Annotated in this window: 56 protein-coding genes, 1 riboswitch and 1 other annotated feature (2 of these 58 cut by a window edge); of the genes, 25 read left to right on the top strand and 31 right to left on the bottom strand. The window is 32.1% G+C overall.

Annotation, left to right across the window (positions count from 1 at the left end; genetic code table 11):
- A protein-coding gene (gene pbuX / locus N524_RS0111550) for a xanthine permease PbuX (RefSeq protein WP_017638439.1) crosses the window boundary here: on the bottom strand, window positions 1-885 show its 5' portion. Its footprint begins 384 nt before the window's first position; only the first 885 of its 1,269 coding nucleotides appear in the window; its start codon is at window positions 883-885; the stop codon falls past the left edge of the window.
- A complete protein-coding gene (gene xpt / locus N524_RS0111555) occupies window positions 885-1,463 on the bottom strand; it encodes a xanthine phosphoribosyltransferase (protein ID WP_017638440.1) in 579 nt (192 codons plus the stop codon). The genes pbuX and xpt overlap by 1 nt, the downstream gene beginning before the upstream one ends.
- A 264-nt stretch (window positions 1,464-1,727) precedes the next feature.
- Window positions 1,728-1,830, bottom strand: a riboswitch (purine riboswitch).
- A 214-nt stretch (window positions 1,831-2,044) separates the two neighbouring features.
- Here xpt and N524_RS0111560 point away from each other — a divergent pair.
- The 3 genes from N524_RS0111560 (at window position 2,045) to N524_RS0111570 (ending at window position 4,300) form a co-directional block, all read left to right on the top strand.
- Window positions 2,045-2,452: a general stress protein gene (locus N524_RS0111560; RefSeq protein WP_029056579.1), complete on the top strand. Its 408-nt coding sequence runs from the start codon at window positions 2,045-2,047 to the stop codon at window positions 2,450-2,452.
- A 162-nt stretch (window positions 2,453-2,614) separates the two neighbouring features.
- Entirely contained in the window at window positions 2,615-3,283 is a 669-nt protein-coding gene (locus N524_RS0111565; protein ID WP_029056580.1) for a hypothetical protein, read from the top strand.
- Between the two features lie 117 nt (window positions 3,284-3,400).
- The gene (locus tag N524_RS0111570; RefSeq protein WP_029056581.1) at window positions 3,401-4,300 is read left to right on the top strand and encodes a hypothetical protein; all 900 of its coding nucleotides are present in this window, start codon (window positions 3,401-3,403) and stop codon (window positions 4,298-4,300) included.
- Window positions 4,301-4,354: 54 nt separating this feature from the next.
- On the opposite strand, the gene N524_RS0111575 is transcribed toward N524_RS0111570, so the two are convergent.
- The 4 genes from N524_RS0111575 to N524_RS0111590 are packed head-to-tail and all read right to left on the bottom strand — an operon-like array spanning window position 4,355 to window position 9,318.
- Window positions 4,355-5,836 (bottom strand): glycosyltransferase, encoded by a 1,482-nt coding sequence (locus N524_RS0111575; protein ID WP_029056582.1) that lies wholly within the window; start codon window positions 5,834-5,836, stop codon window positions 4,355-4,357.
- A gap of 40 nt (window positions 5,837-5,876) precedes the next feature.
- Window positions 5,877-7,565: a teichoic acid ribitol-phosphate polymerase TarL gene (gene tarL / locus N524_RS0111580; RefSeq protein WP_029056583.1), complete on the bottom strand. Its 1,689-nt coding sequence runs from the start codon at window positions 7,563-7,565 to the stop codon at window positions 5,877-5,879.
- An 18-nt stretch (window positions 7,566-7,583) separates the two neighbouring features.
- Window positions 7,584-8,609 carry a zinc-binding dehydrogenase gene (locus tag N524_RS0111585; RefSeq protein ID WP_029056584.1) on the bottom strand — a complete coding sequence of 342 codons (1,026 nt, stop codon included), beginning with the start codon at window positions 8,607-8,609 and terminating at the stop codon, window positions 7,584-7,586.
- A complete protein-coding gene (locus N524_RS0111590) occupies window positions 8,602-9,318 on the bottom strand; it encodes a D-ribitol-5-phosphate cytidylyltransferase (RefSeq protein WP_029056585.1) in 717 nt (238 codons plus the stop codon). The genes N524_RS0111585 and N524_RS0111590 overlap by 8 nt, the downstream gene beginning before the upstream one ends.
- Before the next feature lie 307 nt (window positions 9,319-9,625).
- Between N524_RS0111590 and N524_RS0111595 the strand changes: the two genes are divergently transcribed.
- Window positions 9,626-11,014, top strand: coding sequence for an L-cystine transporter (locus tag N524_RS0111595; protein WP_029056586.1), 1,389 nt, complete (start codon window positions 9,626-9,628; stop codon window positions 11,012-11,014).
- 67 nt (window positions 11,015-11,081) lie between these two features.
- Here the strand turns inward: N524_RS0111595 and N524_RS0111600 are convergent, their stop codons facing one another.
- A complete protein-coding gene (locus tag N524_RS0111600; RefSeq protein ID WP_029056587.1) occupies window positions 11,082-11,837 on the bottom strand; it encodes an NADPH-dependent oxidoreductase in 756 nt (251 codons plus the stop codon).
- 494 nt (window positions 11,838-12,331) lie between these two features.
- Between N524_RS0111600 and ahpC the strand changes: the two genes are divergently transcribed.
- From ahpC to N524_RS0111625, 5 genes are all read left to right on the top strand, one after another.
- Window positions 12,332-12,901, top strand: coding sequence for an alkyl hydroperoxide reductase subunit C (gene ahpC / locus N524_RS0111605; protein WP_002451489.1), 570 nt, complete (start codon window positions 12,332-12,334; stop codon window positions 12,899-12,901).
- A gap of 17 nt (window positions 12,902-12,918) precedes the next feature.
- The gene (gene ahpF, locus N524_RS0111610; protein ID WP_029056588.1) at window positions 12,919-14,442 is read left to right on the top strand and encodes an alkyl hydroperoxide reductase subunit F; all 1,524 of its coding nucleotides are present in this window, start codon (window positions 12,919-12,921) and stop codon (window positions 14,440-14,442) included.
- Between the two features lie 209 nt (window positions 14,443-14,651).
- The gene (locus tag N524_RS0111615; protein WP_029056589.1) at window positions 14,652-16,394 is read left to right on the top strand and encodes a hypothetical protein; all 1,743 of its coding nucleotides are present in this window, start codon (window positions 14,652-14,654) and stop codon (window positions 16,392-16,394) included.
- 139 nt (window positions 16,395-16,533) lie between these two features.
- Window positions 16,534-17,160, top strand: a complete 627-nt coding sequence (locus N524_RS0111620; RefSeq protein ID WP_017638451.1) for an NDxxF motif lipoprotein — start codon at window positions 16,534-16,536, stop codon at window positions 17,158-17,160.
- A 177-nt stretch (window positions 17,161-17,337) separates the two neighbouring features.
- Window positions 17,338-17,718, top strand: coding sequence for a hypothetical protein (locus N524_RS0111625; protein ID WP_029056590.1), 381 nt, complete (start codon window positions 17,338-17,340; stop codon window positions 17,716-17,718).
- 75 nt (window positions 17,719-17,793) lie between these two features.
- On the opposite strand, the gene N524_RS0111630 is transcribed toward N524_RS0111625, so the two are convergent.
- The 7 genes from N524_RS0111630 to rpsF form a co-directional block, all read right to left on the bottom strand.
- Window positions 17,794-18,372, bottom strand: a complete 579-nt coding sequence (locus N524_RS0111630) for a histidine phosphatase family protein (RefSeq protein ID WP_029056591.1) — start codon at window positions 18,370-18,372, stop codon at window positions 17,794-17,796.
- Between the two features lie 22 nt (window positions 18,373-18,394).
- Entirely contained in the window at window positions 18,395-19,024 is a 630-nt protein-coding gene (locus N524_RS0111635) for a LysE family translocator (RefSeq protein ID WP_029056592.1), read from the bottom strand.
- A gap of 683 nt (window positions 19,025-19,707) precedes the next feature.
- Entirely contained in the window at window positions 19,708-19,962 is a 255-nt protein-coding gene (locus N524_RS0111645) for a GlsB/YeaQ/YmgE family stress response membrane protein (RefSeq protein WP_017637491.1), read from the bottom strand.
- 559 nt (window positions 19,963-20,521) lie between these two features.
- Window positions 20,522-21,040 carry a VOC family protein gene (locus tag N524_RS0111655; RefSeq protein ID WP_029056593.1) on the bottom strand — a complete coding sequence of 173 codons (519 nt, stop codon included), beginning with the start codon at window positions 21,038-21,040 and terminating at the stop codon, window positions 20,522-20,524.
- A 251-nt stretch (window positions 21,041-21,291) separates the two neighbouring features.
- Window positions 21,292-21,534 carry a 30S ribosomal protein S18 gene (gene rpsR, locus N524_RS0111660; RefSeq protein ID WP_002451519.1) on the bottom strand — a complete coding sequence of 81 codons (243 nt, stop codon included), beginning with the start codon at window positions 21,532-21,534 and terminating at the stop codon, window positions 21,292-21,294.
- Window positions 21,535-21,577: 43 nt separating this feature from the next.
- Window positions 21,578-22,093, bottom strand: coding sequence for a single-stranded DNA-binding protein (gene ssb, locus N524_RS0111665; RefSeq protein ID WP_017637494.1), 516 nt, complete (start codon window positions 22,091-22,093; stop codon window positions 21,578-21,580).
- 21 nt (window positions 22,094-22,114) lie between these two features.
- Window positions 22,115-22,411: a 30S ribosomal protein S6 gene (gene rpsF / locus N524_RS0111670; protein ID WP_017637495.1), complete on the bottom strand. Its 297-nt coding sequence runs from the start codon at window positions 22,409-22,411 to the stop codon at window positions 22,115-22,117.
- Window positions 22,412-22,789: 378 nt separating this feature from the next.
- Between rpsF and N524_RS0111675 the strand changes: the two genes are divergently transcribed.
- Window positions 22,790-23,611 carry a GH25 family lysozyme gene (locus tag N524_RS0111675; protein WP_017637496.1) on the top strand — a complete coding sequence of 274 codons (822 nt, stop codon included), beginning with the start codon at window positions 22,790-22,792 and terminating at the stop codon, window positions 23,609-23,611.
- Between the two features lie 64 nt (window positions 23,612-23,675).
- Entirely contained in the window at window positions 23,676-23,867 is a 192-nt protein-coding gene (locus tag N524_RS0111680) for a hypothetical protein (protein ID WP_017637497.1), read from the top strand.
- Window positions 23,868-23,999: 132 nt separating this feature from the next.
- On the opposite strand, the gene ychF is transcribed toward N524_RS0111680, so the two are convergent.
- From ychF to N524_RS0111700, 4 genes are all read right to left on the bottom strand, one after another.
- Window positions 24,000-25,097, bottom strand: a complete 1,098-nt coding sequence (gene ychF, locus N524_RS0111685) for a redox-regulated ATPase YchF (RefSeq protein WP_029056594.1) — start codon at window positions 25,095-25,097, stop codon at window positions 24,000-24,002.
- Window positions 25,098-25,108: 11 nt separating this feature from the next.
- Complete coding sequence (locus tag N524_RS0111690) at window positions 25,109-25,312, bottom strand: DUF951 domain-containing protein (RefSeq protein WP_017637499.1); 204 nt, start codon at window positions 25,310-25,312, stop codon at window positions 25,109-25,111.
- Window positions 25,313-25,332: 20 nt separating this feature from the next.
- On the bottom strand, window positions 25,333-26,211 hold the full coding sequence (locus tag N524_RS0111695) for a mechanosensitive ion channel family protein (protein WP_029056595.1): 879 nt from the start codon (window positions 26,209-26,211) through the stop codon (window positions 25,333-25,335).
- Window positions 26,212-26,342: 131 nt separating this feature from the next.
- Entirely contained in the window at window positions 26,343-27,179 is an 837-nt protein-coding gene (locus tag N524_RS0111700) for a ParB/RepB/Spo0J family partition protein (protein ID WP_029056596.1), read from the bottom strand.
- Window positions 27,180-27,435: 256 nt separating this feature from the next.
- Window positions 27,436-27,814, top strand: a binding site (T-box leader).
- 62 nt (window positions 27,815-27,876) lie between these two features.
- Between N524_RS0111700 and N524_RS0111705 the strand changes: the two genes are divergently transcribed.
- From N524_RS0111705 to N524_RS0111725, 5 genes are read left to right on the top strand one after another with little or no spacing between them, the layout of a single operon-like run.
- Window positions 27,877-28,980: a PLP-dependent transferase gene (locus tag N524_RS0111705; protein WP_029056597.1), complete on the top strand. Its 1,104-nt coding sequence runs from the start codon at window positions 27,877-27,879 to the stop codon at window positions 28,978-28,980.
- Window positions 28,977-30,152, top strand: a complete 1,176-nt coding sequence (gene metC, locus N524_RS0111710; protein ID WP_029056598.1) for a cystathionine beta-lyase MetC — start codon at window positions 28,977-28,979, stop codon at window positions 30,150-30,152. Before N524_RS0111705 ends, metC begins: the two co-directional genes overlap by 4 nt.
- Window positions 30,106-31,944: a bifunctional homocysteine S-methyltransferase/methylenetetrahydrofolate reductase gene (locus tag N524_RS0111715; RefSeq protein ID WP_029056599.1), complete on the top strand. Its 1,839-nt coding sequence runs from the start codon at window positions 30,106-30,108 to the stop codon at window positions 31,942-31,944. The genes metC and N524_RS0111715 overlap by 47 nt, the downstream gene beginning before the upstream one ends.
- The gene (metE, locus tag N524_RS0111720) at window positions 31,941-34,187 is read left to right on the top strand and encodes a 5-methyltetrahydropteroyltriglutamate--homocysteine S-methyltransferase (protein ID WP_029056600.1); all 2,247 of its coding nucleotides are present in this window, start codon (window positions 31,941-31,943) and stop codon (window positions 34,185-34,187) included. The genes N524_RS0111715 and metE overlap by 4 nt, the downstream gene beginning before the upstream one ends.
- A 21-nt stretch (window positions 34,188-34,208) precedes the next feature.
- Window positions 34,209-34,952: a cyclase family protein gene (locus N524_RS0111725; protein WP_029056601.1), complete on the top strand. Its 744-nt coding sequence runs from the start codon at window positions 34,209-34,211 to the stop codon at window positions 34,950-34,952.
- 270 nt (window positions 34,953-35,222) lie between these two features.
- On the opposite strand, the gene N524_RS0111735 is transcribed toward N524_RS0111725, so the two are convergent.
- Window positions 35,223-35,429: a DUF6440 family protein gene (locus N524_RS0111735; RefSeq protein WP_017637506.1), complete on the bottom strand. Its 207-nt coding sequence runs from the start codon at window positions 35,427-35,429 to the stop codon at window positions 35,223-35,225.
- Window positions 35,430-35,523: 94 nt separating this feature from the next.
- Here N524_RS0111735 and N524_RS13520 point away from each other — a divergent pair, with 94 nt between their 5' ends.
- From N524_RS13520 to N524_RS0111745, 3 genes are all read left to right on the top strand, one after another.
- The gene (locus N524_RS13520) at window positions 35,524-35,607 is read left to right on the top strand and encodes a type I toxin-antitoxin system Fst family toxin (protein ID WP_225880645.1); all 84 of its coding nucleotides are present in this window, start codon (window positions 35,524-35,526) and stop codon (window positions 35,605-35,607) included.
- Window positions 35,608-36,047: 440 nt separating this feature from the next.
- A complete protein-coding gene (locus N524_RS12955; RefSeq protein ID WP_123186392.1) occupies window positions 36,048-36,332 on the top strand; it encodes a hypothetical protein in 285 nt (94 codons plus the stop codon).
- Between the two features lie 402 nt (window positions 36,333-36,734).
- A complete protein-coding gene (locus tag N524_RS0111745) occupies window positions 36,735-37,463 on the top strand; it encodes a CHAP domain-containing protein (protein ID WP_029056602.1) in 729 nt (242 codons plus the stop codon).
- A 225-nt stretch (window positions 37,464-37,688) separates the two neighbouring features.
- Here the strand turns inward: N524_RS0111745 and N524_RS0111750 are convergent, their stop codons facing one another.
- A complete protein-coding gene (locus N524_RS0111750) occupies window positions 37,689-38,669 on the bottom strand; it encodes a tRNA dihydrouridine synthase (protein WP_029056603.1) in 981 nt (326 codons plus the stop codon).
- 448 nt (window positions 38,670-39,117) lie between these two features.
- Between N524_RS0111750 and N524_RS0111755 the strand changes: the two genes are divergently transcribed.
- The 3 genes from N524_RS0111755 (at window position 39,118) to N524_RS0111765 (ending at window position 41,609) form a co-directional block, all read left to right on the top strand.
- Entirely contained in the window at window positions 39,118-39,690 is a 573-nt protein-coding gene (locus tag N524_RS0111755) for an LPXTG cell wall anchor domain-containing protein (RefSeq protein WP_029056604.1), read from the top strand.
- A gap of 157 nt (window positions 39,691-39,847) precedes the next feature.
- Window positions 39,848-40,768, top strand: a complete 921-nt coding sequence (locus N524_RS0111760; protein WP_029056605.1) for a membrane lipoprotein lipid attachment site-containing protein — start codon at window positions 39,848-39,850, stop codon at window positions 40,766-40,768.
- A gap of 199 nt (window positions 40,769-40,967) precedes the next feature.
- Window positions 40,968-41,609, top strand: coding sequence for an LPXTG cell wall anchor domain-containing protein (locus N524_RS0111765; protein WP_029056606.1), 642 nt, complete (start codon window positions 40,968-40,970; stop codon window positions 41,607-41,609).
- 46 nt (window positions 41,610-41,655) lie between these two features.
- Here the strand turns inward: N524_RS0111765 and N524_RS0111770 are convergent, their stop codons facing one another.
- From N524_RS0111770 to N524_RS0111815, 10 genes are all read right to left on the bottom strand, one after another.
- Window positions 41,656-41,910, bottom strand: a complete 255-nt coding sequence (locus N524_RS0111770; RefSeq protein ID WP_029056607.1) for a type II toxin-antitoxin system Phd/YefM family antitoxin — start codon at window positions 41,908-41,910, stop codon at window positions 41,656-41,658.
- A gap of 139 nt (window positions 41,911-42,049) precedes the next feature.
- Entirely contained in the window at window positions 42,050-43,234 is a 1,185-nt protein-coding gene (locus N524_RS0111775; RefSeq protein WP_029056608.1) for an acetyl-CoA C-acetyltransferase, read from the bottom strand.
- 575 nt (window positions 43,235-43,809) lie between these two features.
- Window positions 43,810-45,618 carry a beta-glucuronidase gene (uidA, locus tag N524_RS0111780; protein WP_029056609.1) on the bottom strand — a complete coding sequence of 603 codons (1,809 nt, stop codon included), beginning with the start codon at window positions 45,616-45,618 and terminating at the stop codon, window positions 43,810-43,812.
- A gap of 19 nt (window positions 45,619-45,637) precedes the next feature.
- A complete protein-coding gene (locus tag N524_RS0111785; protein WP_029056610.1) occupies window positions 45,638-46,480 on the bottom strand; it encodes an SDR family oxidoreductase in 843 nt (280 codons plus the stop codon).
- 20 nt (window positions 46,481-46,500) lie between these two features.
- On the bottom strand, window positions 46,501-47,547 hold the full coding sequence (gene uxuA / locus N524_RS0111790; protein ID WP_029056611.1) for a mannonate dehydratase: 1,047 nt from the start codon (window positions 47,545-47,547) through the stop codon (window positions 46,501-46,503).
- Window positions 47,548-47,559: 12 nt separating this feature from the next.
- Window positions 47,560-48,963, bottom strand: a complete 1,404-nt coding sequence (uxaC, locus tag N524_RS0111795) for a glucuronate isomerase (RefSeq protein ID WP_029056612.1) — start codon at window positions 48,961-48,963, stop codon at window positions 47,560-47,562.
- Between the two features lie 14 nt (window positions 48,964-48,977).
- Window positions 48,978-50,381: a glycoside-pentoside-hexuronide (GPH):cation symporter gene (locus N524_RS0111800; protein WP_029056613.1), complete on the bottom strand. Its 1,404-nt coding sequence runs from the start codon at window positions 50,379-50,381 to the stop codon at window positions 48,978-48,980.
- Between the two features lie 15 nt (window positions 50,382-50,396).
- Window positions 50,397-51,407, bottom strand: a complete 1,011-nt coding sequence (locus N524_RS0111805; RefSeq protein ID WP_029056614.1) for a sugar kinase — start codon at window positions 51,405-51,407, stop codon at window positions 50,397-50,399.
- Window positions 51,408-51,411: 4 nt separating this feature from the next.
- Complete coding sequence (locus N524_RS0111810; RefSeq protein WP_029056615.1) at window positions 51,412-52,053, bottom strand: bifunctional 2-keto-4-hydroxyglutarate aldolase/2-keto-3-deoxy-6-phosphogluconate aldolase; 642 nt, start codon at window positions 52,051-52,053, stop codon at window positions 51,412-51,414.
- A 408-nt stretch (window positions 52,054-52,461) separates the two neighbouring features.
- Window positions 52,462-53,694, bottom strand: coding sequence for a helix-turn-helix domain-containing protein (locus N524_RS0111815; RefSeq protein ID WP_029056616.1), 1,233 nt, complete (start codon window positions 53,692-53,694; stop codon window positions 52,462-52,464).
- Window positions 53,695-53,745: 51 nt separating this feature from the next.
- On the opposite strand from N524_RS0111815, the gene N524_RS0111820 reads away from it, so the two are divergent.
- Both N524_RS0111820 and N524_RS0111825 read left to right on the top strand, forming a co-directional pair.
- Entirely contained in the window at window positions 53,746-54,582 is an 837-nt protein-coding gene (locus N524_RS0111820; RefSeq protein ID WP_029056617.1) for a hypothetical protein, read from the top strand.
- A 14-nt stretch (window positions 54,583-54,596) separates the two neighbouring features.
- Window positions 54,597-56,321, top strand: a complete 1,725-nt coding sequence (locus N524_RS0111825; protein WP_029056618.1) for a glycoside hydrolase family 3 protein — start codon at window positions 54,597-54,599, stop codon at window positions 56,319-56,321.
- A gap of 462 nt (window positions 56,322-56,783) precedes the next feature.
- On the opposite strand, the gene N524_RS0111835 is transcribed toward N524_RS0111825, so the two are convergent.
- The gene (locus N524_RS0111835; protein ID WP_029056619.1) at window positions 56,784-57,311 is read right to left on the bottom strand and encodes a MepB family protein; all 528 of its coding nucleotides are present in this window, start codon (window positions 57,309-57,311) and stop codon (window positions 56,784-56,786) included.
- A gap of 87 nt (window positions 57,312-57,398) precedes the next feature.
- Here N524_RS0111835 and N524_RS0111840 point away from each other — a divergent pair, with 87 nt between their 5' ends.
- Window positions 57,399-57,671, top strand: the start of a protein-coding gene (locus N524_RS0111840; RefSeq protein WP_029056620.1) for a hypothetical protein. It continues 435 nt past the right edge of the window; only the first 273 of its 708 coding nucleotides appear in the window; its start codon is at window positions 57,399-57,401; its stop codon lies off the right edge, out of view.

Raw genomic sequence — 57,671 nt, forward strand, 5'->3', positions numbered from 1 at the left:
GCCTGATAAAGATACAAGCCCAACATTTTGAGAATAAGCAGTATATGGGAATGCATTAAACATAGATCCTATTACTATAGCTAGACCTTCCGCAGTGTAACCTTTACGAAAATCTTTTCTTTCTAATTTTTTCCCAGTAATCTCACTTAATGCGTGATAGACACCTGTTGATTCAATTAAACTTACAATGGCTACTATAAAGAATACTAACGTTGCACTTAAATCAAATCCAAATCCTGAAAATCGGAATGGCATTGGTATACCAACCCAATTGGCTTCTCCGACTTGTTTGATATCCACAATACCAAAGATAGCTGCTAAAATTGTTCCGATAACCAACCCTATTAAAATAGCGATTGATTTCAAGAATCCTTTAGTAAATCGTTGGAGAATTAAAATGACAATCAGTGTAACGCCGCCTAAAATGATATTTTTAGGATTACCATAGTCTTTAGCACCCTCGCCACCTGCTAAATAATTCATTGCAACTGGCATAAGATTGATACCAATAATTGTTACAACACTTCCTGTTACTACTGGTGGGAAGAATTTAACTAAATGAGAGAAAAATGGCGCTATAATAATCACTAAGATACCTGATAGGAATAATGAACCGTATAATACACCTAATCCTTTTGTCTGACCGATTAAAATCATAGGTGCAACCGCCGTAAAGGTACACCCTAGGACGATTGGCAATCCGGTACCTGTTACCTTATTAACTTGTAAGAATGTAGCAATACCACACATGAAAATATCAACTGTAACTAAATACGCAATCTCTTCTGGTGTGAATTTCAAACTAGTACCAACGATAATCGGTACTAAAATCGCTCCTGCATACATGGCTAATAAATGTTGAATACTAAGAATAAAATTCTTCATTAATTTTCACCTAATAGCGTCACTTTATTACCTTTTAATGAAGCCACCTTACATAATGAAGATACATTCAATCCTTCATCTTCAAGTCTTTGACGACCATTTTGGAAGCTCTTTTCTACGACAATACCAACGCCTGCAGTTTTAGCATTGGCTTGTTTGACAATTTCGTTTAATCCTAGTGATGCATCACCATTAGCTAAGAAATCATCAATAATTAAGACTGTGTCATCTTCACCAAGAAATTCTTCAGAAACGATAACTGTACTTGTCTTATTTTTAGTAAATGAATGGATATCTGTTTGATAAAAACCATCTTTCAAAGTACTAGGTTTTGCTTTTTTAGCAAATAAACATGGTACATCAAAATGAAGAGCAGCCATAATGGCTGGTGCAATACCAGATGCTTCGATAGTTAATATTTTAGTAATACCTTCATTTTTAAACTGATTATAAAATGTTTGCCCTACTTCATGCATTAACTTTGCGTCAATTTGATGATTTAAAAAACCGTCTACTTTCAAAATCTTTTCATCAATGACTACACCATCTTCTTTTACTTTACGTCCTAACGACTCCACCCGGAAAACCTCCTCAAATTTATGTAATCCATAGACTTGTTGATACAAAAAAATCCCCAAACTTTGATTAAGTTTCAGGATCTATGAGGGAACGTGCAATACATTGCGTCAATTAGCAAATAAAGAAGTAGATACGTCAAATTAATCGATAATTAAATGTATACAAATAGATAAAGGACCTTTGTAAGATTGCATAACAAATCCCTATATCAATAACACATTTAACATTAGCCCTTCATATTTTGATCGATTTAAACTGCTCCTAAGTATTGAGTTGTTACCCATAGTCATGTCGTTCAAGGCGACATGGTAGAAACTTCTAAAGCCATATTCTTTAGATTATATGAGTCATATAAATTATTTAATGATGATAGCAAATTTCAGCTACTTTTTCAATATCTATCATACACTATCATCCTTGTCTTATCAGTAGTTCTCACTGAAAGCGTTTTGATTTTTAATTTAAAAATAAATTTGGTAAATAAATCAGTAAAATTATATAATTATATAAACAAAAGTTTTATAATTATAGGGCAAGGGTATAGAATTTGAACTAAGAGAAAAAATAAGGGGCGATAATCATGGCAGAAATTACAGTAGTAGAAAATCAATCAGAATTATACAACGTGATTAACCAAAAGAAATCTGAAGGCTATTTAGAAAGCGAATTAGCAGTTATTAGTCGTTCAAAATTACATTTAGATGATTTACACGATTCTCAAATTAGTTTAATTGCTACAAGCGGTTCATTTAGTGACCGTATGTCTAGATTACTTATTGGTGAAGACGGCGAACAAGCTGTGCTTACAAGATATAATCTAAGTGATGACGAAATCGAAAGTCATAAACAAGACATTTTGGACGGTAAATTTTTAGTTATTGCTAATCGTGACCGTTCTTCTCATAATGAAGTTGAAGAACATAATGCAGCATATGAAGAAATTGACATTACACATTATGCTTCTGAATCAAAAGGACCAAAATCATAATTTGCTAATGTTAAAACAATGCTAAGCATGGCACTATAACTGATACGCAATGTCGTTACAGTTATAGTGTTTTTTTATAAATATTTTCATACACATTCATCTTTCCGTACCAGGTACAAAGTTATGATATAATTTACAAAATATATTTTCGGGGGTGTCATAATGGTATTTAAAACGATAACGTCTGCTAACGACCCATATTTCAACGAAGCATTACAAATTTACGATTCAAAATTAGACATCAGCCTCACAGAAGACAGTCATATTTTCAAACAATCACTTGAAAATAATAAGACTGAAAAAGATTATGCATTTATTGTTGGTGTTGAAAATGATGAAGTTGTTAGTATGGCTAGTGCACATTACGAAGCAACAACAAATTCTGCTTTCCTCATTTATCTCATCACTAAGAACAAAGATAACCATGATGAGGTCATGTCTAAGACATTAGAAAAAATTGAAGAACAACTAAATGTTCTATCTAACGACATTCATGATAGAGATATCAATTTTATAATGATGGAAGTTCCAAGAGAACCTCTAACAACTGACGAAGAAACAAATAAAGTACTTGAGCGTCGCAGACAATTTTTATATGAACATCAATTCGAAAAACAAACCGAAATTGATTATATTCATCCAAATTATACTAATGATGAAGATCCCAAAGAAATTGACTTGTTTATCAAAGCTAACATTCTTTTATCAAAAGATATTTATGGCACAAGTGTTAAGTCTAACTACATTCTTAAATATGTCTTCGCCAACCGTATTTCAAGAGATATAATATATCCATTACTTGAGCAAATGAAATTAAGAAGCCCTCTGTAACAAAACTTGAAATTAACTATAAATAACGGTAAACTATCATATGAGGTAAGACTGAGGTTTCACTAACCGTAGACAACCGTCAGTATACATAAACCATAATATGAAAGGACTTTATTAATGTTAACTAAAGAATTCGCACAACGCGTCGAGCTAAGTGAAAAACAAGTCCGTAAAATCGTCCAACATTTAGAAGAACGTGGCTATCAACTTAGTAAGACTGAATATCGTGGACGTGAAGCAACTGATTTTAAAGAAGAAGATATCGAATTATTTAAAGATATTGCTGATAAAGTAAAGCAAACTAATAGCTATGATTTAGCATTTGAAGAATTAGAAAAGGAAAAAGATTTCCTTCAAGTCTTAGTAAAAGAAGATAATAGTCAATTACCAACTGATCAAAATATTTCACAATTGGTAGAAGACTTACGTAGTGAAATTCAAAAAATGCGTGAAGAACGTCAAATGTTAGGCCAAATGATTAGTCAAGTTCATCATCAACAACAAGAATTGAAAGAACTGCAAAGCCAAATTACTTCTAAAATAGATGCTAACACTGAATCATTAAAAGCGATTCAAACTACACAAGATGCAATACAATCAACACAACAATCTCATACTAAAAAGTTAGATGAGCAACAAGCTATTGCTTCTGAATCAAAACAAAGCAATAATGATGTTGTGAATAGTACTTCAAGCCAAAGTACTTCATCATCACAATCAACGTCACTTTCCTCAAGTGAAAATAATTCAGAGCAAAATAAAACGATTGCATCTACATCAGTGTCAACAACTACTGACAGCTTGAGCACTTCTAATAGTGTTGATAATAAAAAAGAAAGTACATCATTAAGTACTTCAGAACAATCAACTCAAGCAAAATCTACATCTCATTCAACATCTACATCTGAAGTATCTAATACTAATAAAGACCATGTTGAATCACAATCTTCTCCTCTAGCTCATCAAGAGCCTAAAGAAGAGAAAAAAGGATTTTTCGCTAGATTATTTAACTTATAATAAAAAAGAAAAGTGTTAGGACAAAGTTGTAATTGTCCTAACACTTTTTTAATTTTATTTAAAAATATTAAGCCCTTGATTCATTATCTTTTCAGGGCTAAATAATCCTACAACATTATTTCTTGCGTTTTCACCAAGTCGATTCGCTAAATCTTTATTATTAATAATTTCTAAAACTTTTTCAGCCATACTTTCAATATCTTTATTTTCAATCAAATATCCATTCTCACCGTCTTTTATAAAATCAGATGGACCATATTTAATATCAAAAGCTACTACCGGTTTTCTTTGTAACATTGCCTCGGCAATACTCAAACCTTGAGATTCCACTTGAGAAGTTGAAACAACACAACCAAATTTTTTAATCTTCTTCAAAGGTTCATTTGTATAACCAAGCAACTTAACATTATGCTGTAACTGTTTTTCCTTGATCATTCGTTCCAAATTACCTTTTTCTGGTCCATCCCCATATATATGAAATTCTATGCTATTATCTTTTGATATTACTTTTTCAGCGACTTCCAATAGATAATTTAGACCCTTTGTTGCTACTAACCAAGAGACTTGTCCTACAACCTTATGGTGTTTATTATTTAAATCATCCTTTTGAATATCTATAAAGTTACTAATCACATATAAGTTTTTGATGTCATATTCTGTAATAATGTCTTTCTTTTGTCCTTCTGTTAATACAATGACACCGTCTATCAAACCTGCTTTTTTCAATATATAATCTTCATGTTTCTTTTTAGCACCGCTATTATCAAAGTTTTTATGATGGTTAGTGTGAATAACCGAGAATTTTTTGGCCTTTTTATGGTTAGTATTTAACATTTTAGGAAAGCTACCTGGACCATCACAAATCATAATACTATTTTTATCATCTTTAACTAGCCTGTCTAAAAAATAACTACAAAATTCAACATTATTACTAAACTGCTTTTTCTCATTAATTAAATAAGTATTGCCAATCACACCATTTTTAGCACTGATCTGTCTATATAAATATAGATAAGTTTGGTTATCATAAAATTGTTCAGCAACAAGTTTATTATCTTTATTAAATACATCAACTTTATGTATTTTGTTATTACATAAATATACTCGTTTTAATCGTGTATTATTTTCAAATACATCGATAACGCTTTGTTGGCGATTTATCTTTCGTTTATAAGCTATGTATTCACCACTTTTATTATTGAAAAATCTTGATATATTTTTATTTTGTTTTATCTCCACAGTACCTTTTAACATTTTTGCTAATTCTTTATATGGATGACTATTTTTCTTTCTTATTAATTTGTTAGATTTCTTTTTAAAATAGATAAATGGATTAAACATTTCCGTTCTTTTATCCATTTTATTTGAAGATACTAAACTTTTGAGAATACTATCATAATGTATTTTATAATCAAAAGTGACAATATGTCCTTTGATTTTATGATCTAAGAAGTACTTACTTCTAGTAAGCATAGCTGTTGTCATGCCGCCTTTATTAACATCTAACTCATGCACTATCATATATGCTTGCTTCATTGATGACCTCCTTGCTGTCATTGCTTAATGCACTTCACTTCTAACTACCAAATAAATGTCTAACCAATCGTTCACTTGACCTGCCATCTTGATATTTAAAATGTTTATTTAAAAAAGGTTCTACTTTATATTGATCAAAGTCTTCATTATTAAGCGAATCCATTAACGCTTCAAATGTTTGCACTATTTTACCAGGTACAAACGTTTCATAACTTTCATAAAAATCTCGTGTCGTAATATAATCTTCTAAATCAAATGCATAAAATAACATCGGTTTTTTAAATACTGCAAATTCATATATTAATGAAGAGTAATCACTAATCAAAATATCCGTAATAAATAACAAGTCATTTACTTCTCTTAATTCAGATATATCCAAGAAATACTTTTTAAATTTATTCGGAATTTTCAATTTATTTTTAACAAATGGATGCATTTTAAATAAAACTATGGCATTGTTATCTTCGCAATATTTAGCCAACCTTTGGAAATCAATTTTAAAGAACGGATAGTGTGCAGTATGATGTCCGCTTCCTCGAAATGTTGGTGCAAATAATATCACTTTTTTTCCTTTAATATTAGGTATTACTGTTTCCATTTTATTAATAATTTTAGTTTTATATTCTTCATCAAATAAGATATCTGTTCTAGGTACTCCAGTAGGTATTACATTTTGTTCTTTTATTCCAAATGCTTCTGCGTAATACGGAATATCATTTTCCGAAGAAACATATGCTTTAGTATAGTTTCTATGATTAAGAGAATTAAAGAATGGCCCACCCTTTTTTCCTGTTCTACTAAACCCTACTGTCTTAAAGGCCCCAACTGCGTGCCAAACTTGTATAATCTCTTGTGACTTGCGAAATTTAACTTTATAAAGCATAGGGTGATAATCATCAACGAAAATATAATCTGCTTTTCCTAATAAATATGGGAATTTAAATTTATCTATAAACTTTCTTCTTTCTGTAATATGGGGTTTGAATAAAGCATGAATATCGTATTTTTGGTCTAAATTAACTTTAATCATTTCATCATATATGAATTTGAAGTTACCAGACATATTTGACCTTGAATCCGAAGTAAATAATACTGTTTTACCCTTTCGAAGATGGAAAAACTTAGTAACATAAAATATTGATTTGAAGATACTATCTCGAATGTTATATGCATAACTTCTATATTTAAGTCTCATCTCTTTATACATCTCTATTAACATACTATTTCTCTTTCTAGGCACCTTATACATTACATTTAATACAAGTTCGTTTACTTCACTTGAAATTTCAGGTTTAACTGTATAAACAGTGGTACTAGAGTTCCCACCTTTATGGAATTCTTTCATTAACCTTTCAAGTAAAAAGTTCACTTTTGCGTTTGAAGTTTCCAGAGCTTCATACAAGGCTAACTCTGTCTCATCAAGTTGTTCATAAAATTGATTAATGACTTCTTGATTCATAGTAGCAATATGTTCTTCTTGTTGTTTATTAACTAGTAGGTACTGTCCTGAAGATAAATAATAACCATTATCAAGAATAGCCACATTAAATCGACAAATAAATCTATTTTCATTAATTTCAACTTGATTAGCTTTTAATTCTTTTGTTTCTGTTAAGTTTCTTAAAACAAACTCACTATTTTCAATATTTAAATTATCTACATGTCCTTCTATAAATAACTGCACTCTTTCCCAATAAATATTATCTATATATAGTTTTGTCTTGATCAATATGAGCATCCTTTCGTATTACATAATCCATTTCAAAACTGTTTTTCCCCATGAATTAGATAAATCTGATTCAAAAGCATTGATAACATCATTAATAGTACGAATTTCAAACTCTTCGCCTTTTAATAATGCTAACTTGTCAATAATGTCAGGGTGTTTTTCATAAAGATTAACTACATTTTTAAAGTCTTCAGCACCACTTCGACTACTACCTATCACTGTCAGTCCTTTTTCTAAAATAAGTCTAGTATTGATTTCAACTGGCATTTCACTAACACCTAATAAAGAAATACTTCCTTCTGGTCTAATTAAATTAATGATTTGGTTGATTGCATCTTGGCTACCTTTACCTCCAACACATTCAAACCCATGATCTATGTCTAAATCATCGGTTATATTATCTATGTGGTATACGCCATTTACGAAAGAAAAATGACTTAATTTATAATCTGTTTTTCCAAAAACATATATTTGGGCTTTTGGATATAATTTTCTAAGTAGAAGTGCGGTAATATAACCTAAATTGCCATCTCCCCATACGCCAAACGACGATTTATGACTAGTTGCCTTTTGTTCAAAACGATCAATCGCATGCAAACTAAAAGTAACTAATTCCGTGTATGACAATATACTTAAGTCGCTACCTTCTGGCAGAGGTACAACTCTATCATGTTTTAATAAATTGAAATCTTGCATAAATCCATCATAGCCACTCGATTTAAATTGACTGGTTGGTAAATAGTTTTCTAAAATGAATTCGCTATTTTCTATTGGTGTATTGGGAACCATGACTACTTTAGTACCTATTTTAAAGATACCTTTACTATCGAATACAACTTCACCTACTCCTTCATGAATTAAAGACATAGGCAACTTCTTTTTTAACGTTTGTTTATCTCTATTACCTGTATAATATCGTTGATCTGCAGCGCAAATGGATAAATATTGAGGACGAACTATAACATAATCACTAAAAATATCGACACTATCGTATGAAACTTCAAATTGTCTTGGAGAAGTAAGGCGATAAATTTGATTAATCATGATGGATGTCACCTTTGATAATAGCGTTAGCTACTTGTAAGTCATATGGCGTCGTTACTTTAATATTGAATGTTTCTCCTCTAACTAGTTTGACTGTCTGATTATTTTCAACGATAATTTTGCAAGCATCCGTCAATACTTCTTTTTGCTTCTCATTTAATCGGTTGTAACTTTCTTTCAATAATTTGATTTTAAAAGACTGCGGGGTCTGTCCTTGGTACATATGACTTCTTATTGGAATAGAAGTGACACTGTCTTGATTTTTAGCAACGACAATAGTATCAATAGCTTCAATAACAGTGTCTACAGCACCATATTTAATAGCTCCGTCAATATTTTCTTTGATTATTCGATATGTTAAAAAAGGCCTCACAGCATCGTGAGTGACTATAATATCGTCTTCTTCTATAGGTTTATATTTTTCAATATGTTCAACAATATTCATAATCGTTTCATTTCTATCTTTACCGCCTGCAATGACATCAATTCTTGAATCTGAAATATTATATTTTTTCAATGTATCAATCGTATGAGATAGCCATTTTGACGGTGTAGCAATGATGATTTTTTCAAATTCGTTTAACAAAATGAATTTCTCAATTGTATGTATTAAAATCGGTTTATTATCTAAATCTAAAAATTGCTTAGGTAAAGGAACATTCCCCATTCTTGAACCGATTCCACCAGCAAGTATTCCAGCAAATTTCATTTATCAACTCTCCTTTTAATCGTAACAAGGATATCATTTTTAAATTATTATATAACATATTTAATATATAACATAACAAACTAAGTTGTCTATCTATATATTAGCGAAGTGATTCATAATGAATACGGCTTTTTATAATGACTAAAAATATATTGATAAATAAAACTAAATCTACAAATTTATGTTTTATTTTTAATTCTGAGTATTCCTATAATATTTACAATCATACCCTTGATTTATAAAAATAACAGTTATATTCTTAATACATAACTTTTATAAAAAATGAATTGTTAAGGGAGTGTTGATTTTGGTTCCATTTTTAACAGTGGTTAATGTTATCGTGCTTATTGCCTTTATTATCATGTTAAATGTCATGGCTAGAAAGCATATATCATTTCCTAAACGTGTGTTTACAGCGTTAGCTATAGGCATCATTTTAGGTATCGCAATGCACCTCATTTATGGTGTGGACTCAAAAGTAATCGAAACTACAAGTGATTGGTTTAGTATCGTAGGTGACGGATATGTCGCATTACTACAAATGATTGTTATGCCTCTTATCTTTATTTCAATCGTTTCAGCATTTAGTAAAATTCAAATTGGGGATAAATTTGCTAAAATTGGTAGCTACATTTTTATGTTTCTCATCGGAACTGTTGCAATAGCTGCATTAGTAGGTATTGGATATGCTTTATTATTCGGTTTAGATGCATCTTCAATTGATTTAGGTAGTGCAGAACATTCACGTGGTAGTGAAATTTCAAAAGAAGCTAAAAACTTAACTGCACACACATTACCTCAACAAATATTAGAACTATTACCAAGCAATCCTTTCTTAGACTTTACTGGTCAAAGAACTACGTCTACGATTGCCGTAGTAATATTCGCTTCATTTGTAGGATTTGCCTATTTACGTGTAGCTCGTAAAGAACCTAATCATGGCGATGTACTTAAACGTGGTATAGAAGCCATTTATTCAGTTGTCATGGCTATTGTTACTTTCGTATTAAGATTGACACCATATGGTATCTTAGCCATTATGACATCAACAATTGCGACAAGTGACTTTGCTGCTATATGGACTTTAGGTAAATTTATGATTGCATCTTATGCAGCACTAATTACGATGTATATCATTCACTTAATCATTTTATCTATCCTTGGTATTAATCCAATAAAATATATGAAGAAAACATTCGAAGTGCTAGTGTTTGCCTTCACATCACGTTCAAGTGCTGGAGCGTTACCATTAAATATCCAAACACAAACAACACGTCTTGGTGTTCCTGAAGGTATCGCAAACTTCTCAGCAACATTCGGTTTATCAATTGGACAAAATGGATGTGCGGGTATCTACCCTGCTATGCTTGCAATTATGGTTGCACCAGTAGCTCATGTAGATATCGACTTACAGTTCATCGTGACATTAGTAGCAGTTGTTATCATAAGTTCATTTGGTGTTGCAGGTGTAGGTGGCGGTGCGACATTCGCTTCCATCTTAGTTTTATCAACTCTAAACTTACCTGTAGCTTTAGCCGGTGTTTTAATTTCTATAGAACCGCTTATAGACATGGGTCGTACTGCACTTAACGTCAACGATTCTATTTTAGCCGGTACTGGTACCGCAAAACTCACTAAAAATTGGGACAAAAAATCATTTGAATCTAATGAATACGGTGAATTAACAACGAATTAAATTTCAGATTAAAAAAGGGAGAATGCCTATTGTAGTGGCATTCTCCCTTTTTATGTTCATGTATTTATTATTTTTTAATTAATCCTGCATTATTCAATTGATTCAACATGTCTAATCTTGTTTTATTTCCCATAAATGATTCAATTTGTTCTGACCAGGTTTCGCTTCTTTCACCATTGGTACGTTCTTTATAATAATTACTTATTGTTTGATCATAATCTTGTAGTTCACTAATTTGTTTGTCTTTATCTGAATTATATTTGTTTCTATGGAAGACATGCTCTAAAGGTAAGCGGGGTTTCGCTGCACCATTTTCATTATCAGCTGGTTCACCAACAGCCATTCCAAATAGAGGGAAGGTATATTCAGGTAAGTCTAAAATCTCACGTACTCGTCCAACATCGTTACGTAATGAACCTAAATAAACCATACCATATCCCATATCTTCAGCTGCGACTGCAATGTTTTCTGCAACAAGTGCAACATCAATAGAACCTACTAATAAACCTTCAGCTGATTCAAATGAAATTTCCATATTTGATTCTGCTTTTTCATTAACTAAATTATGACGATAATAATCTAAAACAAATACAAATAAAAATCCATTTTCAACAACATACGGTTGTCCTGATACTTCTTTCAAATCTTCTTTAATTTTAGGGTCATCAACACCAATGATTGAATATGCTTGTAAAAAACTAGATGTTGATGAGCTTTGACCTGCTTCAACCAATTTCTCTACTATTTCTTGGCTTAATGGTGTTGTTTTAAAACGACGCACCGAATGATGCTTTTTCATTAACTCATATACATAATCTGACATTATAGTTCCACTCCTATATATTCGAAAAATAAAATTCCCGTAATTTATCTTTAATTATTGTATACCCTTTTCAATTAGATTTTAAATGAGTTGCACTCACTAAAATGATAGTCTTACAATGATTAAATCGTGTTTTATGAAAGTTATGATTTAACATGTTAGTATCGAGGTATAGTATGATGTAATAAAATTACACCATATTATCAATCATAAGTATTTAGTTGAGAATGAAGTTATTATTTTAATATTAAAAAGTATCATTATTAATATTAATAATTACTTACTCTATTCTAAATAATAATTTCATTAGATATGCTAAAACACTTACAACATCAATTTTAAAAGTATATATTCATATGTACGAGTTGATGAAGTTGACTATTTAATATCTAGATGTAATAATATTAAACAAGAGATTAGAATTATTATAATTAAACAATGATTGTTATCTAATTCTAATAAAACATTCTCAATTAATCAGGAGGAATTTAACTATGTCTTTAATTAATAAAGAAATCTTACCATTCACAGCGCAAGCTTACGATCCAAAGAAAGATGAATTCAAAGAAGTATCTCAAGAAGACTTAAAAGGTTCTTGGAGTGTAGTATGCTTCTATCCTGCAGACTTCTCATTCGTTTGTCCAACTGAATTAGAAGACTTACAAAACCAATATGACAAATTACAAGAATTAGGCGTAAATGTATTCTCAGTTTCTACTGATACTCATTTCGTACACAAAGCTTGGCATGATCATTCAGATGCTATCAGCAAAATCCAATACAATATGATTGGTGACCCTTCTCAAACAATCACTCGTAACTTCGACGTATTAGATGAAGAACTTGGTCTAGCACAACGTGGTACATTCATTATCGACCCTGATGGTGTTGTACAAGCTGCAGAAATCAATGCTGATGGAATCGGCCGTGACGCTAGTACATTAGTTCACAAAATCAAAGCTGCTCAATATGTACGTCAACATCCAGGTGAAGTTTGCCCTGCAAAATGGGAAGAAGGTTCTGAAACTTTACAACCAGGATTAGACTTAGTAGGTAAAATTTAAGGAGGCATTAATTAATTATGCTTAATGCTGATTTAAAACAACAATTACAACAATTACTTGAGCTAATGGAAGGCGACGTTGAATTCGTCGCTAGCCTTGGCTCTGATGATAAATCTAAAGAATTAAAAGAATTATTAGATGAAGTAACAGAGATGTCATCTCACATCACTCTTACTGAAAAAGAATTGAAACGTACACCTAGTTTCTCAGTAAATCGTCCAGGCGAAGAAACTGGTATTACTTTCGCAGGTATTCCTTTAGGTCACGAATTTAACTCACTTGTATTAGCTATTTTACAAGTAAGTGGTCGTCCACCTAAAGAACAACAATCTGTTATTGATCAGATTAAAGGACTTGAAGGTTCATTCCATTTTGAAACCTTTGTAAGTTTAACTTGTCAAAAATGTCCAGATGTTGTTCAAGCATTAAACTTAATGAGTGTAATCAACCCTAACATTACACATACAATGATTGACGGTGCAGTATTCCGTGAAGAATCTGAAAACATCATGGCAGTACCTGCTGTCTTCTTAGATGGAGAAGAGTTTGGTAACGGCCGTATGTCAATTCAAGATATTCTTAACCAATTAGGAAGTACTGCTGACGCATCAGAATTCGAAGGCAAAGACCCTTATGATGTATTAGTTATCGGTGGCGGTCCAGCAAGTGGTAGTGCTGCAATTTATACGGCACGTAAAGGTATACGCACTGGTATTGTGGCTGACCGCATTGGTGGACAAGTTAATGATACTGCTGGTATTGAAAACTTCATTACTGTTAAAGAAACAACAGGTTCTGAATTTTCATCTCATTTAGCAGACCATATTGCTCAATACGACATTGATACTATGACTGGTATTCGTGCTACTAATATTGAAAAAACAGATAGTGCAATTCGCGTTACGTTAGAAAACGATGCTGTACTAGAAACTAAAACAGCCATCATTTCTACAGGTGCAAGTTGGCGTAAACTTAATATTCCAGGCGAAGATCGTTTACTCAACAAAGGTGTTGCTTTCTGCCCTCACTGTGATGGTCCTTTATTTGAAAACAAAGACGTTGCAGTAATCGGTGGCGGTAACTCAGGTGTTGAAGCAGCGATTGATTTAGCTGGAATTGTTAAGCATGTCACTGTCTTCGAATATTCAGAAGAATTGAAAGCTGACAGTGTACTTCAAAATCGTTTACGTTCATTATCAAATGTTGATATCAAAACTAAAGCAAGAACAACAGAAGTTATTGGTGAAGACCATGTCACTGGTATTAAATACGAAGATATGAACACTGGCGAAGAACAAGTGGTTAATTTAGATGGTATCTTTGTACAAATCGGTTTAGTACCTAACACAGCATGGATATCAGATGCTGTTGAATTAAATGGTCGTGGAGAAGTTGTTATTGATAATAATAACAGCACAAACGTTCCAGGTATCTTTGCCGCTGGTGACGTGACTGATCAGAAAAACAAACAAATCATTATTTCTATGGGTGCAGGCGCAAATGCTGCCCTAAACGCATTCGATTATATTATTAGAAATTAATACCCGCTATAAAACATTTCATTAAAATATATCTTCAAAACAGAATTCCTTAATGGAATTCTGTTTTTTTATTATTATATTCAATAAACATGTTATGATATAAGTAATGAAAAATTTTTATCTTTTAACATCGTTGGGTTTTTACATTATGACGTAAACTGTTTTCTAGTCTAAATCCATCACACATCATATATTTTAAAGGAGCTATTATGAATACCTTAAATCATATTACTAAAGTGAAAATTTATGAAATCCAAACATTTTTAGACATCCCTAGAAAACTTTCACCACTCGAAACCTTACATATTGCTTTTCAACCACACAATGTGAACCTTATTTATAACAATATGGGAAAAGACGAACAAACATACATCGAAAACTTGTTAAAGGATGCTTCATCAACTGTTAACGTTAATGAAGACATAAAGACTACTTGCAAATTAACAGATCAATTAGGATTCTTCTATAAAGAATCTACAGATGAATATATTATAGACCCTATCTATTTAAATAAGGTAAATGAATATGTTTTTACTGGACTCTATGAATATAAAGACTTAGATAATGATAACAAGCAATTGCTAAAAGAATTTAAAAAGCTAGATGAAAAAGTACGTTACAATATAGAACATACTAATTTAAAAGATTATTTAACAACTTTAAAAGCAAAAGATATTCAAAACATCTTAAAATTTTACGAATTTAAAAATACTTCAAAATTAAAAAAAGCTGATGCTGTGAAATTAATCAATGATACATTCTTTGAAAATAATGAATTGTTAGAACGTGTATTCAATCAATTTACAAATTCAACATTATTTATATTTCAATCTATATATGAAAACGACAAAAATTACACTTCCAATATAGATATCGCATCAACAGTTAATGACGTTCAAGAACTCACTTCACCATCACAGTTATTCAATTATTCATTTATATTCAACTACAATGCACGTTATAATATCGTTTCGATACCATATGACGCATTAGATTTTATAGATAAATATATTCAGTCAACTGGTGGCTTAGAATCGGTTATTGATGACCAAATTGAAAGAATCGGCACTCAAAAAGATAATATATTTGAATCACTAGCAGAACATTCATTAATCTCTGAAATTGAGGATGATTTAACTGGTTGGGATAGTTTAGGTGACTTTGATAGCTTAGCAGATTCTGAAGACAATTTTACTGAAAATGATATCATTGAGGCATTTGAGGAAAATAATCCAGATAATAAAGACGAGTTAGATAACAGTACATTAGAATCAGTTAACATAGAAAATTATATGGATCCAGAAATCCGTCAAAATCTAGTGCAAGAGCAATTGAAGCATTTTAAAAATGATCCTAAAAAACAACATTACGTTACACCTCTAAATATCTATATTGCAATCACAAATCTGTATGGTTATGCTTCTTTAGAGCGTGTGTCCTATTTGATGAAACATCTATATAATAAAGAGATGACTCAAAATAATATCAAAGATGAGATTAAAGATATGGATATCAGTCGTTTAGTCACTATTCAAAACGATATGCTATTACATCCTGTCATTCCTTTGTTAACAAATAGTAGTGATATTGATGACCCGTTTAAAGAGTTCTATGTACCAGACAATTTAGATGAACTGCTAACATATGTAAACAATGAATATTATGAACGCAATACCAAACTTAAACAGTTCATTAAATTCATTAGAAATAACATTAAAGCAAATGATGATATTGAAAAAGAAAAAGCCGTTCAGTATATACTATTTCATTTACGAATAGCACCCGATGAAGAACATGCTGTTGAAATGATGAACAATCTTATTAAAGAGGATAAGATTTTACCAGTACCGGATAAAACATTGAGCAAACAAATAGAAAAAGGTTGGACTCATCTAAGATTATGGAGTACACGTGGTTTTACAGTTCAAGAAATCTTGAATTCCACTAAATAATGAACGTACACAAAATGTTCATAGTTCATTATTTAATCAATGCTTAAACATTCAAATCATTTTTGATACGTGATACGCTATAATATATAATAAATTAAACACAATGAATATTGTACGAATAAAAGGAGTACCAAACCTAATGAAGAAAAGAGTCCTACTCACGTTAATCTTATCATTTGCACTTGTACTATCAGCTTGTGCCAATAAAAGTGAAGATGACAATGATCAAGATTCACATAGTAATGCTCATGCACCTAAAAATGCTAAGCAATTAAAAGAAAAAGATATTTTCACTTCTAACAAAAAGAATGCAACAATAAGTGAAGATGAAATGAACAAAGCACTTGAAAAATATTTACAAGTCAATAGCGATATTCTTGATAATAAGTACGTTATCCAACACCAATTAGATCGTCAAAGTGATAGCAGTAAAAAGATTACTAAAAAACAATCAGATCGTTTAAGTGAACTATCTAATTTGGCTGTTAAAAACGACTTACACTTCAAAAAATTCGTGAATAATAATAAAATTCCAAATGAATATAAAGATCCAACCAATCGTATTATCAAATATTTCAAAGCATTAAATAGTACTATTGCTGATGTCGATGAAGAGATTGAACAATTAAACTATCAACCTCAAAATTCAATCAATGTTGTTGATGTGCCAACTAACTATGCAGGCGATGTAAATAAAAAACAACAAGATAAAATCAAATCATTCTTGGATAAGAAAAATATCAAGACAGACGTTTTTGATAAATAGTAAATAAGCTTCTATTCGGTAAGTTTCATTATGAAAACTAATCGAGTAGAAGCTTTTTGTATGCTGTATTTATTTGGTTATACGCATTTATCGTAACATTGACATCATTACAATACTTAGTCACACTAATAAATGAGCAAAATTTTAAAAACAACATATATTTATAGGAGTGAGAACATGAAACGTCGCGTAATTTTTGTGATTATTGCAATTTTATCAACTGTTGCTACAATCATTATGTGCGCTAAGCATCCGACAGGCCCACATACAATAAGCTTAGATAAACCTGCAGAACTTTGGACTGCTATTGGTACTGTAGTTGCATTTGCGCTACCTGCACTTATTTTAAGTATTTTCAATCATCTTACTACTAGAATTATATCTAGCGTTCTACAAATTATTGCAATTGTACCTTGGTCTGGATTAGCTGTTGTCGCATTTATCCTAGAAGACTATTCAGTCGGTATTACTGCTGCAATTTCTGTTATTTTAATTATTATTAGTACGTTCGTTACTTTAATTGTGGGATCACCTAAACAGAAGAAACAAAATTCATAAAACAAGACACCCGGCTGTCTTAATTTATAAAAAAAGTGAAATGCGTTTGTATCATACACGCATTTCACCTTTTTATTATATTTCAATCAAATATGGCTTACAGTTTTCAACGTTAGCAGTTAATGCTTCGTCTTTTGTTAGTTGCTCTAAATAAACAAATAGACATCTAATAACAACTTGATGCGCTACAATAACAATCGCTTCTGCTTTTTTATCTACAATCGTATCGAAAAACATCGAAACTCTATCATAAACATCTTGATAACTTTCTCCTTCAGGTGCTTTTTGAGTAAAGCTATGGCGAAAATCTTTGTAATTATCGTCATTAAAATATTTATAAAAATGCTGATCTTCCGATACTTCTTTTTTAAATTTACCTTCAAACACACCTAATGATCTCTCTTTAAGTAAATCTGTAGAAGTCGTAGGAATATTGTATGGAAATATTGCTTCATATGTTTGCTGTGTTCTCAATAAACTCGACACGTACACATGATCAATCGCTTTATTCGCAAAGTAACCTACTAATGCTTGTGCACTTTCAGTTCCTTTTTCAGTTAATGGCACATTAAGTTGACCACAGAAATAAGGTTCTCCGTGCTTATTATCATAATTTGATTTAGATTCACCATGTCTTACTAAATATATTTTCACTTTAATTCCCACCCTAATTTGCTTAACTTGATTTACTTAATAATAAATTAATTGATAGACCAATCAAAATAATACCTACTGCATAATCAAAAATTGCTTTAATTTTCGGATTACTGAATAATAATTTAATATATTGGAATATGAATACACAAAATAAAAACCAACAACATACGACTAACACTACAGATAAGACTAAAATCGCCACTTGAGATGTCATATGTATATTTCCTTGTGATAAAAATTGAGGCAGTATACTCACGTAATAAAGTAATGCTTTAGGATTTAATATGGTACTTAAAAATCCTTGTCTATACGATGAAAGATATGAAACTTTGTTTAAATCTTGCTTTTGATCATTAAAAGACATAGACTGACGCGCTGACAAAATAGAACGAATACCTAAATAAATTAAGTAACACGCCCCAAATATTTTAATTAATAGAAAGACGTAATATAAACTTGTTAATATGTATATAATTCCGAAAATAGCTAAACTCGCATAAACAATATGACCAGTCGTAATGCCCAATGCAGCTAACATACCATTTCTTTTTCCAGAATGGACAGTATTCTTCATGACGATTAGAAAATCTGGTCCCGGTACGATAATCATTAATAGTGAAATTAAAATAAACGTTACAATACCTTCCATGATGAATCCCTCCATAATAGTATCCTATCAAGAGTCGCATAAACATACAACAAAACGAAAAATATTGAGAATAGACTAACAATTCATGTATATAAAATTAATAGAATTAAACATATTCAAATATGATTGCCTAATTAAAATTAAATGTGTACAACGAAAAAATATTAATAGAATTAAGTTGTTTTAATTGGTATTTTAATTTAATTCATGATACTATGTACATGTAGTTATTAAGTAACTACAAAGTCTTTTATATTCATGAACATAATACTCCTGGATGGCGTTACCCAGCGTCATCCTCTTTTTATGCAAAAATTTAAGTGGTATTGCAATTTTCATTTTATAAATTATTTAAAAACCATTTACTTTATTTATTAACTATCTTTTAGGGTACAAAATAAATGAGGAGGGTTTTTATGAAAACACTTATTATAATATTAGGCATACTAGTTATGTTGTCATGGAGTTACCTATTCTATGTATTTAAAAAGAAAGGTTATGGACAACAATCAATTAGAATTCAAAATATTATCCTTCTTTCTTGTCTTTTAACACTTCTAATGACCATTTTAGCAAGCATATACGTAGAATGATAAACTGATACTTACAATTCCAAAATAAAATGATATACAAAAATAGAGATGTCCTTATTTTCGAAGGTCATCTCTATAACTATATTTCAATTATTTTTTTCTTAAGGCTTTTAAGATTAAAGAAACTACAAAAATTAAAATAATTGAACCTAGTAATGCTGGGAAGATATAAATTCTACCTAATTCTGGACCCCAATGTCCAAAAATCATTGATCCAACCCAAGCACCAACGATACCAGCAATAACATTACCTAAAATACCTCCTGGGATATCTTTACCAAGAATTGCGCCTGCAATCCAACCGATAAGACCACCTACGATGATCATTCCTATTAGTCCAAACATGTATCTTCACTCCCTTCAATATGTAATTATTATATTGTCTACTTAAGGTGTATACCCCATATTCACTATTCGAAACGAATTTGGATAAAAATTTATTAAATTCAGTAAATAAATAGATATTTATTGATTGATTCTTATTAATCATTAGTTTAAAATTTTTAATTGCGATTAATTTAACAAAAATAAATAACTACTAACTAAATGGGATGGTTGTTAACATAATGATTATGGGAGGATGCATTATATGAAGAAAAATAAACTATCCTTTTTTAAAATATGCTTCGATGTGTTGAGTGCTATTTCAATTATTCTAATCCTATCTATTATTACACTTAACTTCTTTATCAAAGGTCATTTACACGGTCAGTTTGAAATCGGATTTCATGTGGAAAGCAAACAAATATATTTAATGACATTTTTAATTCTATTAATTATTTGTAGCAGCTTAACTTCATATATTATTGGCCATGTTAGTAAGAATAAATAGGAAAAAGCTATGGTTATGACATTTATTATCAAGTGTCTTAACCATAGCTTTTTTGATGATTTATATTTGACTTTATTCAGGAATAAATACTTCTGCTTCACTATCATTTGGATAGTAATATCCGTTTGGAATACATTGCAATTCTATCAATAAGTTCCATTCAGTTTTTAAATAAACACTACTACTATTTTCACTATCTTCATATCTAGAATTATCATGTTTTTCTGATAAAGGTATTGCTCCTGCTTCTACTGCTTGTTTGATTGCTACATCCATATCTTCTACAAAAATTGAAATATGATTAAAACCTAAATCCTCTAATCTTAAAGGTGATTTTTGATCACTATTTTGAATTTCAAACATTTCTATATTGGCGCCATTACCTATGACAATCATTCTTTGCTTTATAATTTCTGCTCCTTCTGATAAACCAAGCATTCTCTCAACCTCTTTACCCTTACGAGGTTCGTCATCATAAGTTAATCCATCATAAGCAACTTTTGCTCCAAATGCATTTTTTAAAAATTTTGTTGCTTCATCGATATTGGGAACAGTTAAACCTACATGATTAATACCTTTAATATTATCCATCAACAATACTCCTAACCGTATTTTTTATTAACTCGTTACTTCTAATAACAAGTTGTAACAAGCGATTTAATTTACTCTACTTACTTCCCCTATTTAATGGAGCATATTCATTGATAAGACTTTTAATAATATTAAGATATTGCTTACCTATCTTTTCTAAATCATTCGTACATTGCCTTATCTCTAGTTTTAAAAAACACAAAAATAACCCCGTAAGCCTATACTTACGGGGTTTGACAATAAATTATATATTATTGTTCTTCTTTAACATATGGTAATAAAGCCATATGACGTGCGCGTTTGATAGCAGCTGTCAACATACGTTGATATTTAGCTGAAGTACCAGTTACACGACGTGGTAAAATTTTACCGCGTTCTGAGATAAAACGTTTTAATAATTCAGTGTCTTTATAATCGATATGAGTAATACCATTTGCTGTGAAATAGCATACTTTTTTACGACGACGTCCGCCTCTTCTTGGTCCACCTGCCATGGTTAACTGCCTCCTTTTAATTTATTTTTTAATTAGTTATTTTTTAGAATGGTAAATCATCATCACTAATATCAATAGGTCCGTTTGCATTTGCAAATGGGTTATCTGATTGATTTGAATTAGATTTAGATGAATTGTTGTTATACGAAGTATTTTGTCCTGATTGTTGACCACCGAATCCTTGACCGTAGTCTTGGAATTCGTTGTTTTGTGAACGTTGGCCACCGCCGTTTTGTGAATTCTTAGGTTCAAGGAATTGAACACTGTCACAAACGACTTCAGTTACAAAGATACGACGACCTTCTTGATTTTCATAACTACGTGACTGTATGCGACCATCAACGCCAGCTAAACTACCTTTAGATAAGTAGTTATTTACATTTTCTGCTTGTCTTCTGAAAACAACACAGTTAATGAAATCTGCTTCGCGTTCCCCTTGAGCATTCGTGAAAGTACGATTAACTGCTAGAGTAAATGTCGCTACACTTACGCCTGAGGGAGTGGTTCTGTATTCTGGATCTTTCGTCAAACGACCTACTAATACAACTCTATTTATCATTTAAACGCCCCCGTCCAATTATTACTTATCTTGGTCTTCACGGATAACGATGTAACGAATGATATCGTCATTGATTTTAGCTAAACGTTGGAATTCGTCAGTAGCTCTATTGTTATCTGATTTGATACGTACGATGTTATAGAAACCTTCTTTGAAATCATTGATTTCATAAGCTAGGCGACGTTTACCCCAGTCTTTTACTTCTAAAACTTCTGATCCTTCTGAAGCTAAGATACCGTTAAAGCGTTCTACAACTGCTTTTTTCGCATCTTCTTCAATGTTTGGACGTACGATGTACATAATTTCATATGTTCTCATTGTATATTTGCACCTCCTTGTGGTCTATACGGCTTACCATCATTTTTGTGATAAGCAAGGAATAATTTTCATTACTCACAATCAAGAATTATAGCACAGAGTATTACTTTTTACAATCATATTTAATAATACATAGTCCTCAAAAATTATCATTAACTTAGTAACTGACAGTTATCCATTAATTTAGAATGTTCGCACACTTATTTTTGCATAAATTTTTTAATAACTTTTTATAAAAATAAACATTAATCTACATAGTAAAATCTATCGGTATATTGTGCAATTTTCATCATTGTAAATAGAATTTAATTGTAATAATATCATTGTTACGTTTTTAATTTAATTGCATTTAATTTTTATAAACAAAGGAGTACATATATGTTAAAGAAAGTATCATACTCGGTGTTAGCCGCATCGATGTTAACTACAATTTCAGGTATCAATTTATCATACGCTGACGAAAATTCAAAAAATACTGATGACAATAAAAATGAAAAAGGCACAATGGGTTATGGTTATCAACAATATATGAAAAAACATCCAGAAAAAGCTGAAAATAAAACACAAAATCGTTCTACTTTTTCAACTAAATCTCGTGCAGCAACAACAAATAATGGTGAGCGAGTATTAGATATTTCTGAATGGCAAGGTAATTTGACTGACGCTCAAGTCAAACAATTAAAGAAAAAGTATGACTTTATAATCATTCGAGGACAATACGGATCTGAATATGTCGATAAATGTTTACAACATAATTCTGAACTATTAGATAAGAACAATATGAAGTTTGGTGTTTATTCGTATAGTATGTATGAAAATGCTGACGATGCTCGCTACGAAGCGAAAATGTTATATAATCGTGCGCCAAAAGCTGAATTTTATGTTAATGACTACGAACAACAAACTGTTACTTCTGGCGATGCTAATACCGCCACAATAGCATGGGCTAACCAAATGAAAAAATTAGCTGGCGATAAAAAAGTTCTATTCTACTCTTATGAGAATTTTATGGTAAACAATGTGGCAAATGCCGTTAGTTCATACGATGGTTACTGGTTAGCGTCATATCAAGCTCAAGAACCAACTCGCGAAAAAGTACTTTGGCAATATACTGATAGCTTCTACTCACCAGAGTTAAACCAGAACGTAGATGCTAACTATGTAGATTCAAACGTAAACACAAACTGGTTTACATCGTAAATTTTTATAAAAAGCACTTCACAAATACGAACACTTGTTCTATAATAATGTTGAGGTGTTAAACATGAAATTGAATTTAGATTGGGATAAAGACTTTCAAGAGTTTCAAGATATATTAAATTGTGGTTTACACCCAGAATGGTTGTATAATGCTAAAGCAAATATGATTTTAGAGCCTGCCTATACTGGTGAAGGTAAACAATTTTTTAGAACAACAGATATTATTAAAGCAAGCGAAACTATTCCTTTCTTTTAAAATAAATTATCTTTAAATCAAGCAATGTAGTCTGTCACTAAGCAACTCCGACCTAGCACTACATTGCTTTTTTTAATATTAAAAAACTACTCTAGATATTCTAGAGTAGTTATAATCCCTATTATTTAACGTTTATACATTAAATCTGAAGTGGACAATGTCGCCATCTTGCATGATATAATCTTTACCTTCTAAGCGTTGTCTACCCGCTTCTTTAGCACCATGTTCTCCACCATGTTCAACGTAATCACTATAACTTGTTACTTCTGCACGAATGAAACCACGTTCGAAGTCAGTATGAATAATTCCGGCACATTGGGGTGCTGTCATTCCTTGTACGAATGTCCATGCACGTACTTCTTGTACACCAGCAGTGAAGTATGTTGATAATCCTAATAAATCATAAGTTGTACGAATTAAACGATCTAATCCTGGTTCTTCGATACCTAAATCTTCTAAGAACATTTCTTTATCTTCGTCATCTAATGTTGCTATTTCTTCTTCGATTTTCGCACTAATTACAATTACTTCAGAATCTTCTTGTGCAGCATAATCACGAATTGCTTTAACTTTATCGTTTTCTTCATCGCCAATTTCATCTTCACCAACATTAGCAATATATAACATTTTTTTAGATGTTAATAATTGTGCTTGGTTAACCCATTTTTGATCTTCATCATTGAATTCAATACTACGAACTGGTTTACCTTCTTCTAACGTTTCTTTGATTTTTGATAAAATGCGTAATTCCATTTCCGCTGTTTTATCTTTTTGTCGAGCCATTTTTTCAATCTTAGGTAAGCGTTTCTCTACTGATTCTAAATCTGCTAATACTAATTCCATGTTGATAACTTCAATGTCATCTAATGGATTTACTTGTCCAGAAACGTGAGTAACATTTTCATCATCAAACGCACGTACAACTTGGCAAATTGCATCTACTTCTCTAATGTGTGATAAGAATTTATTTCCTAGACCTTCACCTTTTGACGCACCTTTAACAATACCAGCAATATCCGTGAATTCGAATGTTGTCGGAATCGTTTTCTTAGGTTGAACCATTTCTTCTAATTTTAACAAACGTGAATCCGGAACTTCTACGATTCCTACGTTTGGATCAATTGTTGCGAATGGGTAGTTCGCCGCTAAAGCCCCCGCTTTAGTAATTGCATTAAAAAGTGTAGACTTCCCTACGTTTGGTAAACCTACAATACCTGCTGTTAAAGCCATTAATCATTCTCCTAACTTTCTGTATCTTGATTGGATACTAAAATTTTCTTTAATTTTTTATTAAACGTCTGACGTGGAATCATAATACTACGATGACAATTTTCACATTTAATTCTTATATCAGCGCCCATTCTTATGATTTTAAAACGATTTGTTCCACATGCATGTTGTTTTTTCATTTCTACTATATCATTTATTCCGTAATTTGACGTCATGAAATTACCTCCAATGATAACTAGCCACGTTTTTGCTCATCGTATGGGGCAAAAATAGGTTTAGGCATCTTAATATTTTCTCTAACAAATAATCGTTGTACTTCTTTTCTAATAATTCTTTCTCCAGATGCACCTTCGCCTGGTATTGTTTCAGCAGAAATTCTAATAGTAACTTTATTATTGTCTATAGAATCAATACCTTCTACTACTGGATCACTCACAAATAAGTAATACTTACTTCTAAGTGATTGGAATAATTTATTTAACTCTTTCTCAACGTGATCTAAATTTTCTTCTACTGAAACTGGTATAGCTACAATGGATGTACCATTAGTAATAGAAAAGTTAGTAATTTCACCCATACTACCATTTGGCAAGATTGTTAATTCACCAGAAATTGTATTAATACGCGTTGATCTAAGCCCGATAGATTTTACAGTTCCCTCAGCGACTGTAGTACCACCGCTATTAATTTTAACATAGTCACCAACATCAAATTGATTTTCAAATATAATAAAAAATCCAGTTATGATATCTTTAACTATTGTTTGCGCACCAAAACCAACTGCTAGTCCTACTACACCAGCACTAGCTATAATGCCTTCAACACTGATACCAAATTTACTTAAAATTGTAGTAATAACAATAAACCATACTATATATTTAACTACATTTTGTACGAGTGATATTAATGTATTGGAACGTTTTTTATTTCCTTTTTTACTTTTGTTTTGAATTTTAAATCCTTGTTCTATAACTTTGTTCAAAATACTTATTACAATAATAGCAGCTACAATATAAATCAAAATTGTAATAATTTTAATAGCTAAGTTTTCATATGTTTCTACTTTTGTAAGTGGTTCTAATAAAGAAGAAAGGATATGTTTGACCTGATTCATTGTGTAATTACCTCCTCATCTCAATCATTTCATAATTAAATCATTATATCTTAAAATCACGATTTTTTAATCGGTCTACGGTTTTATAAGCTACTAATATATTGCTGTTTATATTATTTTAATCATTACGATTACTCAAAATTTTGATTAAGTTGTTTAATTAACAACTTAAATTCTTCTTCTGATTTGAATTCAAATGTAATTTTTCCAACACTCTTTTTAGTTGATATATCAACTTTAGCACCATATTGTTCTTTTAGTTCTCTTTCTTGTTTTTGAATAAATTTAGGTTTGTTTAATTTAGGTTCGTCTGTATTTATCTTTGTGGAGTTTTGGTTTAAATAATCATTGATATAACTTTCTAAGTATCTTACGCTCCATGATTCTTTAGCTGCTTTTTTAGCTACTGTTTTCATTTTTTGAGGAGATTTTAAACCTAATAGTGTACGTCCATGGGCTCCAGATAACTCACCATTTCTCACCATCTTAGCAACATCAGTAGGAAGTTTTAATAACCGCAACATGTTAGCAATATATGGACGTGATTTAGCAAGTCGTTGAGCTACTTCTTGTTGTGTTATATTTAAATCTTCCATAAGTTTCTTATAACTTTCAGCTTCTTCAATCGCGTTTAAATCTTCTCGTTGTAAATTCTCAATGATGGCTAATTCCATCATATCTTCATCAGATAAATCTTTAACAATTGCAGGAATTTCAGTTAAACCTAATTGTTTAGATGCTCTAAAACGTCTCTCACCTACAACAATATAGTAACCTTGAACAGTTTTTCTTAAAACAATAGGTTGTAATACACCATGTTGTTTTATCGATTGTGCCAAATCATTTAATTTATACTCATCAAATGTTTTTCTCGGTTGATAAGGATTAGCTTTGATTAATGCTAATGAAACGGAATGTATATGTTCATCTTTGTTTAATTTTAATCTTTGATCTTCTTGATGAGCCATTTTTTCACATCTTTCTATATGAATTTAACGCTTTGATATTGATGTATATCGTATCTCTATTCATTTTAAAAATTTACATCTTTTTTCACAAGTAGTAATGATAACTTACAAGAAATTCTTTTCATATTGTTTAACTATGTCATCAGCGTAACATTAATATCAGAATTTATTTTTTAATCTAAATTTTCAGAAAAATTGTTGACAAATGATTCTACTATATGTAAGCTATGTATTAACAATTACAAAACGAAACATTTTACACACTATAAAAAGGAAAGTAAAACTTACACTGCTTATACAGAGAATCTTCACAAGCTGAGAGAAGATATTGAAAGAAAGTTTGAAAATGGCCTTGGAGTGTTGATGCCAATACGAGGTATCAACGGGTTCGCCCGTTATAGCGATACAGTATTAACATTTTGTTAAATGGCGTACTGGAATTTCTAGACGCACATTTTATCGTTAATACTCATTTCTTCAGTTTGAATTAATGAGTTTTTTTAATGATAATTTTGTGATTCTTATTATTTATCAGTGCCTCTTATTTTAGCAATATGGTGTACTGATAGAGGTTACTTTAGCAATAAAGTAGCAAACAAAGGTGGTACCACGAAACTAAAGCTTTCGTCCTTTACATCCGAATCTATCGGGTTTAAAGGACGGAAGCTTTTTTATTTTAATTAAGGAGGGTCTAGTAATGAAGGATACAGAACTAGCACAAATAGCTTTAACTAAAGATCATACAGGAGCTATCGCAAATCCAATATATTTATCAACTGCTTACCAACATCCTCAACTAGGTCAGTCAACAGGTTATGACTATACAAGAACTAAAAATCCTACTCGCTCAGCATTTGAAGAATCATTCGCCAAATTAGAGAAAGGTGTTGCATCATTTGCAACATCTAGTGGAATGGCTGCGATTCAATTAGTTTGTAATTTATTCAAACCAGGAGATGAAGTCTTAGTCGCTTTTGATTTATACGGAGGTACTTTTAGATTATTTGATTTCTATGAACAACAATATGGCGTGAAGTTTAAATACGTTGATTTTCTAAATTATGAAGAAGTTGAAAAGGCAATTACACCACAAACAAAAGCACTTTTCATTGAACCTATTTCAAATCCGCAAATGATAGATATTGATGTCACACCGTATTACGTATTAAGTAAACAACGTCATTTACTGACAATCATTGATAATACGTTTTTAACGCCATACCTATCAACACCATTAGAAGAAGGCGCTGATATTGTTTTACATTCAGCAACCAAATATATAGGCGGACACAATGATGTTTTAGCTGGTGTAGTAACAGTTAAAGATGAAAGTTTAGCTGAAGAACTAGGACAATTTCATAATATGATAGGTGCTACCCTTTCACCTTTAGACAGTTATTTATTACAAAGAGGGCTTAAAACACTACATCTTCGTATTGATCGTTCTCAAGAAAACGCTAAAAAGTTAGCTACTAAATGTCAGGAATTAGAAGCAATTGATGAAGTACTATATAGTGGTCGCACTGGAATGTTAAGTTTACGCCTCAATAAGGCGTTTAGCGTCCCTAAATTTTTGGAAAATTTAGATATTTGCATCTTTGCTGAAAGCTTAGGCGGTACTGAAACATTTATTACATTCCCCTATACCCAAACTCACGTTGACATGCCTGACGTAGAGAAAGATAAACGTGGTATCGATGAACAGTTAATTAGATTATCAGTCGGAATAGAAGATTATAACGATATTGAAGCAGATATTATTCAAGCTTTAGCGCATTCAAAATTAGGAGTGATTTCATGAATTTATCAATAGATACTGAAGTGATTTTTGATGAACGACGCGGAAAAGATTATATTTCAGCAAATCCACCTTACTATGATTCATCAACATTTCACCAAGATCAACTTGGTGGCAATCAACTATATGACTATGCAAGAAGTGGTAACCCAAACAGAACAATTTTAGAGGAAAAATTGGCACACTTAGAAAATGGAAAATATGGATATGCTTTTGCTTCTGGCATAGCAGCAATATCTGCAGTTTTACTTACTTTAAAAACTGGTGACCATGTCATATTACCTAATGATGTATATGGTGGTACTTTTCGCTTAACAGAAGATATTTTAAAACGATTTAATATCGAATTTACAACAGTAGACGCTACGCATTCAGAAAATATTAAAAAAGCTGTTCAACCTAATACAAAGTTAATTTATGTAGAAACACCATCTAACCCCTGTTTTAAAGTGACAGATATAAGAGCCGTTGCAAAAATAGCTAAAACACATCAATTATTACTAGCAGTTGACAATACATTTATGACACCACTAGGCCAATCTCCTCTAGAACTTGGTGCAGATATTGTCATTCATAGTGCAACTAAGTTTTTAGGTGGACATAGCGACCTACTTGCTGGTGCGGTCATCACTAATCGTGAAGATGTAGCTGACGCATTATATTTAATACAAAATGGTACTGGAAATGCCTTATCTTCATATGATAGTTGGACATTAGCCAAACATCTTAAAACATTTCCTGTCAGATTCAGACAATCTGTAGCAAATGCAGAACAACTAGTAACATTTTTAAGTCAAAGAAATGAAATATCAGAAGTATATTACCCAGGAAATAACAAAATACATCTCAAACAAGCTAAGACCGGTGGAGCGGTTATTGGCTTTAGGTTAAAAGATGAAACAAAAGCCCAAGCATTTGTAGATGCCCTTACTATCCCACTCGTGTCAGTTAGTTTAGGCGGTGTTGAGACGATATTATCTCATCCTGCCACCATGTCACATGCAGCAATACCAGAAAATATTAGAAACGAAAGAGGTATTACATTTGGATTATTCCGCTTAAGCGTAGGATTAGAAAATCCGGATGAACTCATTGCTGACATCAACTACGCTTTAAAGGAGGCATTTAATGAGTCAATTTCTGAAGAAATTACAGAACAACGTTTTAGTAGCTGACGGTGCAATGGGAACTATTCTTTATTCCGAAGGCTTGGACACCTGCCCTGAAGCTTATAACTTAACGCATCCTGAAAAGGTTGAACGTATCCATCGATCCTATATAGAAGCTGGCGCTGATGTTATTCAAACCAATACGTATGGAGCCAATTTTGAAAAGTTAAAAGTCTTTGGTTTAGAACATAAAGTTAAAGAAATTCACAAAGCCGCTGTCCAAATTGCTAAAAAAGCCGCAAACAATGACACTTTCATATTAGGAACAGTGGGTGGCTTTAGAGGTGTTAAACAAGATGAATTAAGTCTTTCAACAATTCAATATCACACGGAAAATCAAATAGATACTTTAGTAGATGAAGGTGTAGATGCCCTATTATTCGAAACTTATTATGATTTAGAAGAATTAACAGGCATTATCGTTTCTACTAAAAGAAAATATGACATTCCAATCGTAGCGCAATTGACCGCTTCAAATACAAATTATTTGGTAGATGGAACACCTATCAACGATGCGTTAAAACATCTTGTAGAATGTGGTGCAGATATTGTAGGACTCAATTGTCATCACGGTCCACATCATATGCAACGTTCATTTTCACATATTGAATTACCTAATAATGCTTTTCTTTCCTGCTATCCAAACGCAAGCTTATTAGATATTAAGAATAGTGAATTCAAATATAGTGATAACGCTCAATATTTTGGTGATATAGCTCAAGAATTAATTCACGAAGGTGTGAGATTAATAGGTGGTTGTTGTGGCACCACTCCTGAACATATTAATTACATTAAAACATCCGTGTCTAATTTAAAACCGGTCAATCATAAAAACGTTATACCAATTCATAAGAAAGTTAATCGCGAGAAAGATATTAGTTTCAAACAGTCTCTGACTTCAAAGGTGAAACAAGGACCTACAGTTATAGTCGAACTTGATACACCTAAACACTTAGACACTGAACAATTCTTTAATAATATTGGCAAACTAGATGATGCCGATATTGATGCTGTCACTCTAGCAGATAATTCATTAGCTACTGTCCGTGTTAGTAACATTGCTGCTGCAAGTATTATCAAACAACGATTCAACATTGAACCGCTAGTTCATATTACTTGTCGTGACCGAAATCTAATAGGCTTACAATCTCATCTATTAGGCCTGTCATTAATTGGCGTAAATGAAATTTTAGCCATTACAGGTGATCCTTCCAAAGTCGGTCATTTACCAGGAGCAACTAATGTCTATGATGTTAACTCAAAAGGTTTAACAGAAATCGCACTTCGCTTTAACCAAGGTATTAACACAGATGGTGATGCGCTGAAGAAACATACGAACTTTAACATCGCCGGAGCATTTGATCCGAATGTAAGAAAACTTGATGGAGCAGTTAAACGCCTTGAAAAGAAAGTAGCAAGTGGCATGAGCTATTTCATAACACAACCTGTATATAGTAAAGAAAAGATTAAACAGGTCTATGAAGCTACGAAACACTTAAACACACCTTTCTTTATAGGTATTATGCCAATCGCAAGTTATAACAATGCTCTATTTTTACACAACGAAGTACCTGGCATAAAAATGTCAGAAGATGTACTTAATCAATTCAAAGCAGTTAAAGATGATAAAGAAAAAACAAAAGAACTTAGCCTTAGACTTTCTAAGGAACTTATCGACACGGTACATGAATACTTTAATGGATTGTACATTATCACACCTTTTCAAAAGGTCGATTATTCATTAGAACTAGCAGCATATTCAAAATCTATTACCACTCATAAGGAGGCAATATTATGACAACAATTAAAACATCAAACTTAGGATTCCCGAGATTAGGTAGAAAAAGAGAATGGAAGAAAGCTATCGAGAGCTATTGGGCTCAAAAAATTGATAAACAAACTTTAGATCAAACACTCACTGACTTACACAAAGAGAACCTTTTACTACAAAAAAATTATAATTTAGACAGCATTCCTGTAGGTGATTTCTCTTTATATGACCATATCTTAGATACATCATTATTATTCAACATCATTCCTGAACGTTTCCAAGGCAGAGAAGTCAACGATGACTTGTTATTTGATATTGCACGTGGTAATAAAGAACATGTCGCAAGTGCCTTAATCAAATGGTTTAACACAAATTATCACTATATTGTACCTGAATGGGATAACGCAGAACCAAAAGTAAATCATAATGTATTATTAGAACGATTTAAATATGCACAATCAATTAATGTTAATGCGCACCCTGTTATTGTAGGACCGATTACCTTCGTAAAATTATCAAAAGGTGGTCACCAATCATTTGAAGAAAAAGTAAAAACGTTACTTCCATTATATAAAGAAGTACTACAATCACTTGTTGATGCTGGCGCTGAATATATCCAAGTTGATGAGCCAGTCTTGGTTACAGATGAAAGTGAAAGTTATGAAAGTATTACTAAAGAAGCCTATGATTATTTTGCAGAAGCAGGTTTAGGAGAAAAATTAGTTATTCAAACATATTTTGAACGTGTAAATCTTAAATTCTTAAGTTCATTACCAGTTGGTGGTTTAGGACTAGATTTCGTTCATGATCATGGATTCAACTTAGAACAAATTAAAGCTGGTGAATTTGATAAGAATAAAACTTTATACGCAGGTATTATCGATGGCCGAAACGTTTGGGCTGCTGATATCGAATCTAAAAAATCACTTATCGAAACATTGCAACAGTACGCACAAAATATTGTTATTCAACCATCATCTTCATTATTACACGTCCCTGTTTCATTAGATGACGAAACGCTAGATGAATCTATCGCTGAAGGTTTAAGCTTTGCGACTGAAAAATTAGATGAATTAGATGCTTTACGTCGTGTATTTAACGACAATGACACTACTAAATTTGATGAACTTAAATCTCGATATGAACGATTCCAAAGTCAGTCATTTAAAAACTTAGAGTATGATTTTGATAGTGTTCCAACACAACGTCAATCACCATTCTCACAACGTAAGCAAGCACAATACGAAAGATTGAACTTACCAGATTTACCAACAACTACTATCGGTTCATTCCCACAAACACGAGAAGTTCGTAAATTCCGTGCTGATTGGAAAAATAATCGTATTTCAGATGAAGCTTATAATGAGTTTTTAGAAAATGAAATTGCACGTTGGATTAAAATTCAAGAAGATATTGGACTTGATGTACTTGTACATGGTGAATTCGAACGAAATGACATGGTTGAATTCTTTGGCGAAAAATTACAAGGATTTTTAGTTACTAAATTTGGTTGGGTTCAATCATATGGTTCACGTGCTGTAAAACCACCTGTTATTTATGGTGATGTTAAATGGACTGAACCATTAACAGTCAAAGAAACCGTTTATGCTCAAAGTTTAACTGATAAGCCGGTTAAAGGTATGCTTACTGGTCCAGTTACAATTTTAAACTGGTCATTTGAACGTGTAGATATCCCACGCAAAACAGTACAAGATCAAATCGCCCTAGCTATTGATGCTGAAGTATTAGCATTAGAAGAAAATGGTATTAAAGTAATCCAAGTAGACGAACCAGCCCTACGAGAAGGTTTACCGCTTCGTTCTGAATACCATGAACAATATCTTAAAGATGCCGTACATTCATTTAAATTAGCAACATCATCCGTCAAAGATGAAACACAAATTCATACGCATATGTGTTATTCTCAATTTGGTCAAATCATCCATGCAATCCATGATTTAGATGCAGACGTGATTTCTATTGAAACATCTCGTAGTCATGGTGATTTGATTAAAGACTTTGAAGATATCAATTATGACTTAGGTATTGGATTAGGGGTATATGATATCCATAGCCCTCGTATCCCTACAGAAAATGAAATTACCACTGCTATTAATCGTTCTTTACAACAAATTGATCGCTCATTATTCTGGGTAAACCCAGACTGCGGATTAAAAACACGTAAAGAAGATGAAGTTAAAGAAGCATTAACTGTACTAGTTAACGCTGTTAGAAAGAAACGTGAAGAAAATAATGCTACAACAGCATAAAATAAATTAAGGGTGATGCTTATGACAAACTATCCTTTATGGGATCAATTAAATCAATTGAAAGAATCAACATGGGTCGATTTAACACATACTTTCGACCCTGATATTCCAAGGTTCAGTGATTTTGAAAAAGGTGAAGTATCTACATTATTTACAGTTAAAGAACATGGTTTCTATGTGCAAAGATGGAATATTGTAACCCAATATGGTACACACATTGATGCACCTATTCATTTTGTTGAAAATCAAAGATATCTTGAAGAATTAGATTTAAAAGAATTAGTATTACCATTGATTGTCTTGAATTTTTCAAAAGAAGTTGCAGAAAACCCAGATTTTATTGTAACTCGCAAACATTTAGAACAGTGGGAAGCTGAAAATGGTCAAATTGAAGACGGCACATTTGTTGCACTGCGCACAGATTGGTCTAAACGTTGGCCAGATATCGAAGCATTTGAAAACAAAGATGAAGATGGTAACCAGCATTTACCTGGTTGGGGATTAGACGCACTCAAGTTCTTAATTGAAGAACGTCATATTAAATCAGTTGGTCATGAAACATTTGATACTGATGCTTCAGTTGATATTGCTAAAAACGGCGATATTGTAGGAGAACGATATGTTTTAGGGAAAGATACATTCCAAGTCGAATTATTAACTAACCTAGATCAATTACCTACACGTGGTGCCGTCATTTATGCAATCAGCCCTAAACCTAAAGACGCACCTGGTTTCCCAGTTCGCGCATTTGCGATAAAGCCCTAGTAAGTATAGAGCCCCCCTATTCTGTACTTGAGCGTTGACACATATCCAAAATAACGATAAAACACTCCCTAATATAAATCATGCAACGGGTAACGTACTATTTAAAGTGCGCTCTACCCGTTGCATTTATAATTACATCATTTTATGTAGTCTTTTACTTTTCATTGCCATTAAAAACTTTGCTAATACTTATTAAAATAAGGATAGTTACTATTCCACCTATGATCATAGGTAACAAGGTAAAACCTCCTTTAAAAATAAATATGTATATTAATCATCTTTCAATGAAGTTGTGTCTACTTTAGATACATTACCGTTTTCATCTAATAAAGGTGTAATGCCACCGCCTGTACTAACCCATGTCGCAAGATATTGAATGCCCGTATCTTTATCAGTTAATACATAACAACGTACATTTGAGTTCTTAGAGACATTTTCTACATTAAAGCGATTATCATTCTTTTTGTTATTAAACATCAATTAAAGCCTCCTTTATTATCAATCTCTAATTATCTATTTCACTAAACTATTATTTGAAACGTATAATTTGGTTGCCATTAAGAAAAGTAGCATATGCTATGAACAAGCCACTATGATAAGTGGCTGCATCGTTGCTTTGTTTACGCATTGGCTACGTAAGCGCAATGATAAATAGGCGATTTTAGCCACACTAAAAAATCCCCTAACTATAGGCGTAGTTAGGGGATTTGGTGCATATTTGAATGAAATATTTGTTAATAATATAGTAACATAATACACCATGAAATGCAACACAATTATGTGTGTAGTAACTGAATCCCTCTATTTCCCTTAGATTCCATCTACATATTCACGTATTTTCTTAAGTGCATATTCAATATTTTCCTTGGATTCATAAGCAAATGATAGACTAATAGCATTCATATATCGACTAAATATTCAAAAGAAAGTATTTAATTAAAAGCCAAACTGGAATCCCCTTTTAATCAAGTTAAATTGACTAGACAAAAATCATTAACCTTTTCAGATTCTTTTCCAAAACATCATAAAATTTTGTTACTATAAATTTAAACGAATTGGTAATTTTATTTAAGAATGCTAATTGGAGTTGATAATATGAGTACTATTAATAAAGATGAGAAAAACACAAATATAAACAAATTATCCTTTTACTTGAATATAGCTAGTGGGACATTGATTATTATAGGTATATTAATATTTATCCTTCGTATCATATTGGATACTATGTATGGAGGTTCTCCTTTTAAATCAGTAGAGAGCATCTTTATTGTTGCCGGATTATTAATATCAATTGTGGCATATGCTTTAGAGAAAAACTGGAAAGAAGTCATCATATCTATTATTGTTACTCTATTCGTCATATTCATTCTATTCACATAAATTAACAAGCACTCAACTACGAGTGCTTGTTTTATTTTGAGAAATAATAGAACTCATATTAATCACTTTAACCATAAATCCCTCTCTCTCAATTATTACAACTTTCTGTAATGTTAATGCGCATTCAATAAAGCCAAAATATTAAATTAATATAGTAAACATCTACACTTCACGTTTTGTTACAGCAAGTAATATTGGAAAGTCTTTTGTTACGGAGATGTGCAACTGAGTTGAATTTCAATTACGAAAACGTAACATCACCCATAACCTCAAATTCTTCTGTTAGAGTATACCTTGTCGTTGGGAGCGACGAAAAAATATAAATAAAACTGACGGTGTATTCTACCTATCGCTACTTCAATTAATGGTAGAATCACAAATTTTTGGAAGGACTTATTTATTATGAAAAAAATCGTTACAATTTCAACTCTAACAGCAGGCATCGGTGTAGCAGCAATAGGAATAAATGCTAATCATGCAGACGCTGCAGAATATAATCACCATCAAGCACCTCAACAACAAGGTCAATTTAATCAACAAGGACCTAGAGGGTTTAATGGACAATTTAATCAACAAAATCATCAAAATTATAATCAAATGAATGGTCAATGGCATCCGCAATATAATCATCAATCTAGCGGTTATAAACAACCTCAGTTTAAACAACAATCATTCAATCATAATAACAACACATCAAATTCAACATCAGTAAGTAATAGTTCGTCATCAAGTTCAAGCAGCTCTAGCTCATCATCAAGTAGTTCATCTACAACTACATCAACTTCAAAACAAACAACATCATCTACATCTGGTAACTTATACACTGCTGGACAATGTACTTGGTACGTTTATGATAGAACTGGTGGAAAAATCCCTAGTACATGGGGCAATGCGAACAACTGGGCAAGTGCAGCACAATCTTCTGGTTATACTGTAGACAATAGTCCTGAAAAAGGTTCTATCCTACAAACATCTGAAGGTACTTATGGTCACGTGGCTTATGTAGAAAGTGTCGGTAGTGATGGATCCGTTACTGTTTCTGAAATGAACTATTCAGGCGGACCTTATGTAACAGACACTCGTACGATTTCAGCTAGCCAAGCTAAATCTTACAATTATATCCACTTATAAAAGTTTGAATTCGACATATGTTTTTAATAACTGAAAATGTTTAACTGTTTATCTTATAAATAAAAAGAGATTAAAAATGCGATAAATATCCAAAAAACACCCCTGCTAGCCATATGGTTAACAGGGGTGTTTAGTGTATTTAAATTTATAATATTTATCCATACAAATGCACCCCGTAAAGTTAGATTTTAGTCCAACCTTTGGGATGCAACATTATCTCACTTCTTAAATTTCTACGTCTTCTTCTATATTGGCTTCAAATTCATCAAGCAGTTCACGTGCTTCGGCTATCGATTTTGTCTCCATCAATTGGTGCCTCAACTGACTAGCGCCTTTGATACCTCTTACGTATATTTTGAAGAATCTACGTAAGCTTTTGAATTGTTTGGCTTCATCTTTATCATATTTTTGGAATAATGATAAATGTAGTCTTAACAATCCTAATAATTCTTTACTCGTATGTTCACGTGGTTCTTTTTCAAAGGCAAATGGATTGTGGAAAATACCTCTACCAATCATGACACCATCAACGCCATATTTTTCAGCAAGTTCAAGACCTGTTTGTCTGTCTGGAATATCACCATTAATTGTTAATAATGTATTCGGTGCAATTTCATTTCGCAATTGTTTAATGGCTTCGATGAGTTCCCAGTGTGCGTCGACTTTACTCATTTCTTTACGTGTACGAAGATGGATAGAAAGATTTGCGATGTCTTGTTCGAAGACGTGTCTCAACCAATCTCTCCATTCATCAATTTCATAATAACCTAATCTCGTTTTAACACTTACAGGTAATCCGCCTTCTTTAGTCGCTTGAATAATTTCAGCCGCAACTTCAGGTCTTAAAATTAAGCCAGATCCTTTACCTTTTTTAGCAACGTTTGCTACAGGGCAACCCATATTTAAATCAATACCTTTAAAGCCCATCTCTGCTAAACGGACACTTGTTTCGCGGAATTGCTCGGGTTTATCTCCCCATATATGTGCAACCATAGGCTGTTCATCTTCACTAAATGTTAAGCGTCCACGAACACTATGCACGCCTTCAGGATGACAAAAACTCTCTGTGTTTGTAAATTCAGTGAAAAACACATCCGGTCTAGCCGCTTCACTCACGACATGACGAAAGACGATATCCGTCACATCTTCCATAGGAGCTAAAATGAAAAACGGACGTGGTAGTTCACTCCAAAAATTTTCCTTCATAATATATTTAAACCTTCTTATCTATTAGTATCTCGTATTTTTATGCATGATGATATTACCACAAATCATGAACTTATACAAAAGGAATTTAGACAAGTCACCCACTTGATCCAAGTATGTCTAAGGGTAGTCTAAAAATAATATGATTATAAAACAAATGTCTACTCTATTCTATTATTAGTTATACAATTTAACATTTAAAGGCTAATATTCTTATTTCTGAATGCCTATTTTTTTGATCGTAGTTTAAATATCCTTCAAATAAGTTAACCCCTTGATTTTGTAAATAAAACTATATACTTCAACCAATAATATAGACATTTAATGACAATTATTTTGTATTGTCTAAATACTAAGAATTATTTTAAAAATATTATTTTTTTTATTTAGTAGCCTATGTTATTATTTAGTTGCAATATTCAAAAAATTATAGATGGGAGATATTTTTATGAAAACAACTAAAATTTTAGGGGCAACAACTTTAGCAGGAGCATTATTATTTACAGGGGTCGGCGCTACTCATTCAAATGAAGCACACGCTGACACACAAAAGGTTACTTTACCTACACCTGATCAATGGCAAAAACAACATGACCGTTTACTAGAATCACGTCTTGCTGGTCATGGTGGAGAAGGTCGCGGACCTGGTGCAGTAAATAGCTATGACAATAGTTATAATGAGTACGTTCAACATAATTTAGATTATGAAAAGAAATACGGAATGGTTCATTTTGTAATACCTTCAGAAGGTAAAGCTTATTTAAACGGTCAAGATACACAAGGTAATGATCAATCATCTCAAGCTACTGACAATACTGTAGCTGCTCAAAACAACGGACAACAAGCTCAAGCTACTGATAACACAGTAACTCAAGCCAATACTCAAGCACAATCTGAAGCTCAAGCTTTACCAGAAACTGGTGAAACATCTAACACAACTTTAGTTACTATGATTGCAGCAGTAATGTTAGCAGCAGGTGCTTTATTAACATTCAAACGCTTTTCTAAAAATAATAAATAAGTTCATATAGATTAATTTAGAGTACAAAGCATTACTTTGTACTCTTTTTATCCCTGTTCTTTATGTTTTTCATAGTTCATCTGCCATTTTTGGGCGCTAATTTATCTCTTAATATTAAACAAATAATCATTAAAATAATAAAAGGATGTTTTTTATAGTGAAAAGAATTTTAGTAAGTATATTAGGCGCAACATTATTATTAACAGCTTGTAGTACATCACATCAAGACAACGGTCAGTCTAACTCAAGTCACAAAACGAAATCAGACAAACATCAAACTAACGATAGTTCACATCATTCAACTAAAAGTGTTCAACTTAAAGAACTGTTGGACAATCCAAAAGAACAATTAATCGTTACTTTAAAAAATGATAGTGTCCCAAATGAAAAAATATCTAATAATGATTTGATCAAACATCCAAAAGATAGTTTGAAAAAATTCAGTATCACTAATATTGGCTATATTAAAGACGGACAAGGTTACAATTATAGCGACAAAATCAATGATCAAGTAAGTTTTGATCAACTCGTTAGTACTGATGTTTCAGATATTGACCGTAAATTAACTAAGCTAACAGAATATGAGATGAATCATGGCATTAATGATGACCAAAATAAAGTCAACATTAAATACGAGCCTTCTGATTTGAAAACTATTTTATACACTAAAAAAGGTGACGCTCTCAAAGAAGACGTGCAATTAGCCGATTATCAAAGAGAAATGGATATGAGTGGTGACATTAGTGAAGAAAAAACAGATTGGCTATCTAACCATAACAAAATTGATGAAGATGGCTTAAAAAGTAACTTCCCTCAATCGTCAGACTACGAAATCGAGCCATTTGAATATAAAGGTAAAACATTTGCCGGATTTGCGAAATTAACGAGTGATGTTGATAATGACAATCAACCTAAAATTGATCAATATATTTCAGAATTAACATTAGTTGAAGTACCAAAAAATACTAAAGTCACTAAAGATGACAAAGATGACGTAACTAAAGTCATTGATTATAACGATACCGATTCTGGCAAACAAGAGAAAGACAAAGAAGATCATTCATTCGACAATTTATAAACTTCTATGTATAGGCACCATTAATCACTGTATTTATGGTGTCTTTCATTTTATAAATCATTATCTTATTTCATTTTAAAAAACCTGTATTGGGAGGTTAAAAACCATGACGAACTATTTATCTAAATTTATATTTTACGATTAATCATCACTGTGAAATATAAATAAAAATCACAAAAATAAAGAGGAGTGTTTTTAAATGAAAAAATTAACCATATTAGGTGCAACAACATTAGCAGGAACTTTATTATTTACAGGAGTTAATACACATGATGCAAATGCATCTGAATACCAATTAAATGGTAATAACGTTCAATCTATTGCTACATCAGTTTGGCAAAATAATGGTGGCAATCCTGACAGAGTTAAGTTCGACAAAACGCAAGATAAAGGAGACTATTATCTTTTAAATTATCATAATGCTTCTAATGTTGGCGGTGGTGCTATCAGAGTATATAAAGACGGAACTGTAGAAAATGGTTCAGGTCTTTTAGCATCAAACGATGATTCTGATGCTGAATTTTATAAATTAGGTAAATATGATTTTGATAATTCAAAAAGTAATGACCAACAACAAGCGACTGACAATAATGTAGCTACTCAAAACAATAATCAATCAGAAAAAGCGACTGACAATACAGTAAATACTCAACAAAACGATCAACAAACACAAGCTACAAATAGTAATGATGCAACTCAAAGCAATACTCCAGAACAATCTCAAGCGAAAGCATTACCAGAAACAGGACAATCTAATACAACATTCGTTACAACAGTAGCAGCTATTTTATTAGCTGTAGGTTCATTATTAACGTTCAGACGTGTGTCTAAAAACCAATAACAACTAATTAAGGGAGTATCTCAAATCATAGATACTCCCTTTTTTATTATTCATTTGAATCCATATCTATTTCTGTAGTATTTCCACGTTCTAAATCAGCTATAGATTTAGCTAAATGTTTAGCGTTGGCCGGTGATTGTTGTAAGTACAATGTTTCCATGATGGCATTATAATTATTTTCGGAAATCAATACAGCATTATGTTCATTAGTAGTAATAGTCACAAAATCTAAATCAGTATTCACTTTATTTATCAGACTTCTAAAATTTTTTCTAGCATATGAATAAGAAACTACGGTCATAATAAAAACACCTCCGTTTAAATTTATTTTATTATAAATTCAACGAAAGTGTTTCTAATTTATTAATACTATTTAGAGAGAGGACATATAAATATCTTCTCCCCCTATTTCCTTAATAAACCATAATTGATATCTCTATTTAATCTTGATAACGTGACACGACTGTTGCGATACCTTGTCCGCCACCAATACATAATGAAGCAAGTCCTGTTTGTTTGTCCTCGTTTAATTGATGTAAAAGTGTTACTAAAATACGTGCACCTGATGCGCCGATAGGATGACCTAATGCAATTGCGCCACCTTTTGTATTAACTTTGTTTTCAGGTAATTGAAGTTCTTGATTTACAGCTAAGGCTTGTGATGCAAATGCCTCGTTTAACTCAAATACATCAATGTCATCTATTGATTTATTTGTACGTTGTAATACTTTGTTTACCGCTTCAACTGGTCCAATGCCCATAATAGAAGGATCAACACCACTTGTACCGAAACCATCTAACACTGCGATAGGTTTGATGTTTAATTCTTTAGCTTTATCTTCAGTCATCACTAACATCACAGATGCACCGTCATTAATGCCTGAAGCGTTACCTGCAGTCACTGAGCCATCCTTTTTAAAGACTGGTCTTAAATGACTTAATTTATCCGCTGTTGTTCCTTTGCGAACGCCTTCATCTTGAGATACTACTAGAGGTTCACCTTTACGTTGTGGTACTTCAACTGGCACAATCTCTGCGTCAAAAGCGCCACTATTTTGTGCTGCTTCTGCTTTTTGTTGGGATTGAGCTGCAAATTCATCTTGAGCTTCACGACTAATGTTATATTTGTCGACTAAGTTTTCAGCTGTAATACCCATATGATAGTCATTAAAGACGTCCGTTAGACCATCTGCTACCATACTATCGACTAATTTTTGGTCCCCCATTTTAAATCCAAAGCGCGCATTTTTCATTAGCATTGGGGATTGTGACATGCTTTCCATACCGCCTGCGAGTACGACTTCATTATCGCCAGCTAGAATAGATTGATACGCAAGTTGAATAGATTTCAAACCTGATCCACATACTTTATTAACTGTAAATGATGGTACTGTTTCTGGTAAGCCACCTTTCATCGCCGCAATTCGTGCAGGGTTTTGTCCTTGGCCAGCTTGTAAAACATTGCCTAAGATAACTTCATTAATTTCTTTAGGATCGATATTTGTTGTTTTTAAAATGTGTTGTATTAAAGTTGCTCCTAATTCGTAGGCAGGTAGGTCTTTAAATGCACCTCCAAAAACGCCAATTGGTGTACGATATGCTTCAGCTAAAACGATTCTAGACATAAGACATATTCATCTCCTTCTCATTTATATATAGGTATGTCATGTTTTCATCATTAATGAATAAATCAACGTTTCCTCACCCATAACATCATGGATAAATCACTCATCAATTGAGTTAACATGAAAAGTTAGTGACTAAATTTTTATTTACTCATTGTTGACATTTTACCAAAATCTTATTCACATTTACCAGAAAGAGCCTATTAACAAGCATCATTATTTTAAATTAAAACAATAATTAAAAATGAAACACTAGAAAATTCATATAGTTCTTTAAAATGATTAAAATAGTATTCAGTATTTAAAAATAAATCTATAGACTAATACGACATATTTATAGCGAGACTCCCGAGGGAACCGTACTAGTTGTAGACCCTAGAAATATTCACGGGTTTATCTGTGTAGTATTTCCGGCTGAAACTGTGCCCTGGGAGGAGAGTCGATTTAAAACAGTACATAAAAAATAAACCAACTAAAGTTGGGGGCTTTAGTTGGTTTTATATGTTGGTCTGTTTATATTTTATATTTTTTAGCTTACATTATACCTCTTCGTTAAGGTTTGGGTTTAAGTTCGATTATGATTTATAACCGAAATCTGGAATATTATGCCAACGCTCTTTAAAGTAATGTGCGATAGCTTTTGGCTTACGATCACGAGTGAAGATACCTTTTTTATTACCTTGAACACGGATAATACCATTTGATGTTTCAAAATCAGCAAAGTTCCATGTTTGTTCACCAATAAATTGAGGATATTGATCCATCACTTCATGATTGGCTTTATAGTATCTTAATTGATATTCTTCTGTAAACATTTGATCATCAATCGCATGCATACCTGCAACTGTATCAGCGCCATACTCTGTAAACATAATTGGTTTATTAGGTTGACGCTTAGACCACTCAGATAATTCTTTATCCAATGCTTCTTTAGCACTTTCTAAATCACCTGATTGTGTATACCAACCGTAATATCTATTGAGACAAAGTACATCAACTAAATCTTGTACTTCACAAACATCTGGTTGCGCCATTAGAATTGTAACAATTGTCACTGGTCTATTTTGTGGATCTTTTTCTCTTGCTAGGTTAATAAATGGTTCAAAGTATTCTTTCGCACCTTTTTCATTAGAAGCTGGTTCATTCGCAATAGACCACATTACTACACATGCGTGATTTTTATCTCTTTCAATTAATCCTTCAATCACTTCTTTGTGCGCTTGATGTGTTTGAATATCTTTCCACGTATCTTGTTGTTCGGCATCACCAATAAGTTCGACTGCGAAGTTAAGATGAATACCAACACCAGTTGTTTCATCAATCACAACAATACCTTGTTCATCAGCTAGACGCATCATTTCCTCTGAATAAGGATAGTGTGATGTTCTAAATGAGTTTGCGCCAATCCATTTCATCAAGTTAATATCCATCACATTAGCTGATTCATTTAAGCCACGTCCATTATAAAAAGTATCTTCGTGTTTACCGAATCCTTTAAAGTAAAATGGCTTATTATTAATTAAGAATTGACCGTTTTTCACTTCAACTGAACGAATACCAAAACGTTCAGTATAAATATCCACGCACTCAGTACCATTTAATAATTCTACTTTCATATTGTATAAATAAGCATTCAATGGTTCCCATAGACGTGGATTTTCAATAGTAATCTGACCTTCAGTACCCTCATGTTCAGCGACTACTGTTCCTTCTTCATCTAAAACAGTTACTTTAACTTTGTCGATTTGATCACCGTGTTGTTGTGTGCTCACTTTGTAATTCACAATACTTTGTGATTCACTTTTTACTTCAGGATTAATAACAATGTTCTCAATATAAGTTTGAGGTGTTGAATAAATTTTCACTGGGCGATGAATACCTGAGTAGTTAAAGAAGTCAAAGTTAGGTACATTGACAGGTGTCACATTGCCGTCTTTATCTGTACGTTCACTATAGTTTCCTACAGGTAATGTACTGTGTGTCAGAACATTGTTCACAACAACTGTTAAACGGTGTGCACCAACAGTAGCGATATCAGAAATATCCGCTTCAAATGGTAAGAATCCACCTGAATGTGTCACGACTTCTTGACCATCGATATAAACTTTAGCATGATGTGTCACAGAGCCGAATCTTAATACAATGCGTTCACCTTTTAGATGTTTAGGAATAATGATGTCGCGTTCATAACATACATCACCTACGTGAGTTCTAATAGTTTGAATCACACCTTGATCATTAAATGAACCGGGAACAGCCATTACCTCATCTGTATCTAAAGGTTGGCTTACATCAATTTTCTCTTGATGCTGAATTAATTTAAATTTCCATGTTCCACATAAATCAAGTAGTTGTCTTGTTTCTGTAAATATTGGATATAACAACTTAAGCTCCTCCTATTCATTAAACACCAGAATATGCGTTAAATCCTCCATCAATCGGTAATACTACACCATTTATAAAGCTAGATGCTTCTTCGCTTACTAGGAATAATAATGCACCAATAAGTTCTTCTGGTTTACCAAAGCGCTCCATAGGTGTCGCATTGATGATTTTTCTAGAGCGATCAGTGTAACTTCCGTCTTCATTTAATAATAATGCTTCATTTTGTTTTGTTAATAAAAATCCTGGTGCAATCGCATTGACGCGAATATTAGTTTTAGAGAAGTAAACACTTAACCATTGTGTAAAGTTACTAATTGCTGCTTTAGCACCACTATAACCAGGAATTTTAGTTAATGGTGTAAATGCGTTCATAGATGAAATGTTGATAATTGATGCTTCTTCTTTATCTAACATATCAGTTGCGAATACTTGTGAAGGAATAAATGTACCTAAGAAGTTAAGATCCATCACAAATCCTACGCTCTTTTCATCTAAGTCGAAGAATGTCTTACCTTCTTGATCAAGTTGGCCTTCAAAACGTTCATCATCAGTTGTACCTTTTGGAGAATTTCCGCCAGCGCCATTGATTAAAATATCAACGCTACCGAAAGCTTCATTAACTTCTTGTTTTACTCTTTCCATGTCCGCTTTTTTAGTGACGTCTCCTAAAAATACTTTAGATTCTCCACCTAATGCTTTGATTTGATCAACTAAACCATTATTATCATCTGCAATTCCAACCATAGCGACTTTAGCGCCACTTTGTGCTAATGCTGTTGACATCGCACTTCCAAGTACGCCTGTTCCGCCTGTAATTACTACTACTTTGTTAGTTAAATCTATATTGAAAGGTAATTTCATAAATTGATTTCTCCTTTAGTTTATTTGTTAGTTTTACTAACTGCTTCATATAACCCATTTAAATATGTTGCACCTAAGGCACGGTCATACAATCCATAACCTGGTTTACCTGTTTCGCCCCATATCATACGTCCATGGTCAGGTCTAATTGGTCCTTCATATCCGAAATCATACATTGCTTGAACGACTTCATACATATCAATAGATCCATCTTCAGATAAATGACCAGATTCTTGGAATGATTTGTCACCAATTAATTTAACATTACGTGCATGTACAAAATGAACACGGTCTTTTTGGCCGAAATAACGTAACATATCTACAAAGTCATTTTTTCTATCTGCACCTAAAGAACCAGAACACATTGTTAATCCATTACTTCTAGAATCATATAAGTTAATGAATCGTTCTAAGTTTTCTTTGTTAGTGATGATACGTGGTAAGCCAAAGATATTCCAAGGTGGATCGTCCGGATGTATCGCCATTAGAACGTCTTCCTCTTCAGCAACCGGAATGACTTTTTGAATAAAGTAATTTAAGTTTTCCCATAATTTTTCTTCATCCACTTGTTTATAATCTTCAAATAATTGATTTAAGTCTTCTTTTGTATAACTTGAATCCCAACCAGGTAATGATAATTCACCACTTAGTGGATTCATTTTTTCAACATCTTTCTCATCATAAATTACGCATGTAGATCCATCGTCTAAGCGATAATCTAGTTGAGATCTTGTCCAGTCAAATACTGGCATAAAGTTATAACATACTGTGTTAATACCAACTTGTCCTAAATTACGTAAAGTTTGGCAATAATTTTCAATATATTTATCTCTTGTCGGTTTACCTAATTTAATATCTTCATGTACTGGGACACTTTCAATTACAGATATTTCCATACCTGCATCTTCTACTTCTTGTTTTAATGCTTTGATTTTATCTAATGGCCATACTTCTCCAACTGGCACATCGTATATCGCAGTTACAATACCTTTCATCCCTGGTATTTGTTTAATATATTCTAAGCTAATGGGATCATCTTTCCCATACCATCTAAATGACATTTTCATAGTATTGTCCTCCTAAATAAGTTTGAAATAATGATATGCATTGTTATAACAGATGTTCTCAATCATTCGTTGTAACAATTGATCATCATTTGGAATTTCACCTTTTTCTACTAAATCACCAATAAATGTAGATAAAATTCGTCTAAAGTAATCATGTCTTGAGTATGAAATAAAGCTTCTTGAATCAGTTAGCATACCTACGAAATGCATTAACAATCCTTGGTCTGCTAATGATGACATTTGGCGTAACATACCTCGTTTTGTATCATTAAACCACCAACCAGCACCGTGTTGAACTTTACTTTGAATGCCAGGTTCAGTTTGGAAGTTTGCAATCGTAGAACCTACAATATCGTTATAAATTGGGTTTAAATTATATAAAATCGTTTTTGGTAAATGATTACCTTGTTCCATCATGTCTAACGTTGCGTTTAAATGATACGCTAAGTTGTCTTGATCTCGGATAGAATCAAATCCAGCATCTCTACCCACTTGTTCAAACATTTTAGTATTGTTATTTCGGATAGCGCCAAAGTGAATTTGCATTACCCAACCATGTTCATGATAGGCTTTACTTAATTCGTTCAAAATAAATGTTTGGAATTGGAATGCTTCACATTTTGAAACGTCTTCATTATTTATAGCCTTATTGAAGATTGCTTCAATATCTTGTGTTGTATAACTTTCAAAATGTATTTCTTCTAAACCATGGTCAGCAAGACGTCCGCCTTTGTCATGGAAGTATTGAATACGTTGATTTAACGCATCTACAAATTGAGATGGATTATCTATTTTATGTGTTAAGCCTTCTAATTTTTGTATTAAATCAGTAAATGCTTTGTCACCAACTTTGAACACATCATCAGGTCTAAACGCTGGTAAGACTACAGTTTTAAAATCGTTTTGTTCTTTAATTTCATCATGATATTTTAAGTCATCTGTTGGGTTATCAGTTGTACAAATCAAATTAACATTTGAATTAGTGATTAATGATTGTGTCGTCACGTTATGTTCTTTTAAATAATCATTTGCTCGGTGATAAATCTCTTCAGCATTGTCACTTGTTAATAAGTCTTCAATTTCAAAGTACATTTTTAATTCTAATTGTGACCAGTGATATAGTGGATTACCAATTGAATTTTCTAATGCTTCAGCCCACTTTTTAAATTTCTCAAGTGGTTCAGCGTCTCCAGTAATGTATCTTTCTTCAATACCTTGTGCACGCATTGCACGCCATTTATAATGGTCACCACTTAACCATAAGTCAGCAATATTATCGCATTTAACATTATCACTAATTTGTTTTGGATCTAGGTGACAATGATAGTCGTAAATCGGCATTTCTTTCGCGAAATCATGATACAAGTGTTTAGCTGTTTCATTTTCTAGCATAAAGTCTTCGTTAATAAAAGCCATGCTCATTTCACTCCTTATATTTCTTCTCTTAATGCAAGTTCTTTAACAATTTGTTTATGTCGTTTATCTGTTAATGGATACCATATGAAGAAGATAATTAATGCAAGTAAACAAGCCACTGCCGGTACTGCGAAGAATAATATTTTAAGACCTTGAATTGTACCAGCTGATTGTTCTACATTTGGTTTGTATCCTATTAATGTTAAAGCTAAACCAGGTACAAATCCTGCAAGTGCTTGTGATACTTTTCTTGTGAAACTGTAACTAGAATACGTAATACCTTCAGAACGTAATCCAAATTTCCATTGTCCGTATTCCACAACGTCAGCAATGAATGCCCAAATAACAGTGTTTGGAATAACTAAGAAGAATTGTGCAATAGTATTCATTACTAAGAACATGATGTGGTTTTCACTAAATAATAGGAAATTTATAGATTCGAATACTACAAAACCACCAATACCGATAAGTGCTGTTGCTTTTTTACCCATTTTTTTACTAATAAGTGTTGTTGCATATAATGCAGGTAATAATACAACAAAGTTCAATGTACTTACTAAACCTACTAAATTAGGTTCATCTAATACATATTTAAAGTAGTAAAGCTGACAAGATTGAATTAAGAACATTGACATGATTGTTAATAATGTAAAGATTGCTAATACTGCAAATGCTTCGTTTTTCACTAAGTTAAAGAATGCTTTTTTATTAAGACCTTTTTCTTTAGGACGTTCAACAACGTGACGTTCTTTAACACCTTTATAGCAAATCAAATGGAATATAACACCGAATACTGCTAATCCAGCAACAACTACTGGATAACCTATAGCATGGTTATCAAATTTTGATACTAATGGTATAACGACAATTCCTGCTATAAATAATGCACTTTGTGAACCTAAGTTTCTAAATACAGACAATTGTGTTCTATCATCTGAGTTCATTGTCATAGCAGCAGATAATGAACCGTAAGGAATGTTAACAACTGAATATGCGGCATTGAATAGTAAGTATGTAGCAAATGCCCACACTACTTTTCCTGTATAACTAAAATCGGGTGCAGTAAATGATAAGACCGTTACAATTGCTAATGGTACAGTTCCATATAAAATAAATGGTTTGAATTTACCTTTGGGACCAATATTACGTCGTGAGTCGACGATAGTACCTACACCAGTATCAACAAATGCATCAAATATCTTTGCTACCAAAAATACAAGACCACCATAAAATGCTGAAATACCTAAAATATCTGTAAAGAACATCATTAAATAAATTTGTCCCATGTCAAACATCATACCGTTACCTAAGTCACCAAAACCGTATGATAACTTTTCTTTAAATCCTAAAGCAGGTTCTGCAATATGATTAAGTTTTTTAACTTTTCTACTTTCTCTTTTTTCAACTGTGTCTCCCATAATCGTGCCTTCTTTCTATCTATTAATGTCTCGGTTACTTTGAATAGACGCGTAAATATTTTCTAGACTTGCATAACTAAAATCACCAAATATATTGTGTTTATAGCTCATGTTATAAATTCCAAATTCAACAATTTTTGCTAAATTCCATTTCTGCATAATCCCATAAATGACACCTACGCTAAATGCATCCCCAGTTCCTAATCTATCCAATATATCGACATCTATAGGATCAGTTTTTACTATCTGATTCTGTGTAGATAGAAATCCTTGTAAGCGGTTTCTTTTATGGCTAAAAATTTTTCTCTGTACAAACGCAATATATTTAATATTGTATTTATCGTGAATTTGTTCTAAATATGGTTGTATTTCCTCAATGTCAGCCATTCTATCTAATCCATCTTTTTGGTCATGTCCTTCATTGTCTGGCAAAGCAATTGGTTCATAACCGAAGACTAAATCCACATCATATAATATGTCTGACATTTCTTTTCTAGCTGTTTCAAAATCCCATAAAGCAGCTCTAAAATTCAAATCGCAACTTACAAATAGACCTAGCTTTTTGGCTACTTTTACAGCTTTTTTCAAAAATTGTAATAGCTCGTTATTCAAACCAGCTGTAATACCTGTTATGTGGAACCAATCATGTCCCTTTAGTATTACTTCGATATCATCATCACGATGATAAAATTGACTAAATGTACTCATTTGACGATCATAGATAAGTCGATGTGCGCGTTGTGCATATCCACTTTCAGTAAAATAGAGTCCTAACCTTCCTTCTGCTTGGCTAACATGCTTTGTATCAACGTTATACCGTTTTAAATTTTGAATGATTTGGTTTCCTAAATCATTGTTAGGTACAGCGCTAATCATCGCAGTATCAATGCCTAATCCTGATAATCCAATGGCGACGTTCATTTCTGCGCCACCGTAGTACGTATCAAATGATTGAGCTTGATTGAAGGTTTGATGATTCGGTGTGCTTAATCGCATTAAAATTTCGCCAAATGTGATGAATGACATCTCATCACCCTCTTATTTTTTTGAATTTTTCGACAAATTTTTGTGTGTTTTCTTTGATAACTGAATCGTTACCGTCTTTGGAACCTTTCATTAATGCACTACCAATTCCAACTGCATACGCACCTTTTTGATACCAGTCTTCCATGTTATCTAATGACACGCCACCAGATGGCATTAATTCAATATGTGGAATAGGTCCATGTATATTTTTAATAAAATTAGCTCCTAATAAATCTCCAGGGAATAATTTCACTAAATCAACACCTGTTTCCATTGCTTGAACAATTTCTGTGACTGATCCACAACCTGGTAAATATGGTATTGAATAACGGTTACACATTTTAGCAATTTCAGGATCAAAGTGTGGACTAACTACATATTCTGCTCCATTTAAAATAGCTAATCGAGCGGTAGTACTATCTAAAACTGTACCTGCACCAATCACTACATCGTCATGTGTTTGATGTTGATTTAAATATTGAATAACTTCTTCAGCTTGTGGTGTTGTGAAGGTAATTTCGATATTATAAATACCGCCTTCTATCATTTGATTTACAGCTGCGATCGCATCATCTTTACTTTTACCTCTTACAACAGCTACAAGGTAATTTTCATGTAAACGATTTAATATCTCTGCTTTTTTCATTTACTCAGCTCCTTGCTATTTAAAAAGTTTTTTTCTTCGCCAACCCAACTTCATTATATTTCCAAATGAGAAAACGTCAATTCAGTGTAAGTTACTAGGAATTAACAAAAAATAAAAACCCTCTCATCCAATCTTTAAAAAGAGTTGGTATCAAAGGGTTTTTAAAATATGCTCATTTTCAGTGTGAATTCAGTGAGCGACATATTTCGTAGCACTCATTTATCTTTAAAAAGCATGTTTTTATATGATTTTTTGTAATTTTTTTAAGTCTTTTATAAAATTTTGACATCATTTTCAGAAAAATCAACTATTTTTAAATTTTTCCTTGGCTTTAGCTAGTGAAAAATAAAAATGAATGATAGTTTTAACATGTAATGTAAAAGTTAAAGAAAAACATAAACATTTACGTTATGTAACTTTTTCATCGTTTTCGTCATTGTGAGATTTTTTATATTCTAAGGGCGCAAGTTGATACTGCTCTTTAAAACATTTTGAAAAATAGCCTTGTTGTTTAAAACCTACATAGTTTGCTATTTCTTCAATTGTCATAGGCGTATTAATTAATAATTCTCGCCCCTTCTCAACACGTACCTTCATAATATATTGAGACATAGACTGTCCCGTTTCTTTCTTAAATAATCTTGAAAGATATGACGGCGCCAACCCAACTAAATCAGCCAATTCTTCTAGATGTATCGGGTGGTCTAAGTTAATTTTTATATGCTGAATAACGGTGTTGATATTAGAACTATAATTTAAAGATCTTACATTTAATGCCGCACGCGCATAATCATAAATCATTTGTTTCGTAAGCACACCTAATGTTTCGACATCCTGAGCATCATCAATTTTAGCAGCATAATATGCTGACAGTTCATTGATGATGAGTAAATTCACTTCTGCTTTTTCTATACTTTTACGACATAGCGTATTAAGCAGATAGGCTTTGTATTTATGATTTAATAAATCATCTTTGACACGTCTAATACCGGAAACCGAAACTACCATCACAGAATATAAATTTAATGCTTCATCGACATTGCCGTTTTGAATAGCTGTAAGCATCTTATTCTCAATGTCATAAGCTGTTTTGATTCTGTTAAATGTATCTTCATATTGCTCTTTATCATGTGCATGTGATTCAGGATTACGATGAAAACTAAAATCTATTTTTTCAACTTTATAATGTACATTTCTATTTTTCAAATATCGTACTGTTAAATGAGCCATCTTTAACGCTTGGCTATATTGACATACTGGTATTTGCAAAAGGTATTGTTTTAATATTGATAATTTAGAATATTTAATTTGTACTTGTTGTAACATCTCATGGCACCTTTTTTCATTAGGTCTCTGATGTAAAAACGGACCAAGAATGACAACTCGATTATACTTTCTATACTTAAATAATAAAAAATTAACATCAAATTGGTTCACATAATGATAAATACAATCACTTTTCATATCTTCCAAAAGTTTCTTTAACTCTAATTTGTATTTTTTACTTTTAGTATTGGTAAAAGGAGACTTTAAGTGGTTGCTAACATTTTTTAAATCTAATAAATCATAATGATTTATATCAACCATTAATAATTCAAACGCATGTACTTTTAAAACATCAAAAATTTGTTGATTCAACATAATAAACACCTTCACTTAAGACTATAAAAAGAATGGAAAGGATTGAAAAATTTGAATTATTCACTAGAACATTTTCAACCTCAACATGACTATCTCATTTGTGTAGATTCTGATGGTTGCGGTATGGATACAATGACAATTAAACATGAACGTGCTTTTGGTCCAGCTCTACTTGATATTTGGAACTTGGACGATATAAAAGACGAAGTACTAGAACGTTGGAACCAATTTAACCTATATGAAATCACACGAGGTATTAATCGATTTCAAGGTCTGGAAAAAATGCTCACAGAATTACATGAGCAAGGTCGTACAGTTGACGGCTATCAAGACATTAAAGAATGGGTAGACAACACTTCAACATTTTCTAATCCTCAATTAGAACAAGATATGAAAGCGTATCCAGAAAAGAAAGGACTACGCTTAGCTTTAGATTGGTCTAATCGAGTAAATGAATTAATCGTGAAATTACCTAGTATAGGTCCATTTGATAATGTACATTCTGCTTTGAAACATGCACATAAAGATGCAGATATTGTTATTGTATCATCTGCCAATTTAAAAGCAGTAGAAACTGAATGGACAGAGCATGAACTTACACCATTTCTTTCAAGTATATTTGCGCAAGAAGCAGGCACTAAAAAGCATTGTATTAACCAACTAAAACCATTTTACAAATCTGGCCATATTTTAGTATTAGGAGATGCCAGAGGAGATTTACAAGCAGCTCAAGACAATCATGTTCATTTTTATCCAATATTAGCGGGACATGAAGCACAATCTTGGTATGACCTAGATCATACTTATATCGATTTATTTACTAATAATCAGTTTGATAATACTATTCAAGACCATGTAATTCAACAATTTTATAATAATTTTGACTAAGGAGTGGCTTATTTATGGTAAAAGTAGATCTAAAATCTAAACCTTATAATCTTAACGATCAACAAATTCAATGGGTAGAAAATACACTATCAGAACTCACAGATGAAGAAAAAATTGGTCAATTATTTTTCAATTTATTCTTTTTAGAAGACGATGCAAACTTTAATGATAATGAATTAACAAATAAAGATATTCTTGATAAATATCATATTGGAGGCGCAAGATTCCAAGGTGGCAATGGACAACAAGTACAACACTTACTTAACGATTTACAACATAACAGTAAAATTCCGTTACTCATCGCTGCAAATTGTGATTCAGGTGGCAATGGCGCTTGTAAAGACGGTACTTACATTGCTTCTGCAGCTCAATGTGAAGCAGCTCAAGATACTAAAGTTGCATATAATGCAGGATATGTTTCTGGGCAAGAATCTAGTGCATTAGGTGTAAATATCAACTTTGACCCTTGTGTTGATATTCTTGAAAATTGGAGAAACACTATCGTTAATACTCGCGCATACGGAACAAATGCTGACACTGTAATTAAATATACAAATGCCTTTATCGAAGGCTTTAACCAAACAAAAGATATGATTACATGTATCAAACATTTCCCAGGTGATGGCACAGAAGAACGAGATCAACACCTTGTTTTAGGCGTAAATGAAATGACTCCAGACGAATGGGATCAAAGTTTCCGTAAAGTATATGCTAATCACATTGATAATGGCGTTGAAATGATTATGTCTGGTCATATCGCACTACCTCACTACTCTAAAAAATTAAACCCAGCTTTAAATGATGAAGACATTTTACCAGCAACATTATCTAAAGAACTAATTACAGATTTATTGAAAGACGATTTAAACTTTAACGGACTTGTTGTAACTGATGCGAGTCATATGTTAGGTATGACAGCTGCAATGAAACGTGAAGATTATGTACCTCAAGCCATTGCTGCTGGTTGTGACATGTTCTTATTCTTTAACGATATTGAAGAAGATTTTAATTTCATGCTTAATGGTTATAAAAACGGCGTTATTACTGACGAACGTTTAAATGATGCTGTAAGACGTATTCTTGGATTAAAAGCAAAAATTAATCTACATGAAAAACAAGCTAATAACACTTTAGAAAAAGATGAAAAAGCATTAGAAGTTGTTGGTTGTGATAAACATATTGAAATGCAAAAAGAAGCAGCTGATTTAGGTATTACACTAGTGAAAAATACACTTAACCAATTACCTATTCGACCTGAAACACATAAAAACATTCGTCTTTATGTTATTGAAGGTGAAAAAAATGGATTGTACAAATCTGATGACTCACTTACAGATAATTTAGTAGATATCTTAGAAAAACGAGGCTTTAATGTAACAGTAAACGATGGTTCAACACGTATTAAAGGTAAAACTTTAGAATATCGTGATGAAGTTGATGCTGCTTTAGTATTTGCCAATATTGTAGGTTACGCAGCTGAAAACAACTACCGTATCCGTTGGTCAACTGCTATGAGTAATGAAATTCCTTGGTATGTACATGAAGTACCAACAGTATTCACTTCACTTAACTTCACAACTCATTTACATGACGCAACAATGGTTAAAGCATATATCAATGCTTATCATTCAAATCAAATCAGTTTAGAAACAGTGGTAGATAAAATCATGGGAGAATCAGACTTTAAAGGCGTACCAAACGACCTAGTTTGGACAAATAAATGGCAAGCTAAATTATAGAAGTTAGTGGTATTTCTGCTTAATATGCTTGTTATAGAACAAAAAACAGTATAAGAATAAACCCTAGAAAAATAGCCAGTAAATGAGTTTTATAAATTCATTTACTGGCTTCTTTATTTATAATACTTCGTATTATTGGCTCCCTATGCCCAACCTGCTTTGCTTGTAGAAACTGGATAAACCAGTTTCTTTGTGTTGGGTCCCTTCTTAGGGGACAGCTTCAGCCAGAAATACTACAAAGATAAATCTGTGAGGATTTCTAGGTCTTCAGCTTGTCCTGTTCCCTCAAGAGTCTCGCCAAAATGCTCCGTATTTATATGTAAATTGAAATTAAAAGATGCTCCAAGATAAAATCCTTTGTCCAATTTGTACATAAATGATATGTCACAACACCTTAATGAAATCCATGAAACAACTACTTTTATTTTTGGAGATTGAATTTATAGAAATTAAAAAGTCTAATTAATTTATTTCATGATTTAGTAACGAATCTAGTTTGGGCTTTTGTTGTTTTAATGAAGTTTGGCTTAAATCTATAAAGTGGGATTTCTGCCACTGTTGTGTTTTAAAGGCCGTAGTATTTAAATCTGTATCCCAAGTTGGATACACACGAAATGCCATCTTACCATTATGCTTTATGTCGCTTAAGATACCTTTGGTTAAAAGCGTCTTCTTATCAAAAACAAACATGCCGTTAAGTTCCTGATCAAAAATGTGAATAATTAAATAGTCACTCATTTTATCAAAATGTATAGGTATATTTTGATGATTTTTATCTTTCTCCCACAGAGTTACAAAATAACCCTTTTTCTTTGGTGTCTTTTTGCCCAATCTACTTTTAATACGATATTGAAACAATTCAAATTCCATCGCTTCATATTCTTGATTCCACTCTTCGGCTTGAACTGTATTTACTATTTTAGTTTGATAAATATTTTCCAATTCTTGCAATGGTGTTATTGACTGAAATGATTCAAGATTTTTTGCCATTTGCTTTACCTCAAAAATTTTATTAAGAATTAAAAATAAGCTAAAATAATTATGAATACATATACTTAATAATTCAAGAGGTGGAAAATGTATCCTAATGATATTATTCAAAAAGCAAGTCACAATTTAAGAAGATACGAAGATGCTATCAAAGCAGCTCAAAAAGCACAAAATTTATTACAAAATAATATGTATATACTGGAGCATTTACCATTAGATGCCTTACAAAGAACATCTCAAGTTATTAACAAAGTATGGCAAAATACAACTGAAGTTATCAAACAATTAGATGAAGAAGCTATAGAAACATTTAAATATTACGAATTACCCATACATTACTCAATGGATCTTGAATTTATT

Origin of the sequence: Staphylococcus sp. URHA0057 (genome assembly GCF_000620265.1) — a bacterium.
GTDB classification, from domain to species: domain Bacteria; phylum Bacillota; class Bacilli; order Staphylococcales; family Staphylococcaceae; genus Staphylococcus; species Staphylococcus pasteuri.

Coding starts and splice junctions, on each gene's coding strand:
- N524_RS0111705 (WP_029056597.1), top strand. CDS start 27,877: ATGAAGGATACAGAACTAGCACAAATAGCTTTAACTAAAGATCATACA.
- N524_RS0111835 (WP_029056619.1), bottom strand. CDS start 57,311: ATGGCAAAAAATCTTGAATCATTTCAGTCAATAACACCATTGCAAGAA.
- metC (WP_029056598.1), top strand. CDS start 28,977: ATGAATTTATCAATAGATACTGAAGTGATTTTTGATGAACGACGCGGA.
- ssb (WP_017637494.1), bottom strand. CDS start 22,093: ATGATAAATAGAGTTGTATTAGTAGGTCGTTTGACGAAAGATCCAGAA.
- N524_RS0111750 (WP_029056603.1), bottom strand. CDS start 38,669: ATGAAGGAAAATTTTTGGAGTGAACTACCACGTCCGTTTTTCATTTTA.
- N524_RS0111735 (WP_017637506.1), bottom strand. CDS start 35,429: ATGTTTAATAACAAAAAGAATGATAATCGCTTTAATGTAGAAAATGTC.
- N524_RS0111765 (WP_029056606.1), top strand. CDS start 40,968: ATGAAAAAATTAACCATATTAGGTGCAACAACATTAGCAGGAACTTTA.
- N524_RS0111785 (WP_029056610.1), bottom strand. CDS start 46,480: ATGAAATTACCTTTCAATATAGATTTAACTAACAAAGTAGTAGTAATT.
- N524_RS0111825 (WP_029056618.1), top strand. CDS start 54,597: ATGGTAAAAGTAGATCTAAAATCTAAACCTTATAATCTTAACGATCAA.
- N524_RS0111625 (WP_029056590.1), top strand. CDS start 17,338: ATGAAACGTCGCGTAATTTTTGTGATTATTGCAATTTTATCAACTGTT.
- N524_RS12955 (WP_123186392.1), top strand. CDS start 36,048: ATGAGTACTATTAATAAAGATGAGAAAAACACAAATATAAACAAATTA.
- N524_RS0111700 (WP_029056596.1), bottom strand. CDS start 27,179: ATGGCTCATCAAGAAGATCAAAGATTAAAATTAAACAAAGATGAACAT.
- N524_RS0111770 (WP_029056607.1), bottom strand. CDS start 41,910: ATGACCGTAGTTTCTTATTCATATGCTAGAAAAAATTTTAGAAGTCTG.
- N524_RS0111680 (WP_017637497.1), top strand. CDS start 23,676: ATGAAATTGAATTTAGATTGGGATAAAGACTTTCAAGAGTTTCAAGAT.
- N524_RS0111565 (WP_029056580.1), top strand. CDS start 2,615: ATGGTATTTAAAACGATAACGTCTGCTAACGACCCATATTTCAACGAA.
- uxaC (WP_029056612.1), bottom strand. CDS start 48,963: ATGGCTTTTATTAACGAAGACTTTATGCTAGAAAATGAAACAGCTAAA.
- N524_RS0111715 (WP_029056599.1), top strand. CDS start 30,106: ATGAGTCAATTTCTGAAGAAATTACAGAACAACGTTTTAGTAGCTGAC.
- N524_RS0111570 (WP_029056581.1), top strand. CDS start 3,401: ATGTTAACTAAAGAATTCGCACAACGCGTCGAGCTAAGTGAAAAACAA.
- ychF (WP_029056594.1), bottom strand. CDS start 25,097: ATGGCTTTAACAGCAGGTATTGTAGGTTTACCAAACGTAGGGAAGTCT.
- N524_RS0111805 (WP_029056614.1), bottom strand. CDS start 51,407: ATGTCATTCATCACATTTGGCGAAATTTTAATGCGATTAAGCACACCG.
- N524_RS0111690 (WP_017637499.1), bottom strand. CDS start 25,312: ATGACGTCAAATTACGGAATAAATGATATAGTAGAAATGAAAAAACAA.
- N524_RS0111800 (WP_029056613.1), bottom strand. CDS start 50,381: ATGGGAGACACAGTTGAAAAAAGAGAAAGTAGAAAAGTTAAAAAACTT.
- N524_RS0111675 (WP_017637496.1), top strand. CDS start 22,790: ATGTTAAAGAAAGTATCATACTCGGTGTTAGCCGCATCGATGTTAACT.
- N524_RS0111590 (WP_029056585.1), bottom strand. CDS start 9,318: ATGAAATTTGCTGGAATACTTGCTGGTGGAATCGGTTCAAGAATGGGG.
- N524_RS0111725 (WP_029056601.1), top strand. CDS start 34,209: ATGACAAACTATCCTTTATGGGATCAATTAAATCAATTGAAAGAATCA.
- N524_RS0111810 (WP_029056615.1), bottom strand. CDS start 52,053: ATGAAAAAAGCAGAGATATTAAATCGTTTACATGAAAATTACCTTGTA.
- N524_RS0111560 (WP_029056579.1), top strand. CDS start 2,045: ATGGCAGAAATTACAGTAGTAGAAAATCAATCAGAATTATACAACGTG.
- ahpC (WP_002451489.1), top strand. CDS start 12,332: ATGTCTTTAATTAATAAAGAAATCTTACCATTCACAGCGCAAGCTTAC.
- N524_RS0111745 (WP_029056602.1), top strand. CDS start 36,735: ATGAAAAAAATCGTTACAATTTCAACTCTAACAGCAGGCATCGGTGTA.
- rpsF (WP_017637495.1), bottom strand. CDS start 22,411: ATGAGAACATATGAAATTATGTACATCGTACGTCCAAACATTGAAGAA.
- N524_RS0111755 (WP_029056604.1), top strand. CDS start 39,118: ATGAAAACAACTAAAATTTTAGGGGCAACAACTTTAGCAGGAGCATTA.
- N524_RS0111600 (WP_029056587.1), bottom strand. CDS start 11,837: ATGTCAGATTATGTATATGAGTTAATGAAAAAGCATCATTCGGTGCGT.
- uxuA (WP_029056611.1), bottom strand. CDS start 47,547: ATGAAAATGTCATTTAGATGGTATGGGAAAGATGATCCCATTAGCTTA.
- N524_RS0111645 (WP_017637491.1), bottom strand. CDS start 19,962: ATGTTTGGACTAATAGGAATGATCATCGTAGGTGGTCTTATCGGTTGG.
- N524_RS0111620 (WP_017638451.1), top strand. CDS start 16,534: ATGAAGAAAAGAGTCCTACTCACGTTAATCTTATCATTTGCACTTGTA.
- N524_RS0111575 (WP_029056582.1), bottom strand. CDS start 5,836: ATGAAGCAAGCATATATGATAGTGCATGAGTTAGATGTTAATAAAGGC.
- N524_RS0111585 (WP_029056584.1), bottom strand. CDS start 8,609: ATGATTAATCAAATTTATCGCCTTACTTCTCCAAGACAATTTGAAGTT.
- N524_RS0111635 (WP_029056592.1), bottom strand. CDS start 19,024: ATGGAAGGTATTGTAACGTTTATTTTAATTTCACTATTAATGATTATC.
- N524_RS0111775 (WP_029056608.1), bottom strand. CDS start 43,234: ATGTCTAGAATCGTTTTAGCTGAAGCATATCGTACACCAATTGGCGTT.
- metE (WP_029056600.1), top strand. CDS start 31,941: ATGACAACAATTAAAACATCAAACTTAGGATTCCCGAGATTAGGTAGA.
- rpsR (WP_002451519.1), bottom strand. CDS start 21,534: ATGGCAGGTGGACCAAGAAGAGGCGGACGTCGTCGTAAAAAAGTATGC.
- N524_RS0111815 (WP_029056616.1), bottom strand. CDS start 53,694: ATGTTGAATCAACAAATTTTTGATGTTTTAAAAGTACATGCGTTTGAA.
- N524_RS0111695 (WP_029056595.1), bottom strand. CDS start 26,211: ATGAATCAGGTCAAACATATCCTTTCTTCTTTATTAGAACCACTTACA.
- N524_RS0111655 (WP_029056593.1), bottom strand. CDS start 21,040: ATGGATAATATTAAAGGTATTAATCATGTAGGTTTAACTGTTCCCAAT.
- N524_RS0111615 (WP_029056589.1), top strand. CDS start 14,652: ATGAATACCTTAAATCATATTACTAAAGTGAAAATTTATGAAATCCAA.
- ahpF (WP_029056588.1), top strand. CDS start 12,919: ATGCTTAATGCTGATTTAAAACAACAATTACAACAATTACTTGAGCTA.